The sequence below is a fragment of the Chryseobacterium sp. JV558 genome (genome assembly GCF_033712365.1).
GTDB lineage: Bacteria > Bacteroidota > Bacteroidia > Flavobacteriales > Weeksellaceae > Chryseobacterium.
The window spans coordinates 576,714-634,384 of the sequence record NZ_WJHU01000004.1; the positions used below are offsets into that span (position 1 = coordinate 576,714).

General features: G+C 34.9%; 53 protein-coding genes and 2 tRNA genes (1 of these 55 only partly in view). 31 read left to right on the forward strand and 24 right to left on the reverse strand.

Going from position 1 to position 57,671, the window contains the following annotated elements; translation table 11 throughout:
• On the forward strand, window positions 1-60 hold the final stretch of the coding sequence (locus GFU89_RS16990; RefSeq protein WP_318848262.1) for a prephenate dehydrogenase. Its footprint begins 783 nt before the window's first position; 60 of the gene's 843 nt are visible here — the last part of the coding sequence; its start codon lies beyond the left edge, outside the window; the stop codon is at window positions 58-60.
• 114 nt (window positions 61-174) lie between these two features.
• On the opposite strand, the gene GFU89_RS16995 is transcribed toward GFU89_RS16990, so the two are convergent.
• Entirely contained in the window at window positions 175-1,593 is a 1,419-nt protein-coding gene (locus GFU89_RS16995; protein ID WP_318848263.1) for an L-serine ammonia-lyase, read from the reverse strand.
• A 181-nt stretch (window positions 1,594-1,774) separates the two neighbouring features.
• On the opposite strand from GFU89_RS16995, the gene GFU89_RS17000 reads away from it, so the two are divergent.
• Both GFU89_RS17000 and GFU89_RS17005 read left to right on the forward strand, forming a co-directional pair.
• Complete coding sequence (locus GFU89_RS17000) at window positions 1,775-2,353, forward strand: Crp/Fnr family transcriptional regulator (protein ID WP_318848264.1); 579 nt, start codon at window positions 1,775-1,777, stop codon at window positions 2,351-2,353.
• A 60-nt stretch (window positions 2,354-2,413) separates the two neighbouring features.
• Window positions 2,414-3,037: an FMN-dependent NADH-azoreductase gene (locus tag GFU89_RS17005; RefSeq protein ID WP_318848265.1), complete on the forward strand. Its 624-nt coding sequence runs from the start codon at window positions 2,414-2,416 to the stop codon at window positions 3,035-3,037.
• Window positions 3,038-3,121: 84 nt separating this feature from the next.
• On the opposite strand, the gene GFU89_RS17010 is transcribed toward GFU89_RS17005, so the two are convergent.
• The 6 genes from GFU89_RS17010 to GFU89_RS17035 all read right to left on the reverse strand — a co-directional run bounded on the left by GFU89_RS17010 (window position 3,122) and on the right by GFU89_RS17035 (window position 8,484).
• Window positions 3,122-4,465: an ammonium transporter gene (locus tag GFU89_RS17010; RefSeq protein WP_318848266.1), complete on the reverse strand. Its 1,344-nt coding sequence runs from the start codon at window positions 4,463-4,465 to the stop codon at window positions 3,122-3,124.
• A 101-nt stretch (window positions 4,466-4,566) separates the two neighbouring features.
• The gene (locus GFU89_RS17015; RefSeq protein WP_318848267.1) at window positions 4,567-5,214 is read right to left on the reverse strand and encodes an alpha/beta hydrolase; all 648 of its coding nucleotides are present in this window, start codon (window positions 5,212-5,214) and stop codon (window positions 4,567-4,569) included.
• Between the two features lie 125 nt (window positions 5,215-5,339).
• The gene (locus GFU89_RS17020; protein ID WP_047381173.1) at window positions 5,340-5,966 is read right to left on the reverse strand and encodes a YceI family protein; all 627 of its coding nucleotides are present in this window, start codon (window positions 5,964-5,966) and stop codon (window positions 5,340-5,342) included.
• Between the two features lie 78 nt (window positions 5,967-6,044).
• Window positions 6,045-6,611, reverse strand: coding sequence for a YceI family protein (locus GFU89_RS17025; RefSeq protein WP_318848268.1), 567 nt, complete (start codon window positions 6,609-6,611; stop codon window positions 6,045-6,047).
• Window positions 6,612-6,754: 143 nt separating this feature from the next.
• Complete coding sequence (locus GFU89_RS17030; protein WP_318848269.1) at window positions 6,755-7,804, reverse strand: glucokinase; 1,050 nt, start codon at window positions 7,802-7,804, stop codon at window positions 6,755-6,757.
• 116 nt (window positions 7,805-7,920) lie between these two features.
• Window positions 7,921-8,484, reverse strand: a complete 564-nt coding sequence (locus GFU89_RS17035) for a hypothetical protein (protein WP_318848270.1) — start codon at window positions 8,482-8,484, stop codon at window positions 7,921-7,923.
• A 333-nt stretch (window positions 8,485-8,817) separates the two neighbouring features.
• On the opposite strand from GFU89_RS17035, the gene GFU89_RS17040 reads away from it, so the two are divergent.
• Entirely contained in the window at window positions 8,818-10,200 is a 1,383-nt protein-coding gene (locus GFU89_RS17040; RefSeq protein ID WP_318848271.1) for a DUF1800 domain-containing protein, read from the forward strand.
• Window positions 10,201-10,403: 203 nt separating this feature from the next.
• Window positions 10,404-11,588: a DUF1501 domain-containing protein gene (locus GFU89_RS17045; protein WP_318848272.1), complete on the forward strand. Its 1,185-nt coding sequence runs from the start codon at window positions 10,404-10,406 to the stop codon at window positions 11,586-11,588.
• Between the two features lie 338 nt (window positions 11,589-11,926).
• Here GFU89_RS17045 and GFU89_RS17050 read toward each other — a convergent pair whose 3' ends face one another.
• The 3 genes from GFU89_RS17050 to GFU89_RS17060 all read right to left on the reverse strand — a co-directional run bounded on the left by GFU89_RS17050 (window position 11,927) and on the right by GFU89_RS17060 (window position 13,555).
• Window positions 11,927-12,064 (reverse strand): hypothetical protein, encoded by a 138-nt coding sequence (locus tag GFU89_RS17050; RefSeq protein WP_318848273.1) that lies wholly within the window; start codon window positions 12,062-12,064, stop codon window positions 11,927-11,929.
• A gap of 63 nt (window positions 12,065-12,127) precedes the next feature.
• Window positions 12,128-13,147 carry a WYL domain-containing protein gene (locus GFU89_RS17055; protein ID WP_318848274.1) on the reverse strand — a complete coding sequence of 340 codons (1,020 nt, stop codon included), beginning with the start codon at window positions 13,145-13,147 and terminating at the stop codon, window positions 12,128-12,130.
• 72 nt (window positions 13,148-13,219) lie between these two features.
• Window positions 13,220-13,555: a HopJ type III effector protein gene (locus tag GFU89_RS17060; RefSeq protein ID WP_318848275.1), complete on the reverse strand. Its 336-nt coding sequence runs from the start codon at window positions 13,553-13,555 to the stop codon at window positions 13,220-13,222.
• 751 nt (window positions 13,556-14,306) lie between these two features.
• Between GFU89_RS17060 and GFU89_RS23355 the strand changes: the two genes are divergently transcribed.
• The 3 genes from GFU89_RS23355 to GFU89_RS17075 all read left to right on the forward strand — a co-directional run bounded on the left by GFU89_RS23355 (window position 14,307) and on the right by GFU89_RS17075 (window position 17,316).
• Window positions 14,307-15,107: an RtcB family protein gene (locus GFU89_RS23355; RefSeq protein WP_413228601.1), complete on the forward strand. Its 801-nt coding sequence runs from the start codon at window positions 14,307-14,309 to the stop codon at window positions 15,105-15,107.
• Between the two features lie 101 nt (window positions 15,108-15,208).
• Window positions 15,209-15,318, forward strand: a tRNA-OTHER gene (locus GFU89_RS17070).
• A 243-nt stretch (window positions 15,319-15,561) separates the two neighbouring features.
• Window positions 15,562-17,316 (forward strand): hypothetical protein, encoded by a 1,755-nt coding sequence (locus GFU89_RS17075; RefSeq protein WP_318848277.1) that lies wholly within the window; start codon window positions 15,562-15,564, stop codon window positions 17,314-17,316.
• Between the two features lie 284 nt (window positions 17,317-17,600).
• Here GFU89_RS17075 and GFU89_RS17080 read toward each other — a convergent pair whose 3' ends face one another.
• On the reverse strand, window positions 17,601-18,155 hold the full coding sequence (locus tag GFU89_RS17080; protein ID WP_318848278.1) for a histidine phosphatase family protein: 555 nt from the start codon (window positions 18,153-18,155) through the stop codon (window positions 17,601-17,603).
• A complete protein-coding gene (locus GFU89_RS17085; protein ID WP_318848279.1) occupies window positions 18,140-18,922 on the reverse strand; it encodes an adenosylcobinamide-GDP ribazoletransferase in 783 nt (260 codons plus the stop codon). Before GFU89_RS17085 ends, GFU89_RS17080 begins: the two co-directional genes overlap by 16 nt.
• Before the next feature lie 164 nt (window positions 18,923-19,086).
• On the opposite strand from GFU89_RS17085, the gene GFU89_RS17090 reads away from it, so the two are divergent.
• A complete protein-coding gene (locus GFU89_RS17090) occupies window positions 19,087-20,094 on the forward strand; it encodes a hypothetical protein (RefSeq protein ID WP_318848280.1) in 1,008 nt (335 codons plus the stop codon).
• 52 nt (window positions 20,095-20,146) lie between these two features.
• Here the strand turns inward: GFU89_RS17090 and cobT are convergent, their stop codons facing one another.
• On the reverse strand, window positions 20,147-21,154 hold the full coding sequence (cobT, locus tag GFU89_RS17095) for a nicotinate-nucleotide--dimethylbenzimidazole phosphoribosyltransferase (protein ID WP_318848281.1): 1,008 nt from the start codon (window positions 21,152-21,154) through the stop codon (window positions 20,147-20,149).
• Window positions 21,155-21,537: 383 nt separating this feature from the next.
• On the opposite strand from cobT, the gene GFU89_RS17100 reads away from it, so the two are divergent.
• The 6 genes from GFU89_RS17100 to GFU89_RS17125 are packed head-to-tail and all read left to right on the forward strand — an operon-like array spanning window position 21,538 to window position 25,505.
• A complete protein-coding gene (locus GFU89_RS17100) occupies window positions 21,538-22,287 on the forward strand; it encodes a nucleotidyltransferase domain-containing protein (protein ID WP_318848282.1) in 750 nt (249 codons plus the stop codon).
• A gap of 11 nt (window positions 22,288-22,298) precedes the next feature.
• Window positions 22,299-22,934 (forward strand): hypothetical protein, encoded by a 636-nt coding sequence (locus GFU89_RS17105; protein ID WP_318848283.1) that lies wholly within the window; start codon window positions 22,299-22,301, stop codon window positions 22,932-22,934.
• Between the two features lie 19 nt (window positions 22,935-22,953).
• Window positions 22,954-23,169 (forward strand): ATP-grasp domain-containing protein, encoded by a 216-nt coding sequence (locus tag GFU89_RS17110; protein WP_318848284.1) that lies wholly within the window; start codon window positions 22,954-22,956, stop codon window positions 23,167-23,169.
• Window positions 23,170-23,173: 4 nt separating this feature from the next.
• Entirely contained in the window at window positions 23,174-23,608 is a 435-nt protein-coding gene (locus GFU89_RS17115) for an AAA family ATPase (protein WP_318848285.1), read from the forward strand.
• On the forward strand, window positions 23,598-24,359 hold the full coding sequence (locus GFU89_RS17120) for a tRNA(His) guanylyltransferase Thg1 family protein (RefSeq protein WP_318848286.1): 762 nt from the start codon (window positions 23,598-23,600) through the stop codon (window positions 24,357-24,359). Before GFU89_RS17115 ends, GFU89_RS17120 begins: the two co-directional genes overlap by 11 nt.
• A gap of 57 nt (window positions 24,360-24,416) precedes the next feature.
• Window positions 24,417-25,505: a DNA polymerase beta superfamily protein gene (locus GFU89_RS17125; protein ID WP_318848287.1), complete on the forward strand. Its 1,089-nt coding sequence runs from the start codon at window positions 24,417-24,419 to the stop codon at window positions 25,503-25,505.
• Between the two features lie 64 nt (window positions 25,506-25,569).
• On the opposite strand, the gene GFU89_RS17130 is transcribed toward GFU89_RS17125, so the two are convergent.
• Window positions 25,570-25,911 (reverse strand): TfoX/Sxy family protein, encoded by a 342-nt coding sequence (locus GFU89_RS17130; RefSeq protein WP_318848288.1) that lies wholly within the window; start codon window positions 25,909-25,911, stop codon window positions 25,570-25,572.
• A gap of 168 nt (window positions 25,912-26,079) precedes the next feature.
• On the opposite strand from GFU89_RS17130, the gene GFU89_RS17135 reads away from it, so the two are divergent.
• The 6 genes from GFU89_RS17135 to GFU89_RS17160 all read left to right on the forward strand — a co-directional run bounded on the left by GFU89_RS17135 (window position 26,080) and on the right by GFU89_RS17160 (window position 34,068).
• Window positions 26,080-26,595 carry a DUF2975 domain-containing protein gene (locus GFU89_RS17135; protein WP_318848289.1) on the forward strand — a complete coding sequence of 172 codons (516 nt, stop codon included), beginning with the start codon at window positions 26,080-26,082 and terminating at the stop codon, window positions 26,593-26,595.
• Window position 26,596: 1 nt separating this feature from the next.
• Entirely contained in the window at window positions 26,597-26,800 is a 204-nt protein-coding gene (locus GFU89_RS17140) for a helix-turn-helix domain-containing protein (RefSeq protein ID WP_002980904.1), read from the forward strand.
• Between the two features lie 183 nt (window positions 26,801-26,983).
• Entirely contained in the window at window positions 26,984-27,856 is an 873-nt protein-coding gene (locus GFU89_RS17145; RefSeq protein WP_318848290.1) for an ABC transporter ATP-binding protein, read from the forward strand.
• Window positions 27,857-27,858: 2 nt separating this feature from the next.
• The gene (locus tag GFU89_RS17150; RefSeq protein ID WP_318848291.1) at window positions 27,859-31,083 is read left to right on the forward strand and encodes a M1 family aminopeptidase; all 3,225 of its coding nucleotides are present in this window, start codon (window positions 27,859-27,861) and stop codon (window positions 31,081-31,083) included.
• Between the two features lie 120 nt (window positions 31,084-31,203).
• On the forward strand, window positions 31,204-31,644 hold the full coding sequence (locus GFU89_RS17155; protein WP_318848292.1) for a MarR family winged helix-turn-helix transcriptional regulator: 441 nt from the start codon (window positions 31,204-31,206) through the stop codon (window positions 31,642-31,644).
• A gap of 6 nt (window positions 31,645-31,650) precedes the next feature.
• Entirely contained in the window at window positions 31,651-34,068 is a 2,418-nt protein-coding gene (locus GFU89_RS17160) for a TonB-dependent receptor domain-containing protein (RefSeq protein WP_318848293.1), read from the forward strand.
• A 334-nt stretch (window positions 34,069-34,402) separates the two neighbouring features.
• Here GFU89_RS17160 and GFU89_RS17165 read toward each other — a convergent pair whose 3' ends face one another.
• Window positions 34,403-36,697 (reverse strand): polyribonucleotide nucleotidyltransferase, encoded by a 2,295-nt coding sequence (locus tag GFU89_RS17165; RefSeq protein ID WP_318848294.1) that lies wholly within the window; start codon window positions 36,695-36,697, stop codon window positions 34,403-34,405.
• A gap of 442 nt (window positions 36,698-37,139) precedes the next feature.
• Here GFU89_RS17165 and GFU89_RS17170 point away from each other — a divergent pair, with 442 nt between their 5' ends.
• Window positions 37,140-38,561 (forward strand): sugar MFS transporter, encoded by a 1,422-nt coding sequence (locus GFU89_RS17170; protein WP_318848295.1) that lies wholly within the window; start codon window positions 37,140-37,142, stop codon window positions 38,559-38,561.
• Window positions 38,562-38,683: 122 nt separating this feature from the next.
• Window positions 38,684-39,043, forward strand: a complete 360-nt coding sequence (locus GFU89_RS17175; protein WP_318848296.1) for a DUF4260 domain-containing protein — start codon at window positions 38,684-38,686, stop codon at window positions 39,041-39,043.
• 371 nt (window positions 39,044-39,414) lie between these two features.
• Here GFU89_RS17175 and rpsO read toward each other — a convergent pair whose 3' ends face one another.
• Window positions 39,415-39,684 (reverse strand): 30S ribosomal protein S15, encoded by a 270-nt coding sequence (gene rpsO / locus GFU89_RS17180; RefSeq protein ID WP_045494446.1) that lies wholly within the window; start codon window positions 39,682-39,684, stop codon window positions 39,415-39,417.
• A gap of 173 nt (window positions 39,685-39,857) precedes the next feature.
• Here rpsO and GFU89_RS17185 point away from each other — a divergent pair, with 173 nt between their 5' ends.
• The 6 genes from GFU89_RS17185 to GFU89_RS17210 all read left to right on the forward strand — a co-directional run bounded on the left by GFU89_RS17185 (window position 39,858) and on the right by GFU89_RS17210 (window position 44,339).
• Complete coding sequence (locus GFU89_RS17185) at window positions 39,858-40,406, forward strand: pyruvate decarboxylase (protein ID WP_318848297.1); 549 nt, start codon at window positions 39,858-39,860, stop codon at window positions 40,404-40,406.
• Between the two features lie 536 nt (window positions 40,407-40,942).
• Entirely contained in the window at window positions 40,943-41,089 is a 147-nt protein-coding gene (locus tag GFU89_RS17190; RefSeq protein WP_172625734.1) for a bacteriocin-like protein, read from the forward strand.
• 147 nt (window positions 41,090-41,236) lie between these two features.
• Window positions 41,237-41,386: a bacteriocin-like protein gene (locus tag GFU89_RS17195; protein WP_309432724.1), complete on the forward strand. Its 150-nt coding sequence runs from the start codon at window positions 41,237-41,239 to the stop codon at window positions 41,384-41,386.
• A gap of 348 nt (window positions 41,387-41,734) precedes the next feature.
• Window positions 41,735-43,057 carry a magnesium transporter gene (gene mgtE / locus GFU89_RS17200; protein ID WP_318848298.1) on the forward strand — a complete coding sequence of 441 codons (1,323 nt, stop codon included), beginning with the start codon at window positions 41,735-41,737 and terminating at the stop codon, window positions 43,055-43,057.
• Window positions 43,058-43,083: 26 nt separating this feature from the next.
• Entirely contained in the window at window positions 43,084-43,824 is a 741-nt protein-coding gene (locus GFU89_RS17205) for a helical backbone metal receptor (protein WP_318848299.1), read from the forward strand.
• Between the two features lie 47 nt (window positions 43,825-43,871).
• Entirely contained in the window at window positions 43,872-44,339 is a 468-nt protein-coding gene (locus GFU89_RS17210; protein ID WP_318848300.1) for a cupin domain-containing protein, read from the forward strand.
• A gap of 117 nt (window positions 44,340-44,456) precedes the next feature.
• Here GFU89_RS17210 and GFU89_RS17215 read toward each other — a convergent pair whose 3' ends face one another.
• Both GFU89_RS17215 and GFU89_RS17220 read right to left on the reverse strand, forming a co-directional pair.
• On the reverse strand, window positions 44,457-44,906 hold the full coding sequence (locus tag GFU89_RS17215; protein ID WP_047423771.1) for a GAF domain-containing protein: 450 nt from the start codon (window positions 44,904-44,906) through the stop codon (window positions 44,457-44,459).
• 13 nt (window positions 44,907-44,919) lie between these two features.
• On the reverse strand, window positions 44,920-46,347 hold the full coding sequence (locus GFU89_RS17220; protein WP_318848301.1) for a TonB-dependent receptor: 1,428 nt from the start codon (window positions 46,345-46,347) through the stop codon (window positions 44,920-44,922).
• Between the two features lie 54 nt (window positions 46,348-46,401).
• Here GFU89_RS17220 and GFU89_RS17225 point away from each other — a divergent pair, with 54 nt between their 5' ends.
• Window positions 46,402-47,169: an MBL fold metallo-hydrolase gene (locus tag GFU89_RS17225; RefSeq protein WP_318848302.1), complete on the forward strand. Its 768-nt coding sequence runs from the start codon at window positions 46,402-46,404 to the stop codon at window positions 47,167-47,169.
• Between the two features lie 93 nt (window positions 47,170-47,262).
• Window positions 47,263-47,342, forward strand: a tRNA-Leu gene (locus GFU89_RS17230).
• A 93-nt stretch (window positions 47,343-47,435) separates the two neighbouring features.
• Here the strand turns inward: GFU89_RS17230 and GFU89_RS17235 are convergent.
• The 6 genes from GFU89_RS17235 to GFU89_RS17260 form a co-directional block, all read right to left on the reverse strand.
• Complete coding sequence (locus GFU89_RS17235; RefSeq protein ID WP_318848303.1) at window positions 47,436-49,061, reverse strand: hypothetical protein; 1,626 nt, start codon at window positions 49,059-49,061, stop codon at window positions 47,436-47,438.
• Window positions 49,062-49,270: 209 nt separating this feature from the next.
• A complete protein-coding gene (locus tag GFU89_RS17240) occupies window positions 49,271-50,113 on the reverse strand; it encodes a hypothetical protein (protein ID WP_318848304.1) in 843 nt (280 codons plus the stop codon).
• Window positions 50,114-50,355: 242 nt separating this feature from the next.
• The gene (locus tag GFU89_RS17245) at window positions 50,356-50,601 is read right to left on the reverse strand and encodes a hypothetical protein (RefSeq protein WP_318848305.1); all 246 of its coding nucleotides are present in this window, start codon (window positions 50,599-50,601) and stop codon (window positions 50,356-50,358) included.
• 81 nt (window positions 50,602-50,682) lie between these two features.
• A complete protein-coding gene (locus GFU89_RS17250; RefSeq protein ID WP_318848306.1) occupies window positions 50,683-51,258 on the reverse strand; it encodes a hypothetical protein in 576 nt (191 codons plus the stop codon).
• Window positions 51,259-51,638: 380 nt separating this feature from the next.
• Window positions 51,639-56,504 (reverse strand): NACHT domain-containing protein, encoded by a 4,866-nt coding sequence (locus GFU89_RS17255; RefSeq protein WP_318848307.1) that lies wholly within the window; start codon window positions 56,502-56,504, stop codon window positions 51,639-51,641.
• A gap of 405 nt (window positions 56,505-56,909) precedes the next feature.
• A complete protein-coding gene (locus GFU89_RS17260; RefSeq protein ID WP_318848308.1) occupies window positions 56,910-57,596 on the reverse strand; it encodes a GNAT family N-acetyltransferase in 687 nt (228 codons plus the stop codon).
• Window positions 57,597-57,671 lie beyond the last annotated feature (75 nt).

Here is a 57,671-nt window from a genome sequence, read left to right on the forward strand (position 1 = left end):
TACGAATACCTTGAAGAACTGATTACCAATGCTAACAGAATCAGAGGAATTTTAAGGTAAAATTCCTCTATACCATACTAAAGGCCGAACGGTTTTTACTTTTATTTTATTAAGAAACCCTTAGACATTACTGACTAAGGGTTTTATGTTTTTAAATATGATGTACAATTTCTATTAACATTCCGGAACGTTGACTGCAATCGCCAATCCGCCTTCAGAAGTTTCTTTAAAACGGTCACTCATCGATTGAGCTGTTTCCCACATCGTCTGAATCACCTCATCTAATGTTACTTTTGCCTTAGTAGGATCACTTTCCAATGCAATATTGGCTGCTGTAATGGCTTTCATCGCCCCCATTGTATTTCTTTCAATACATGGAATCTGTACCAGTCCTTTGATTGGGTCACAGGTTAACCCAAGATGATGCTCCATTGCAATTTCTGCCGCCATTAATACCTGTCCGACACTTCCGCCCAGGATTTCTGTAAGTCCGGCTGCTGCCATTGCAGAAGATACTCCGATTTCTGCCTGACATCCTCCCATCGCTGCAGAAATAGTCGCATTCTTTTTGAATAATGTTCCAATTTCTCCTGCTACAAGCAAAAATCTTACAATATCATCTTCACTGATAAATGGTGTAAATGCCTGAGAATACATCAATACTGCCGGAATTACCCCACTCGCTCCATTGGTAGGTGCTGTAATAATTCTTCCGAAACTAGCATTCTCTTCATTCACCGCCAGCGCAAAACAGGCAATCCATTTGTTGATATTTGTAAAGTTCTCTTCGGCATCAACAACCTGTTGGAACCATTCGTCTTTATTTTTATAAATTTTGTCTCCTAATAGTTTTCTGTTGATTCCAGCGGCTCTTCGGGAAACATTCAGTCCGCCCGGAAGAATCCCTTCCTTATTCACTCCTTTGTAAATACATTCTTTAATCTGCCGCCAGATGTAAAGCGCTTCCTCTCTCGTTTCTTCCTGAGTTCTCCAACTCTCTTCATTCATGAAGATTAAATCTGAAATCTTATCAAATCCTAGCTTCTCACAATACTTTGCAATATCCGAAGCTTTATGACATGGGTACAAAGTACGTACACACTGCTTTTGAATAGAGTTTTTTTCCTGGCTGGCAATAAAACCACCTCCTACAGAGTAAAAATCCTGTACAAGCTCGGTTCCGTCTTCGAAAACAGCTCTGAAGATCATTCCGTTCGGATGAAAATCAAGGCTCTTTTTCATATTTAAAATCAGGTGATGTCCGTAAACAAATGGAATGATTTTCTCCCCACCAAGATTAATGGTTTGAGTACTTTTGATATAATCTATTTTCTCATCAATCTTAGAAGTATTGATCGTCTTAAAATCTTCCCCATTTAACCCAAGCATTCCTGCAATATCAGTTCCGTGCCCAATTCCCGTTTTTGCGAGTGAGCCAAAGAATTCAAGAAAAACCTCTTTAACTTCTTCTATTGATCTTTCTCTTTTTATAATCCTGATAAATGCAGCTGCTGCATTCCAAGGTCCCATCGTGTGTGAACTGGACGGGCCTATTCCTACTTTAATAATCTCAAAAACCGATATTGATTCCATAAATGATTCGTCATTTTCCTCTAAAACAAAGATACATGATAAATCCTAATATATGCATAGCAAAATCTTAGATTTATCTGGTTTTTACAGCCCATAAAATAAGTACTTTTGTAAATGAACTGATAGTAACAATGTCAGTCAGATCTATCATTATATTGTTCTTTTTAATTATTTTTTTTAAATGGAAACATTAATTAAGAGTATTCTGCAGCATGTCCCGCTAACTCCGGAAGAAATAGCCTTATGCAAAAGTTTCTGGACAGAAAAAACATTGGAAAAAGGAGATTTCTTGTTGCGAAACGGGGAAATCTGCCGCCATGACAGTTACATCATTTCAGGAGTTTTAAAAGCTTTCTGCATCAATGAAGAAAACGGAAATGAAGAAATCCTTTTTTTAGCCATTGATCATTGGTGGGCAACAGATATTGCCAGTTTTTCAAAACAAAAGCCCTCCATTTATAATATACAGGCCGTAGAAAAAACAGAACTCTTACAGATCAGCCATCAGTCTTTTCAAAAAATGCTGAAGGAAATTCCATCCTTGGAAAAATATTTCAGAATTATTCTCGAAGGTTATCTTGGAACCCTTGAAAAAAGAGTTGTGTTCAATCACATGCTGAAAGCAGAACAAAAGTATTATGACTTTCTGGAAACTTATCCCGATATTTCCTCCAAAGTCCCGCAGTATCTGATTGCTTCCTATTTGGGAATCTCCGCAGAATTTATCAGCAGAATCAGGAAAAAAAATAAATCCTCTTGAACTAGATCAATTTTTCAGGAATAAATAATCAGGAATTTTGCTGTTATAAATTCTTAGCAAATGAAAATATTGATTATTAATGCCAGTGTAAGAAATGAGAGGTCTTACAGCAGAAAACTGACACAGCTTTTCGCTGAAAACTGGAAAACCAGATATCCTCTTGATACTTTCACCTACAGGGAAGCAGGAACTGACACTATTCCCCATATTGATGAATCCTGGATCGCGGGAGCATTCAAAAAACCGGCAGACAAAACTGAAGAAAACCAAAAACCTTTACAGCTCAGTGACGAATTGGTTAAAGAACTCAGGGAACATGATGTATATGTGATTGGAACTCCTATGTATAACTGGTCTATTCCATCCGGATTAAAAGCTTATGTTGATCAGGTGATGCGGATTAATGAAACCTGGAAATTCAGATCAGGAATACCGGATGGTGATTATGTAGGTCTCCTTGAAAATAAAAAACTCTTTATTCTGTCAACCCGGGGTGATACCGGATATGGTGAAAATGAAAAGAACGGACACGTCAATTTTCAAACGACCTACCTGAAACATATTTTCGGGATCATGGGCGTAAATGATGTCATCATTCATTCCTTAGATAATGAAGAATTTGGCGGTGAAGTCTTTGAAAATTCTAAAAATAAAATCTTTGAAACGATTCATTCAATTCAATAAATCATTTTGATTTTACTATATCACTCAGGAGACTTTTCTCAAAAGTCAAATAATTGGATTTTTGAGAAAAGTCTCCTGTTTTTGTTAGCTGAAACTTTCCTCATGCTGAGAAAGATCAAGCCCTTTATTTTCAGAATCTTCAGAAACCCTCAATGTAATTATAGAATCTGTAAGTTTATATAAAATTAATGAACCAAAAAAAGTAAAAGCAGAAACTAAAATCAATGCAGCCATGTGATGAAGGAAAACCTCAATTCCTCCATGAAGCAGACTGGCTTTTTCACCGTGGGCAAAAATAGCGGTAAGAATCATGCCCATAATCCCTCCTACTCCATGGCAGGCAAAAACATCCAGCGTATCATCTATTTTCTTTAAACCTTTCCAGTTGACCATCGCATTGGAAACAATCGCTGTAATAAATCCTATAAAAAGACTTTCCTGAATGCTCACAAAACCACATCCGGGAGTAATTGCCACCAGCCCCACTACAGCGCCAATACAAGCTCCCAAAGCGGAAACACTTCTCCCATTGATTCTGTCAAAAAATATCCATGTCATCATCGCTGAAGCAGAAGCTATAGTAGTTGTTCCAAAAGCTGTAGCTGCAGAAGCGGAAGCACTTAATGCTGAACCTGCATTGAAGCCAAACCATCCAAACCACAACATTCCCGTTCCCAGAAGTACATACGGAATATTGGAAGGCTCATGATGCGGGTTCTTTCTGTTCCCTACCACCAAAGCTCCGGCAAGTGCTGCAAAACCTGCACTCATATGTACAACTGTTCCGCCTGCAAAGTCTTTTACCCCAAAATATTTATTCAAAAGACCATCAGGATGCCACACCATATGACAAAGAGGGGTATAAATAAAGAGACTGAAAAGAACGATGAATAATAAATAAGATATAAAACGAACCCTTTCTGCAAACGATCCGGTAATAATCGCAGGGGTAATAACCGCAAATTTCATTTGAAATAAAGCAAAAAGGATAAAAGGAATAGTGGGCGCCATCATTTTATGAGGCAGATTGCCTACTCCGCTAAAAAAGGGATAACTGAGCGGGTTTCCAATGATTCCATAATGTTTTCCGGCAATGGTAATCCCTAAAGATTCACCGAAAGACAAAGAGAAACCTATGACTACCCAGACCATAGAGATAACTCCTAAGGCGATAAAACTCTGTAACATGGTAGAAATCACATTCTTCCTGCCAACCATCCCTCCATAAAAGAAAGATAGTCCGGGTGTCATCAACAGAACGAGTCCTGCCGCAGCCAGAATCCAGGCTACATCTGCGCCTACAATTTTATCTTCACTTAAAAATTCTCCGGTATCAGGAATATCCGCAGCCGGATTCCAGAATAAACCACCCACTGCAACGAGTGTGATCACTGAGAATGAAACGATCCATTTTAATCCTATTTTCATAAAATTCATATTTAACCCTATCAAATTTAAATATAAATTCTATAAAAATCATATTTTTAAAACAAACACCCCTTAAAAAAACTATTTAAGCAATAATATTTTTATTTTTCACAAAATACTTCATTCAATATTTTTGAAACTTCTTTAGATTTTGTAGCGGGAAAAAGATGCGTTCCTCCTTTTATTACATAATCCGGCTTGGAATAACGAATTGGAAAAACAATGTCTTTATCACCCAGAATCTGAATCACATTGGGATTTTCTTCAAACTTCCATTCAGAAACTTTTTCTACAGACCATTTCAGGTAATAAGGATCTCTTACTTTAAAATATTGCAGAATTTTTGGGTTTTTAGGATCAAATAGCTTTCGAATAACAGAGTACACATTAGCGGCTTTATCATTAAACAAGCCTACAGGCAGTATTCTTGGAATTTTGGTCACCTCACCTGTTCTGATAAATTTTGACTTTTCTTTATCAGATTTTATACTTCCAAGGATGACTACTTTCTCCGCAGGTTTCAATAAATTGATCTCCTGTACAATAATTCCTCCGAAAGAATATCCCAACAGGCAGAACGGCTCAGAATCATCTACTTTATCAGCCATTCTTTTAACATAAGCATCAAAAGGCTCATTTTTTTCAGGGATGAGCCAATCTATAAAAATCAATTCATAGTGTTTGGGAAACTCTATTCTTTCAAGGACCTTAAAGTCTGCTCCCAGACCGCTGACGATATAAATTTTCATACTACGAATTTATAAAAAATACAGGGAACAGAGAATGGTTGTTACAAATCTTTGAAGCAGAAGAGGCATAAAAAATGAGCAGCTCTGATGAACTGCTCATTTTGTATATTGATTGTATATTAATCTTATTTTTTCTTCTTTGGAGCTCTATTCTCGTTATCCAGCATTTCTGTAGTAACTTTGAATTGGATATCCATTTCGTTCTTAATGAAATAATCTTTCAATGAAGACTGATAGAATACTTTAAAATCTCTTCTGTTCAGAGAGAACTTTGCAGACTCAATAGATGTTGTAAACTGAGTAACGTATACATTCGCAGGGAAAGAAATTGTTTTTCTCACTCCTTTAAGGGTAAGGTCACCGTATACTGTAGAATTGTATTCACTGTTTGCTAAAGGAATAATTTTAGTCAAATGGAATTTTGCAATAGGGAATTTTTTTACTTCAAAGAAGTTTGTGCTTTTCAGATCATTGGTAAGTTTGATTTGATCTTCATCAGAAACATCTCCAGCCATCATACTCCTCATATCTATTACAAATTCTCCATCTACCAGAACCGTGTGGTCAAAGTTGAATTTTCCGCTTTTTAGCTTTACCGTTCCTGAGTGGGAAGAAGCTTCGGTTTTCACCACTTTATACCCCCACCATCTGATCTCTGATGAAGTCACTTTTGCAACCTTATCAAATTTCTTTTGGGCAGAAACAAATGATATACTTGCGCACACCATAGCAAACAATAGTAATCTTTTCATTCTTTTTTATTTACAATTCAACAAAAATAAAAAAAAGTGTAGAACTTCTACACTTTTAATAATCTTTTTTTGATTAATTTATTGAGCAGTTACTTTTACAAGCATTTCAATATCATCTTTCACAAAAACATCCTGCATTGTAGACTTGTACGCTACATCAAATTTCTGTCTGTCAAAAGAGAATTTGTTAGACACTAAGCTTACTACTCCTTTGCTGTAAGAAATCTTAGCAGGGAAAGTAACTGGGCTTGTTTTTCCTTTTACAGTAAGGTTTCCTGTTACAAGAGAACTGTACACTTTATCGTTGTTTTTCTTTACTCCTGTAATTTTGAAACTTGCTGTAGGGAATTTTTCAACTTCAAAGAAGTCACCATTCTTAAGGTGTCCGTTTAATTTTTGTTGATATTCACCTGTAAGGTCAGTAGAACTGATCGAAGTCATATCCAAAACGAAGCTTCCGCCTACCAACTGGTTTCCTTTCATCACCATATCTCCAGACTTCACTTTCACTGTACCGTCGTGAGAGCTTGCTTCAGATTTTGCTACTTTGTATCCCCACCAGTGTACATCAGACGCTACTACTTTTTTTGACTGTCCGAAAGCTAAACCACCAGCTAAAACTGCTAATAAAAATATTTTTTTCATTGAATAGAGTTGTTTACTTATTTAACGAGACAAAGGTAGGTATCTTATCCAATAGATTTCATTGATGTACATCAATAAAAATTATTATTTTCATGAATAATATCATCCCATAAAAAAACTCCGAATTTCTTCGGAGCTGTATTTTATACTTGATAGTAAGCTGTATAAAGCGCTATACCATTTAATGCGGTGTGATTTTGCTTGACCAGATAGATCGGAATATTTTTAAGCATTCCTTCCATTTTATCACTGATCTTGAATTTTTCATAGAATTTTGCCTTATCGATATATTCTCTTACCATCTGAGGAATATCTCCTGCAATCAGTAATCCTCCGGTAGCTTTTACTTTTAATGTCAGGTTATTGGCTTCTCTTGCCAGAAACTCAAGGAAAGTGTCTAAAGCAATTCTGCAGATCAATACATTCTCTTCGATTGCCGCTTTGTAAAGTTCTTCCACAAAATTCCCTTGTGCAAGACGCTCGCTCAACCATTCCGGTTCAGGATGTCTCTTCACATCTCTTAAGAATCTATAGATATTGAACAATCCTGACTTGGAAAGTACATTTTCCCAGCTTACAATACCATAGATATTATTTAGGAACTGGTAAAATTCAACTTCTACATTGGTTCTTGGTGAAAATTCTGAGTGCCCTCCTTCTGTTGCGAAAGGTCTCAGGTATTTTCCGTCAAAGAAGTATCCAGCTTCACCTAATCCGTTTCCGGGAGCAAGAACTGCTACATTTCCTTTTTCAAGGTGTCCGCTTGTATAAATAGCTTCAAGATCGTTATCTTCAAGAAGAGCCATTCCATAGGCAGAAGCTTCAAGGTCATTCAGCATGTCTACTTTTTCAAATCCGAAATCGCGGGCATATTCTTCAACATCTAAATTCCATCCCAATCTCGCCGGGCTGCTTTTTCCGTCAAGTACAGGACCTGGCACTGCCATTCCCAGACGTTTTATATTCTGCAGCTGATTATCCTGAATAAACTTCTTTAAAATATCTGAAAAGGAAGCATATTCTTTGGTTGCAAATTTATTTTGTAATTTTATCTCAAGACCTCCGTTCCCGGAAACAAAATAGCCTAAGATCGTTACATCTTCACGAAGACTTGCTCCGATGATAGAAACATTATCATTATTACTGTTTTCTACTCCTGGTAAATAAAGTGGAAATTTTGGATTCAGAATCATAACCTCAAATTTTACCAAATATAATAATTGTTTTTGTAAATCCTGCACAGAACAAAAAAACCTTTCCACTTTCGTGAAAAGGTTTTGGTTAATAATTGTTTATATATTAAATCTAACTACTTTCCTAATGGAATATTGTAACCGAATCCTACACCGATATTCCCCACATTATAGTCCTGACCGGCTAAATCTCCTTTTGTACCTACAAAAACCTTTTGGTATTGTACGAAGAAGTTCCAGTCTCTGTTGTGGTAACCGATCTCCGGTTTGATGTAGAACCCTCCGTTTGCTCTCTCAACATTGGTGTTGGAAGCCACTGTTTTGTCCCCTACCAGGAAACCATATCCTAAGTCTGTTCCGAAATAGAACCCGGTTTGTTTCGGATAAATTCTGATTAAAGCAGCTACAGGAACTACTCCTACATCATTGTTTTTATATCCGTTGTTCTCTTTTCCAAAGTAGTGAGTATATCCTGTTGCGATACCTAATCCAAATCCTGGTGTAATCAGGTTTTGATAAGCTACATCCACTCCTACTGCAGCAGAAAGATTATCTGAGGGAACTGCTAAACCAACATTTGCACCTACTTTGATCATATTATTCATCTGAGAACTTTGGGCGCTTGCTATACCTGCTGTTAAAATACCAGCCAGTACTATTGCTTGTTTAAACATTTTCATAACTCTAATTTTTAAATTTTACTAAACAAGAGGATGTAAAAATCATGCCAAGCAAGGGTTTTTCTTTGATTTTAACATCATTAAAAACCATAAAACAATGAATATCAATACATTATTTTTAACAAAATTTAAATATTTGTTTAACAAAAATTATCAAAAAATTGATCTTGAAAAGTGAATTAAGGAAAAATTAAGATTGAAATTAAAAGTAAGTAAACCATTAATTTATTCATACTAATTGTAACCTCCTTGATCATCATAATATTAACAATCCTTAATCCGTTATTATTTTTAACCTTTTTCTTTAAAGTATATCAAAAAAATAAATTCCTCATGACAGCTGATTCATTATTAAAAAATAAGCATCTGCTTTGGCGGGCAGGTTTCGGTGTTGGCATTCATCAAATTGATGATCTGAAGAACAAAAGCATTACAACATTAATGGCTGAATTATTGAAAGAGGACAGCTTTAGTGAGATCACTTATGATACACCTGATCATGATTCAGCAGCAGATTACATGAACAGTACCGCTCCCGCGGAAAAGAAAAAAGAAATGCAGCGGCTCAACAGGGAACAAAACAATGAACTGAATCTCAATTTTCTGAATACCATCGTAAACAGCAAGGAACAGATGAGGGAAAAGATGGCATTTTTCTGGCATGGACATTTCGCCTCACGTGTAGTCAATCCCAAGTTTAACAAACAGCTTTTAAATACCATCCGAAAGAACGCATTGGGAAATTTCAAAGATCTGCTTTTTGAAGTGAGCCAGTCGCCAGCCATGCTCAATTTCCTGAATAATCAACAGAATAAAAAGGATCATCCTAATGAGAATTTCGCCCGCGAGGTCATGGAACTGTTTACCATGGGAAGAGGCAATTATACTGAAAAAGATGTAAGAGAAGGCGCCAGAGCCTTTACAGGATGGAGCTATGACAAGGAAGGAAATTTTAAAGAAAGAAAAAATCTGCATGATGAAGGTTCCAAGACTTTTCTAGGGAAAACAGGTAACTTCGATGGAAGTGACGTGCTCAATATTATTCTGGAGCAGAAGGCAACCGCTCAGTTTATTACAACGAAGATCTATAAATTCTTCGTTAATGAAAAAGTAGATCAGGATAGAGTCAGCAAGCTGAGCATCAATTTCTACAATTCCGGATATGACATCAAAAAACTGATGACTGAAATATTTTCAAGCGCCTGGTTTTATGATCAGAAGAATATCGGCAACAGGATAAAATCTCCTATAGAATTGATGGCAGGCATGATGCGGATACTTCCTATGCATATTCAGAATCCTGAAAACCTCATCGTTTATCAGAAATTATTGGGACAGATGCTGCTTTATCCACCCAATGTTGCAGGATGGCCTAATGGAAAATCATGGATAGACAGTTCTACTCTGATGCTGAGGCTCCAAGTACCACAGATCTGGTCAGGACTCCGTCCTTTGGAATACAGTCCCCGACAGGATGATGATATTGATATGGGAATGAAATCCCGCGAAACAGCTTTAAACAAAAGCTTTAAAAACCCGAACATTACGATCGACTGGGAGCGTATTGAAAAGCTCTTCGCCCATAAAAACTGTGAAGACTATTTTCTTCAGAATACCCAAAGTCTTGATATGAACTCTGTAAAGAATTTTTCTGACAAGAGTATAAAAATGAATGTCATCAACCTGATGTCTACCCCGGAATACCAGCTGAGCTAGGTAGGACGTTTTAGGTTGCAGGTTGCAGGTAGCAGATAATATCGGCCACAGTATAGCTTAGCACCATTTATTATTTGCTGCTGTAAAATTTTTATAAAAACAAAACAGTAGTAAAAATATAGACAAGTTCTGCAACCTGCAACCTATTATCTATTATCTATTATCTATTACCAATCAACCACCTTTACCCTAAAAACAAAATTATGCTAATCAAAAGAAGAGAATTCCTCAAAATAAGTTCACTGGCTACAGCTTCTATGCTGATGCCGAATTTCTTAAAAGCGATGACGCTTGATGAAGCTCTGAATCCCAATCAGAATATATTGGTAGTTCTTCAGTTTACAGGGGGAAATGACGGTTTAAATACTATTATTCCTGCTAAAAATGATATTTATTTCAGGGAAAGGAAGACACTGGCCATTCAGGATTCAATACCATTGACTGATGAAGCGGGGATCAATCCGTCTCTTTCCTATTTTAAGGAGCTTTTTGATAATGGAGAACTTTCTGTGATGAATAATGTAGGGTATCCCAATCCCGACAAATCTCATTTCCGAAGCATGGATATCTGGCAGTCAGCAAGCAGAAGTGACCAGTTTCTGGAAACAGGCTGGCTGGGACGTTTTCTGGATGAAGAATGCTACCGCTGCGACCATCCTACCCAGGCACTGGAAGTGGACGATATGTTAAGTCTTGCCTTAAAAGGAGAAAACAATAAAGCTTTTGCCTTTAAAGATCCTAAAAGGCTCTATCAAACCAGTCAGGAAAAATATTTTAAATCTCTCTATGACCATCATCACGATGATGAAACCGTGTCTTATCTTTATCAGACTCTAGGTTCTACGATTAATAATGCAGATTATATCTTTGAAAAAAGTAAAGCCAAAAAGACGGAACAGGTTTATCCTAATTCTCAGTTGGGAAAAGACTTTAAGACCGTAGCCTCTTTAATAAAATCTGATATCAATACACAGGTTTATTATCTTTCGATCGGAAGTTTTGATACCCATGTCAATCAGAATGACAGACAGAAGAAGTTATTCAATGATATCAATGAAGCTGTACAATCATTTGTTGCCGATATGAAAAGCAACGGACTCTTCAATAATATCCTGCTGATGACCTTCTCAGAATTCGGACGTCGTGTGGCACAGAATGCCAGTAACGGAACGGATCACGGAACTGCCAACCAGATGTTTTTTATCAGTGGAAACCTTAAAAAGAAAGGAATATTGAACACTCTTCCTGATTTACAAAATCTGAATGATGGTGACCTGATCTATAAAGAAGATTTCAGAAAAGTATATGCTACGATCCTGAAAAACTGGCTTAAAGCGGACTCTTCTAAGGTATTGGGATGGAAAGATGGGATTTATGATTTTGTGTAGAGAAACCCGTAAAAGTCACGAAAGTTTTTTGAATACTGTTTAGATTCCTACAGAATGACACAATTGGAATGATAAACTTACCCGTACAGTTTGTCATTCCGTAGAAATCCAGCCAATATCAACTGTCAAAAAACGGCACTGAAGAAACGTACCCATAACAAATCTTTGAGTTGAAGGTACAAGAATTCCCCTCCTCTGGAGGGGGGCAAAAATTCAAAGTATTTTTGACGGGGTGGTTTTCAGTGTTTACCAAAAATACCCATTAATAACAAAAAAGAGACTGTACATACTTATGACAGTCTCTTTTCAATAATTATAAATTTTAACTACTCTTACGTTTAAGCCGTAATCTGCTTTGTCTTTTTTTCTTTCTGATCTTCTTTTTTATCAAGTTTCTCAGATATTTTTTTTACAACATATTCTATCGCTATGGGTGCTATAATTGCAATTAATGCTTTAAATATTCTTGATTTCATAAACTTATTTTTGTGTGCTTAAATAATGCAATTTCCAAGCCAAGATAAAAAAGAGCAGGAAGTTTAATTCTCCTCAGGAATCACCAGATTCTGATAGTTTTTACTTCCTTCATTGAATTTCTCTTCCATTTTCACCCTTAATTTTTTAGGCTTATGAACAATCAGAGAGTTTCCGAATCCCAGCAATAGCCTTTCCAGCTCAAAATTGATCTGAACACAAATTTTAAAAAGTGTCCCTTCATGATCTTCCTTAATAATCTCCTGGCTTTTATGCAGCGGCTTGGTCTTCACATAGGGAGCATTTCCAGAATCTACCCAGAAAACTACATTTCTAGGTTCCATTGTTTCTGCAACGGTAACTCCTACAATATCTTTGAAATATTCATCTCCATCCAGATCCTTATCAATATACGGAAGACTTTCATCTGTTTCAATACTTTCCATTCTGTCCAATGCCAGATTGTACATTTTCTGTTTGTAGAGGCAGATCAGAAACCAGCGGTTGTTGAATTCCTTCAATAACTGTGGATGTACTGTAAATATATTGGATTCTCTTGCTGTAAAGCTTTTGTAAAGAATCTTCAGTACTTTTTTATTCGCGATACTTTCATACAGGATGTCAATATGCTCCAATCCTTTCAGCTGTTCATTTTTATCCAGATGAATAATGGATTTCTGATTGGTTGCCTGAATAGAGTCTTCCAGTTTCTGAATGACACCGTTCATCTCTTTGAACATAGAAAAGTCCTTGAACTGTTTTAAAATCTGGACTGCATTGTTCATGGCCTTCAGATCACTTTCATTCACAGAGATATTATGAATACTATACTCAGGATCATTGTAGCGGTAATATTTTCTTTCGTATACTTCAATAGGAGCTTCATACCCGAATTTTTCACTCCGCATATTCTGAAGATCGAGCTGAACCGTCCGTTTACTTACATAAGATTCTTTTCCTTCAAATTCAAATAATGCTTCTGAACATTCGTCAATGAGATCTTCCAGTGTATATTTCCTGTATTTGTTTTTAAGACATTTATCTAATGTTTTATACCGAATCAGGGCGTTTTTATTGGATGACATACCTTAGTGTTTAATGATGGTGTTTTTCAATAAGCAATTCACTTATACTGTTTCTTGCTCTTTTCTAAAAAGCTATTTTTCCTTTAAGGCATTTTCGTCAAAAGTAACTCCCTCCCAACCAAACTTCATAAAGTTTCGGATATTCTGATGATCATTTCCCTCAGGGTTTTTCAATACATCTTCCCTGTAGAATTCCCCAAAAAGCCAAAGTGTTTCTTCTTTGGTCAGATCCTGAATGCTTGCAAAACTGAAAACTTTACACGAACCATTGTTCTGTCCTGACTGATTTGTTGTATCCCCATTTTGAAAAGCTGTAGGAGTAAATTCATAATGATCATCAATGTACGCGATAACATCACCAAACTGGATCGTTTCCGGGAAATGTTTTAATTGTTCTAATAGTACCATAGCTGCAGATTTTAATTTTGTTTTATAGTGTTCAGGTTCATGTGCCAATGTATAAATCAGCTTTTTGCCCCTTTTTATAACTTTTTTGTAAAAATAATTAAAATTTCTTTACCTACGCAAAACTATTGCGTAATAACGCAATTACTTTGCATCATCAAAATGAAACAAAATGGAATTTAATGGAAATCATTTAATCGAATTAGGATATAGACCAGCAAAATGGTTTAAAGATGCCATTAGCTATATCAACGAGAATAACCTGGATGAACATCAGATCACAGAATATCTGGTACAGTTCAAACAGCCGGATATTATTCCGCTTCATGAAACAGCTAAAGATTTTATGATCAACATACGTGCTGAAAATGAAAGTGAAAATGATAATGTGGAAAAAGTAATCAGAACCATGAAAGTACTGATGAAAACCCCTACACTAATTGGTGGAGCTATAATGCCTGATGCCTGCCCTACGGGTCCTGAAGGTCAGATTCCGGTAGGAGGTGTGGTAATTGCCAAGAATGCTATTCACCCGGGATTCCATAGTGCTGATATCTGTTGTTCTGTAATGCTGACGGATTTTGGAAAAACCAATCCGAAAGATGTTCTGGATGCCGCACATTCTGTAACACACTTCGGATATGGAGGAAGGCCAAGAGGTGAACAGATGCCGATGTCCCAGGAACTGATGGATGCTTTCAGAGAAAATGAATTCTTAAATGATGAAAAACTGATCAGCATTGCCCGTTCTCATATGGGAACTCAGGGAGACGGAAACCACTTCCTATTCGTAGGAATTTCCAAAAATACAGGAAATACGATGATGGTAACACATCACGGATCCAGAGCTCCGGGAGCAGCCTTATATGATAAAGGAATGAAAACGGCTAACCGTTTCAGACAGGAAATCTCTCCTGAAACATTGAGAGAGAACGCCTGGATTCCTTATGATACTGAAGAAGGTAAATCTTATTGGGAAGCGCTTCAGCTGATCAGACAATGGACAAAAGAAAACCATACTTCCCTTCATGATGCCGTTTTGAATAAGCTGGCAATGGAGAAAGAAAACAGATATTGGAACGAACATAACTTCGTTTTCAAAGATGGAGATCTGTTTTATCATGCAAAAGGAGCGACTCCGCTGGATGATAAATTCATGCCTGATATCACGGGACCTAGATTGATTCCGTTGAATATGGCAGAACCAGTACTGATTGTTCAGGGAAAAACGAATGAAAGAAACTTAGGCTTTGCACCTCATGGAGCCGGAAGAAACTTCAGCAGAAGCCAGCATAAAAGATCATTGGCTCATAAAACAACTGAGGAAATCTTCAACGAAGAAACAGAAGGATTAGATATCCGTTTCTACTCCAATGAAGTGGATATTTCTGAACTTCCCAGCGCTTATAAAAGTGCTAAGAACGTAAGAGCACAGATTGAAGAATATGGACTTTGCGAAGTACTGGATGAAGTGATGCCTTACGGATGTATTATGGCCGGAGACGTGCAGAAAAATGCACCATGGAAGAAAAAGAAGAAATTCAGAAAAGCATAATTTTTTAAACTAATATAACCCTTACAGGTTTTCAAAAAACTAATAACCAGCCTTGCAGGTATAAAAGCCTGTAAGGTTTATGAAAACTTTTCATAACGGCAGGGGCAGTAGCTCAGATGGTAGAGCAACAAATTACTTTTCGCTGCAGGCAACTAAAGTTCCTATAAATCGCCAAGATTGTGGGTCACAGGTTCGAGTCCTGTCTGCTCCTCAACACAATGAAAATGCTTATATTAACCTATTCATTTTCATTAGTTAAAAAAAATTAAGGCAAAGAAAGTTCCTATATTTCCAGATTTACTTTCCGCCTTTTTACAAATTATAAGGCAAAGGGAGTTCCTATATTTTTTTGGATAAATTACTCCCCGCTTTTTATAAACTATAGGTAAAAGGAGTTCCTATACCCTTCACTTTTAATGAATCTACTCCTCACTTATTTTTTAAAATTAAAACAATGAAAACACTACAATTATTCAATGCTGTATTGGCCAAAGAATCGAATGCAGAGCCATTTATTTCTAATGATGGTTTTGTTATTGAACCTCATGCAGTTTGGGCAAAAAATGAAATTATTTCTTATTATGCCAAAGAAAAACTGAATGGGAATGATTTGAATAAAACTTTCCATAAATCCTGGGAGAAAATAAAGAATACTTCCAGAATTGAATTGTTTTTTGAACAGATTAAACATTATATTTCAACCTATGGAAGTAATTTTCAGAGTGAAATTTACATCCCTAAAGAAATATTGAATGTTCCTGATACAAAGTTGATTTTTAAAGTAATCAAAGCTTATACAGTAGAAGAAATGCAGGAAAAATGCCTTTCTCTTCTGAAGTCCGGTATTGCTTTAAAAGAAGAAACCATTGATGATTTGTTGTATATTCTGCATACGGAATTAGACTATGATTTCACAGGAAAAGAAAATATCAGAAATAAAGAAGCCATTATAAAAATAGCCGATCTATACGATATTTATCCTGAAAATCCTGTTGAGTTTTTCCGCTATGTCATTTATAAAACAACCAATACAACGCTTTTAATCAAAAATGATGAATTGATTGATTTAATTAAGCAAAGTAATTTTAACCCAACCTATCTGTTTGAAAGCTTTGGTATGGAAAAACTGGCAGAAATTTTTAACAGATTCAAGCCTTTATTCCTAGCTTATAAAAACAAAGCTCCGAAAGCGGTTAATAAAATTTCGAAGCTTTCTAAAGTAAACCATAAGCCATTGGTCCCAAATCCACTGAATGATGCTACAAATACATTGCTGGAAAACAGCGATTGGCATTGGCTGGAAAATGCGACACCATTTGCATTGTTCAAAGCATTGTCAGCGTGTTACTCAAGAATGTATGGTCAGGATACTTTTGTCTATAGAGTCCGAAACGGAAAATCATGGGTCAAAAAAGGTAAGGAAACTTACGTGAATCAATTTAACTATGATTTTATTTTAGATTTTCTGAAACTGAAATATGAAAACCTTTCCGGAAAGAAATTCTATTTCCCGGAGAATGTAGAATTTGCTTTACCAACTTCTGAAAAGATGTTTGTGGGAAATATTCCTACCGGAACCCGTTTTTATGGTGAAAGACTGGCAGTGGGTATCTATTGGGAAGATCAATGGGGAGCTCATGATCTTGACCTTTCAGGATTGAATATCGCCGGAAAAATAGGTTGGAATGCTGCTTATAACCTTGGTGACGGACAATTGATGTACTCCGGAGATATGACATCTGCTCCTAACGGTGCCGTTGAATACCTTTACGCCAATAAAGGACATTGTGCGCCAACACTTGTTATGAATAACGTTTTCAGTGGAGATGCCAATTGTGGATATAAAATCGTGATCGGAAAAGGAGATAACATTTCTTACGATTATATGATGAATCCGAACAACCTATTTGCTGAAGCGAGATGTAATTCTGTTCAGAAGCAAATGATTCTGGGAATGCTGGTAACAAAAAATGAAAAGCAATGCTTCGTGCTATTGAATTTCGGAGCCGGACATTCTCATGTTTCTGGAAATAGTCAGATTTCTATGATGGCAACAAGTGCATTGTATCAGCAATGGTATGACGCTATGCCCTTCAATGAGCTTGTAAAAGAGCTTGGAGCAGAGATTACGACAGAAAAGTCCGAGGCTGATTTTGATTTTTCACTGGAAAGCCTGGAACAAGATAGTTTTATCAGGATTTTTAAATAAACTCCTTACGTCATCTGATAGTATCAGGTGGCGTTTTTTATGAAATTTGGGGAGGGAACGCTGAGAACCACCCCGTCAAAAAATCTTTGAACTTTCGCCACTCCTCTGGAGGAGGGGAATGTTGCATCTTCAGTTGAAACATTACTCAGAATTGTAATTTCATGATAAAGCGGAGTGGATTCCTGCGGAATGACAAACTACATGGGTAAGACTATCATTACAATTGTGTCATTCCGTAGGAATCTAAATATCATATTCTAATTAATAAAGAACTTTTACAGTGACTATACATTCATCTTTTTAACAGAAAAGATTCCTTCATTGATATTAATGATGACTTTTTTTCCATAATCAATCTGAATATTGAACATATTTTCAAGCGGAAACTGAAGTACAGCCTGAAGGATCAGACGAATGACTCCAGCATGCGTAATGATGAGAACCTTATTGACATTGTTTTTCTGAATGAGTTCATTCCAAAAGTTGAGAACACGGGTCTGCATCTCAAGGAGATTTTCACCTCCTGAAGTTTTTACATTGATAAAATCTTTGTACCAGGGATTGATTTCTTCTTCCGGAATATCAGTCCATTTTTTCAGTTCCCAATTCCCGAAATTCATTTCGCGAAGTCTTTCATCTGTTTGATAATCCAATTTAAAATAATCAGCCAGAAGACGGCATCGCTGGGAAGGACTTGAGACAACTATATCATAATCATCATCTATGTCCAATGTTTTAAAATCTTCAGGATAATCTTTCCTTAAAGGTATTTCAGCAAAACCATAACACAGGTTTTCCGGATTTTCTACAGCAGTATGGCGAATTAAATGAATTTCCATGCGATCATTGTTCCTAAGTAAAATAACACTTCACAAACCTGCTGTACGGATCCCAAACAGTCACCTGTATAACCGCCAATATGCTTTTTAAAATACCAGCCCATATATATCTTGCCTAAATACGCCAGTGCAAAAGCGAAAATCAACCGCCAGTCCAGAATGAAGGCAAAAGCTATTAAAACACTGATAAATCCTACGAGTAAAGCCATTCCATCCAATGGTTTATTGGCTAAAGGTTTCGATTTGCTGACATCAATGTCGGTAACATATCGATGGGTATAAATCATTGTTCCTGAAATAAACCGGCTTGCTGTATGCGCTAAAATAATGATGCCAAGAACTCTAACTGGCGCTATCATTCCCAAAGCCTGGATGCCATAGAATTTCAACGCAAACAATAGAATAATTCCAATGGTTCCATAGGCTCCTACCCGGCTGTCTTTCATAATAGTCAGGATCTTTTCCTTTCCATATCCACCTCCGAAACTGTCGCACATATCTGTAAAACCATCTTCATGAAACGCTCCGGTCAGCAAAACACTGGAGATAATCATTAAAACAATCCCAATTTCCAGATTAAAAAGTATCGTGGAAAGATACAAAACCACTGCATTAATGAGCCCAATCACTAATCCAACCCAGGCAAAATACTTTTGGGATTTATTCATAATCTCACTGGAATATGGAATAGTAAACGGAATCGGAATTCTTGTGAAAAACATCAGTGCTGTTGCAAAGTAGATCAGCTCATTCTTAAGGACTTTCATTGTTTTTTAGATATAAAAACCAGGATTAATCAATTTCAGTAAAAGTAGGAAAGCTTTCAGATATGATCAAAAGATAAATGGGAAAAATGAAAAACATGAATGTTATCACCTTACAATTTTTCCTTTAAATACAGTGTTTTTCTACTTTTGCATCATTAATAACCATGAAAAAAAAACAAATGAAAAAAGCGTATTTCGTTGGATTATGTCTTATATCCATAGTAAGTTGCTCAGCTCCCGGTGATGAACTGGTAAATGTAAATGAATCACAAGCCTTGAATCTATCTGACAAAAACATGTTAGGAAAAGGAGGCTTCAGAGACAATCTGGACACACCCACTCCTCCACCTGCGGGAATCTGGTCCAAATCTTTTTCCTTAACAAATCCTATTTATGGTTTCTACAGTGATCTTACCAAAAAACATCTGTACAATACCTCTCCTTTACCATCTGAACTTCCTAAATCTTATCCCGGATTAAGCTATTATTTTCAGGAAAGATTATTAGGTTCTGCAGATGGACCTGGTCCGGTCATTACAAGATGGTTTCACACGGGAACTAATGATCTGGTATTAACCACCAATCCTAATGAGCTTGCAGGGCAAAGTTACTGGGAGAAAAGAGATTTAGGAACCAGTTATAATGGTGATGAACCAGGAAGTTTTCCTATTTACAGGTATTCCAATTCTGATAAAAAGACTCACTTCTACACAAGGGATAAAAATGAACTGGGAGACGGAAAAGATGGATTTGTTTACGAAGGAATTTCTTTCTACTTAAAAGATTCTGAGCCTAAAGCGTACCGAGTTCGCGACGGACAGTTTTTCCAGGATAATGCAACGGGAGCTTTGTACATCGTATTTGAAAGTACCCTGAGACGTATTGAATCCTTTGCTGTAATTAATAATCTGTTTGCTGTACAAGGTAAAGCCTATTTGGTTTTTAAAGTAAATATCGAAGACTACACCGGAGAAAGAGGGGCTGACATCACTTCAGGAACCCAACTGGTACGAAACACCAATACTGGAAAACTATATTTGGTAGATGATGGTTTATACAGATATATTCCTACCATGCAGATATTTAATTCATATAAATTGAATGAAGATGCAATTCAAAATAAACCTGTAAGAATGATGTTTACAGGTAAAGATGTTGCACATACTTATTAATTCAAATTAAGCATAAAAGGGGCATTATTGCCCCTTTATTATCTTATAAAGCTTAAGATGATTTATTAGAAATGTTAGCCCCTTCAAAGCTCGACATTTCATTCAGGAAATTAACCGCACTTTGAATAATAGGATATGCTAATGCACAGCCTGTTCCTTCCCCAAGACGCAGATTGAGATTTAAAATAGCTTTCTCTCTCATCAGTCCCAGCAGCTGAGGGTGGGCATTTTCATTGCTTACATGGCAGAAGATACAGTTGTTCAGAATTTCAGGGTTCTTTTTCCATACCGTGGCTACCGCTACCGTTGCAATAAACCCATCTACCATGATCAGCATATTATGATGATACGCTTCTTCAATGGCACCAATCATTTGTACGATTTCTAATCCTCCGAAGGTCTGAGCAATTTCATCTTCAGTCATTTCAGACGGATATTTCTCTATGGCTTCTTTTAAGATATTGATCTTATTGTCTAGCTGGTGGTCATTCAAGCCCGTTCCGCGCCCGATGCAATTGGTAATAGGAATATCAAAGAGCTTACTCATCATCAGAGAAGAAGCCGATGTATTCCCGATTCCCATTTCACCAAAACCAATGATATTACAGCCTTTCCCTGCAATCTCAGACACCACAGACTTCCCATTATCAAGTGCCTGTTGATATTCTTCAGGAGTCATGGCGGGTTCTTCCAGAATATTGCGGCTGGATTTTCGGACCTTCTTATTCACCAGATTTAAGCCCTCCGGAAAATCAAAATTCACTCCCGCATCTACAATTTTAATCTTAATTCCATTCTGTCTGCAAAAAACATTGATGGCCGCGCCTCCACCCAGAAAATTCATGACCATTTGATAGGTTACTTCTTGTGGATAGGCACTTACACCTGCTGTAGCAATTCCATGGTCAGCCGCAAAAACTACCATATGAGGATTCAATAACTGTGGTGAAGTGGTTTTCTGAACCATTCCGATTTTGTGAGCAATGTGTTCCAGATGCCCTAATGCGCCTAAAGGTTTTGTTTTAAAATCAATTTTATGCTGTAATTCTGATGATAACATGGATGTTGATAGTTATGTTAAATGGAAAAATGCAATATTAGTGAATTTCAATAGTATTTTCTTTTGTCCTGACACAAAAGAAACAAAAAGTCAAGACCTGGAAAATTGAGCTAAAAATAAAATGTGTTCTCTAAAAATTCTAAACTCGTGCGAATTCATTATTGCTTTTTTATATCAATATTTTTGTCGCACTCACACAGAAGAATTTTCTTAACGTTCACAAAATTTATTTTTTTAACGCACAATTTTCAAAGGTCAAAATAAAATTTTAGTCGACAATATTCATTTATCTACTCATTCTTTTAAAAATTTCTGTAACTCAAAACAACTACGCAAGTACATTGCGCACTATCCTTTTTACTTTGTAACATAAATAAAAAACAATGACACCAAAAATACTAGAAAAAATAAAAGAAGTTGAAGCAACAAGGGGTATAAAAGTCCTTCTTGCAGTAGAATCAGGGAGCAGAGCCTGGGGTTTTGCCTCTCCTGACAGTGATTATGATATACGTTTTATATACCGTCATGAAAAAGACTGGTATCTTTCTCCCTGGGATAAGGATGAAACGATAGAATTCATTACTGAAGATGATCTGGACGGTTCCGGCTGGGACTTGAGAAAGACTTTTCATCTCTTGTTAAAGTCGAATGCGGCCTTGCTGAGCTGGTTCTATTCTCCAATAATATATAAAGCGGATGAAAAATTTGTGGAGCTGTTCAGGCCTTTGGCAGATACCTGTTTTTCTCCGGTCGCAGTTTCCTATCATTATTTGAGCATGAGCAAGAAATATCTGGAAGCCTGCAGAAGCGATGAAGTAAAATTAAAAAGTTATTTTTATTGTCTAAGAACTACACTGACTGGAAAATGGATCATAGAAAAAGGAACGGTTCCTCCTGTACTGTTCAGTGATCTGCTTGTTTTAACAGATGGTGCAACCAGACGAAAAATAGAAGATCTTATCGCCTTAAAAGCAACCAAAGGAGAATCTTACTACCATCCGAACGATTGGGAACTTTTTAATTTTCTGGAGAAAACAATCGCTGAGAATGAGGAAAAATCTAAAAGTTTATCAGCAGGAAAGGCGAATAAAGGTGAGATGGAGAGGGTTTTTAGGGAGATATTAAAACTTTAAAGAAAGATAACATGAAAATATTTAACTTCTTCAAAAAGAAGTATATTCAACCCCTTCAAAATGAGATTGAAAAATTGATTCCCAAACAGGAAGAAAAAAAACATGAATTTATTGAAAGATGTCAATTTTTAAAGGAAGAAATGGGAATTAGAGTCCCTCTGTCAGTGATCGAAACTTTCAAAAGGTATGATCTTCCTAAACACAATTATTTTTATAGTATTTTTTGGAATGTGGATGATGATAGTTTTATCATTTTTTATACGGAAGCTTTTATTGAATTAGTTGTTACCCGATACAAAGAAATTCACGGAAAGGATGCAGATTTGGTTACATTGTTACAGCAGCTTGATGATGCAGTTTATGAATTCCGCATAAAAGAAGATTGTTTTGACAGAACTAATCCTTCTTTTGACTTTATCAACAAATGTTATGAAGAGTTCAAAAAGTCTGGAGAAGAACTGACTATCACCATGGACCTGGGAAATTATGACAATCTCGTTCTCAATAATGAAGAAAAAGGCAATGTAGGGTATAATTTATCATCTTATAAAACAACTGCAGGAATAAAATATAAATTTCTTACACAATTCAGACCTTTACCGGAAATCATCAAAGAGACTTTAGACAGTCAGCAAAACCATTATTAATCTTATTAAATGAAATCATATGAGAAATATAATTGTGCTCTCCCCCATATATACGGAAGACAGCAACAATCTCAAAAAAGCATCGCTGCCCCCTGCCATTGTGCTGGATTTCGGTATTATAAAAGGAAAAGGCTGGGCTTTGATTGAAGCTAATCCCGCATGGTGTTCCGGCTTATATGCTTGTGATGCAGAGAAAGCTTTGGAAGTAATTGTGAAGAGTTGTATCAAAAATTAGTATTATGGAAATGATTATTTTCATCGGAATTCCTGCAAGTGGAAAAAGTTCTTTTTACAAGGAGCTTTTTTTCAATTCGCATATCAGAATCAGCATGGATTTACTAAATACCCGAAACAAAGAAGGAAAGTTGCTCCAGTATTGTTTCGAAACACAATCAAAGATGGTCATCGATAATACGAATGTAACTCAAGAAAGCCGAAAAAAATATATTGAATTTGCTCAACAAAATAAATATGAAGTTATTGGGTATTATTTCGACAGCAATGTTCAGGATTGTATAGAACGAAATAAAAACAGAAAAGACTCCATTAACGAAATTGGAATAAAGGCAAAATATAAAGAATTGGAAAAACCTTTATTTGAAGAAGGTTTTTCCAGAATATTCAGTGTGAAAATTGTGGATCAAAAATTTGAAATCAACGATTATGAAATTTGAAGAAGTTGAAGCTTTAATGCGAAGAAATGAAAGTCTTTTGGAACAGTACATTCTGCCAGAAAATTTTATTGTTGTAAGATTAGATGGAAGAGGATTTACAAAACTCACCAAAGAAAAACTGTCCCTTGAAAAACCATTTGATAAAAAGTTTAGTGAAGTGATGATTGATGCTACGAAACATCTTTTTAATATTGGATTTAAGGTCATCTACGGTTATACTCAAAGTGATGAAATTTCTCTGTTGATTCATAAAGATGATAATACTTTCAGCAGAAAAATAAGAAAAATCAATTCTGTACTAGCAGGGGAAGCAAGTGCCTTTTTCAGTCTGCAGTTTCAGGAAATCTGTGTTTTTGACTGCCGAACAATTGCTATTCCTAACCGGGAAATGCTTCTGGATTATTTTTGCTGGAGACAGGAAGATTCTCACAGAAACTCACTTTCTGCTTATTGTTACTGGACATTAAGAAAAAATGGTTTTAATGTCAAACAAACCACTGAAACCATTGAAAAAATGTCACAATCTGATAAAAACGAATTGCTTTTTCAGTACGGAATCAATTATAACAATCTTCCGCCATGGCAAAAACGAGGCGTCGGAATTTTTAATAAAGAAATGAACAAACAAGGATATAATCCTGTCACCAAAGAAGCGGTAAATTGTCTGAGAAACGAATTATTTGTTGAAAAAGAATTGACAATTCGTGAGGAATATAGAATGTTTTTAAAAGAAATTTTTGATACATTTTAATTCTTTGAAACTTAATTCACAGACAACAATTATCTCAAGAAGCCATATAGAAAATTTATGACCATCCAAGACCTAAAAAACAAAAACCTCCTCCTCTTCGAAGCCATTTCCGGAAGCCGCGCTTTTGGGCTGGCAACGGAGAATTCTGATACGGACATCCGTGGAGTATATTATCTGCCGAAGGAAGATTTCTTTGGTCTGAATTACATTCCACAGATTTCCAATGAAACGAATGATATTACGTATTATGAAATCGGGAGGTTTGTAGAACTGCTGCAGAAAAACAATCCTAATATTCTGGAAATTCTGGCAAGTCCGGAGGATTGTATTCAGTATAAACATCCGTTGATGGATCTGCTGAAAACTAAAGATTTTCTGTCAAAACTCTGTAAAGATACTTTTGCAGGCTATGCTATATCACAGATTAAAAAGGCAAAAGGTCTTAACAAAAAGATTTTAAATCCTATTGATAAAGAAAGAAAATCTATTCTGGATTTCTGTTTTATCCTTGATGGACAAGGTTCTGTACCGTTGAAAAAATGGCTGCACGAATTTCCTTCTACTGGCGGGGGAAATGGTCTTTTACAGGAAAAATTCGGATTGGTGGGTATTGATCATACCAAGGGAATATATGCTTTATTTTATGATGAATCGGAAACATTGGGATATAAGGGTATTATTCAAAATGAAGAGGCCAATCAGGTTTCTGTATCATCCATTCCTAAAGATGAAAAGCCGGTCGCTTATCTGTTCTGCAATCTGGATGCATACTCTGTTTACTGCAAAGATTACAGGGAATACTGGAAATGGGTAGCTGAGCGTAATGAAGACCGTTACAATGTCAATCAGACTCACGGGCAAAATTATGACAGTAAGAATATGATGCATACCATCAGGCTCCTGCAGTCTTGTGAGCATATTTTTAAAACCAGTTCACTGACGATCCGCGTAGAAAACCGGGATGAACTGTTAGATATCAAAGCAGGAAACCAGTCTTATGAAAGTGTTATGGAAAAAGCAGAAAACCTGATACAATCTATAGAAGATCATTATGCTAAGTCAAATCTTCCTGACTCTCCGGATGTAGAAAAAACAACAAAAATCTTAATTCAGATCAGAGAAAAACTGTATTATGATGATAAATGATGAGTGATGAATGTGGGATTGTGAACTCCATCACTCCCACTCTCTTACTCTCAAACCCAACAACTCACTTCTTCGAAGCTTTCGCCATCGGATTATAATCCAGACAGATCTTGATCCAGTATTCAAAATCATCTGCTTTTTGGAAACCAATGGATTCTACATAGCAATATCCATTTAACTGCTTCCCTTTCATAATCATCGGCAGAAAACCTTTTTTTTCCGAAACCTCATCTTCCATTTCGGGATCATAACGGCACATCAGGTTGTCGTGACTGATATTGATGCACATCTTTCCGTTCACCAGAAAAGCCAGTCCACTGAACATTTTCTTCTCTTCAACCTCAATATTTTCTATGATTGAAAGCCGTTCACGTACCCGGTCGGCAAGCTCAGTACTGTAAGCCATGATTTCTATTTTTTTATTATTTAAAATTAATTAAAAACAGTGATTATCACACTATTCCCAGCACTTTATTCTCTGTCTTACAATAACACAAAATAAAATTTTATTTAAATTAATTATTGTTTTACGATAATTAATTATACATTTGCAATATCAATTAAAGTTCGAACCATGAACCAGACCAAAATTATTTCAAAGATTTTATTCTATATCTGCTCTGTATTGTCAGCCGGATATTTACTCACTTTTGTATATTCCTTATTCTGCCTGATAAGCGGGTTTGCGGTTGTACCTTATAAAGAAGGAAAGTTCCTTCACATCAATTATCCGTTTACAGAACAACCATTTCTAAATATCGAAAACAATTACTCCTATATGATTTTTTCATTTCTGTCTGTACTCATCACTTATGGAATCTTTTTCTGGTTATCTGCCAGGGTTTTCAAAGTATTTTTCCAGCAGAAACTGTTTACTCAGGAAAACATCATTCAGCTTAAGAGATTTTACCTGTACAATATTTTTATCCCGCTTCCACTGGTGATTATCGCGAGTTTCTTTGTGGAAGTAGAAAGTATGATATGGGGACTGGTGTTTATTCACTTTATGCTTGGAATTTTCTGTCTGTTTCTTGCGAATATCTTTAAGCAAGGACTACATTTGCAAAACGAACAAGACCTATTTATTTAAAATGCCAATTATAGTCAACTTAGATGTGATGCTTGCCAAACGAAAAATGCAGAGTAAAGAATTGGCAGAAAAACTGGGTATCACACCCGTCAACCTCTCTATCCTTAAAACCGGAAAAGCCAAAGGGGTCCGCTTCGATACCCTTGAAGCCATCTGTAAAATCCTGGAATGCCAGCCGGGAGATATTCTTGAATTTAAAGAGTAAATGAGTTGCGGGATGCGAGTTTCGTGTTGGAGAGTTTGAGAGTAAGCGAATTTGAGGGTGGTGTGTAAAAATTCAGCTTCTAAATTCTCTAATTTCTAACTTCCAGCTGCTAACCTCCAAACCCTAAACTTTAAACTAGCTGCCGAAAGGCTGCCTGTCCTTCTATTCCCCAAACACAACGTTATGAACACATTATCAATCAACAACCTTAGTATCACCTACAAGAATGGTTTTCAAGCCATTAAAAACATTTCATTGGAAATTAAAAACGGAATGTTCGGGCTGCTTGGTCCCAACGGAGCCGGAAAATCATCTCTGATGAAAACCATCGTAGGACTTCAGAAACCAACATCGGGAACACTGCTTTTCAATGAAGTGGATATTATTAAAAACCCTGATTATATCAAACAAAATTTGGGATTTCTTCCTCAGGATTTCGGAGTGTATCCAAAGGTATCTGCCTATGATCTGTTGGAACATATCGCTGTATTGAAAGGTATTACCGATAAAAACCAACGTAAAAATCAAATTCTGGGTCTGCTTGAAAAGGTCAACCTTTCTGATTTTGCTAAAAAAGAAGTACACACCTTCTCTGGAGGGATGAAACAGCGTTTCGGCGTAGCTCAGGCATTATTGGGAGATCCAAAAATTATCATTGTTGATGAGCCTACCGCAGGATTGGATCCTGAAGAACGCAACCGTTTCAATACATTGCTCAATGATATCAGCCAGGAGGTGATCGTTATTCTGTCCACTCATCTGGTTGAAGATGTCCGAAACCTCTGCTCAGAAATGGCGGTGATGAACCACGGACAGATTCTCAGAAAAGGAAATCCCGCAACACTGATTGCAGAACTGGAAAACAAAATCTGGTCAAAACCGATTGACAAAACCGAACTGGAAACCTATGGTTCCAGCTATGAGATCATCAGCAGACAGCTTCTCGAAAGAGAGCTTCACATTACTGTATTTTCTGAAGAATCTCCCAAAGATTTCAGTTCCGTAACTCCTTTATTGGAACACGTTTATTTCCATACTCTCACTCAAAAACCTTAATCATGAACACGATATTTTTATTCGAAGCCGGACGCACTACCAAGCACTGGCTCACCTATCTTGTGGCCTTACTTCTGGTAGCTCTCGGTATTTTTTGCGGAAATCAATTCAATCTTTCAGTAGGAGAAGGAATTTATTTAAACTCACCTTATACCATCGGTTTTATGACCGGAATGCTGAGTCTTGTGGTTATTTTTTTCGCCACCGTGTATGCCTTACAATTACTGTTTAAAGATCAGGATTCAAAATTTGATCATATTCTGTTTTCATTTCCGTTTTCAAAGTCCACTTATCTAAAAGGAAAATTCACCGTTTATTTTCTTCAGACTTTTGTAAGCTTTTCATTTTTGATGACAGGATTTCTCATAGGACAAATCATGCGTACCGGAAGTGAAATGCAGGAAGGATTTACAATCATCCATTACATTTATCCACTTTTGATCTTTGGTCTTATCAACAGTTTATTTGTCTGCAGTTTTCTGTTTCTCATTTCATTTATTGTCAGGAAAAAACTGTTGGTTGTAGTGGGCGGACTGCTTCTGTATGTGCTTTATATGATTATTTTACTGTTTTCCAACTCTCCTTTTATGGCGGGAAGCTTACCTCAGTCTCTGGAAACACAGCAGTTTTCAGCTTTGATTGATCCTTTTGGACTGTCTGCTTATTTTATGCAGGCCCGTGATCTTAGTTCGCATCAGAAAAATATCCAGATGATACCTTTTACGGGATACCTTTTGTTCAACAGGCTCTTGTTTATCTTTATATCCGTTGGATTTCTTCTTCTTTCACTCAGATTATTCTCATTCTCCAGTTTATCCGGAAAGAAAGTAAAAACATCGGGAATTATTCAGCCATTATCGGAAACGAACAGATCAGCATATTCAACTGCTTCAGCTAATTTTGGAGGACTGGCTTCTTTTCGGGCTGTATTTTCTTTTGTAAAAACCGATCTTACCTATCTGTTCAAAAGTATTGCTGTTCCTGCAGTTTCTATCCTTCTATTATTTTGTGTCGGTATGGAAATGTATGCCGAGATTGAAAAAGGAATTCGTCTTCCGCAGAAATATGCAGGTTCGGGACTTATGGCAACAACTATTTCAGAGAATTTTCATCTGCTTGGCCTCCTTATTTCAGCCTATTTTCTGAACGATATCTTCTGGAGAAGCCGATCTTCCGGATTTTTCATGATTGAAAACAGTACTTATTTTTCAAAAAACAGATTAACGGGACATTTTATCTCCATCAGTCTTCTATTGTTTTTCTTTACTGGAATTTTAATTGTTCAGGGAATTGTTTTCCAGGCCGCTTATCAGTACCTTCATATCGACTGGAAGGCGTATCTGGGTGTTTTCCTTTTCAATACTTTTCCTCTGATGCTGTTTTCCGGATTGATCCTTTTGATTAATGACAGAATCCCTAATAAATTCATTGCACTCGGGGTTTCTATTCTCACAGTTTTTATACTGTCCGGTCCGGTTTCCGGGAAAATCATCTCCTACCCTCTTTTCAGAATATTTTCTGATTTTAAAGGTACTTACAGTGATTTCAGCGGTTATGGAATCTATGAAAAAGCTTTTGCACAAAGACTTCTGTTCGGAGCGGGCATTATCAGTATTTTATGGACGATTAATCGTTTAATAAGGAGTAAAAAAATATCTGTTATTTCTTCCATTTTAAGTATTTTTCTGCTGGTTTCAGGAATCTTTTCCGGAATACTTTTTATGAAAGGATATATTCCTAACAATGAAGACCAGGATATCTTAAGCTCGGTAGAATATGAAAAAAACTTCCGGAAATATGAAAATCTTCCACAGCCAGATATTACTGATGTTACCACAGAAATCAAGCTTTATCCTTCAGAAAACACCTATCAGATCGTAGGAAAATACACCCTTATCAATCAAACCGATCAGCCCATCAATAAAATTCTCATCAATTTTAATGAGGATTTAAAACTTGAATCTGCTGTATTGACATCTGGTTCTGAAACAATGAAAATTAATAAAAATACTACAGAAGTCTTATTAAAACACAGTATGCAGCCGGGGGAAACAGCTTCCCTGAATTTCAACCTGTCTTACCAATGGTTTGCCGTCAATGGTCATCAGTCTTTTAATGCGATAATTGAAGATGGTTCTTTTATGAGAATCAGCAGATATTATCCAACAATAGGCTATCAAAAGGATTATGAAATCCAGGATGAAAAGCAGCGCAGTCAGTTCAAATTAGGAAAACTTACGGAACTGAAGAAACCGGAAGCTCCTGAAGTGGTAAAAAAGGATTTTATTAATCTCCATATGACTGTTTCTACTGAAGGGAATCAAACAGCCATAGGCACAGGAGATCTGGCAAAGAAATGGTCAAAATCCGGGCGTCATTTTTTTGAGTATAAAGCAGATCAGATTCCTTTCCGGTTTGCTGTTTCTTCAGCTAACTATGAAATAAAAAGTGAGCATTATAAAGGAATTACCATCAATATCTTTTATCATCAAAAACATGTTGAAAATGTAGATCATCTTCTGGAAAACGCAAAGCTTACTTTGGATTACTGCCAGCAGAATTTCGGGAAATATCCTTTTAAAACCATCAATTTTGCAGAGATTTCTTCTTTTACCCGAGGTTTTGCTGCAACAGCCTATCCTTCTGCTGTCTTTATGCCGGAAGATATGGTTTTTCACGCCAATATTCAGGCGGATAAGAAACAGGATGTCATCAATGAACTTGCAGGACATGAGCTTTCACATCTCTGGTGGGGAAACAGCCAGATCAATCCTGACGACAGAGAAGGGTCTGTAATGCTTACCGAAACACTGGCAATGTATACCGAAATGATGCTTTACAAGAAAATGCACGGCAGAGAAAAAATGATGGAAAGAATCAAAGTACATCAACAGATCTATGACAATGAAAAAGGATTATCTGAAAATGTTCCCATCTATAAAGCTACAGGAGACGTTCCCCATATTTCTTATTCCAAAGGCGCTGCAGCCATGGTAGAATTGAGTAATTTAATTGGCGAAGAGAGCGTAAACACAGCTTTAAAAAGCTTTCTGAACCACAATCAATATCCCAAGAAACCTACTTCACTAGATCTGATTAATGAGTTTTATAAGGTGACACCAGATGTCTCAGCCAGAAAACAAATCGACAGATTATTCAAAACCACAGAAAATATAACTTTTACTTCAGGATCAAAAAGCGTCTCTACAAAGACAAAACAGAAATAATTTACAGATCGTTTTTAATTTTTTTTGAAAATATTTTTCAGGAATTGTAACAAAATAAAAAGGGATTCTACCAATTAGTTGATATATCAATGATTGATAAGTCATTTTAAATTCTGAAATATGGAAAAGTTAAATTCAATAATATTCTACAATATAGACAAAGCAATCAGAGCCTACAGAAATTATGCTCAGCGGCAGCTGAAAGCGCATGGTTATACGATCACGATCGATCAGTGGCTTATCATCAAAGCGATTCTGGAAAACCCGGGAATTACCCAGAATGAGATTGGTGATCTTGTTTTCAAAGACAATGCTTCTGTCACCAGGATTATTGATTTAATGGTAAAATCCGAATACATCACAAGACATGTTCATCCTGAAGACCGCCGAAAAACCAATCTGGGAGTAACAGATTCCGGAGTAAAAGTGATCAGAGAGGTTCAGGATATCGTAGAAAAGAACCGTAAAACAGCTTTGAAGGGGATCAAAAATGAGGAACTGGAAGTCATGTATTCAGCTTTACTGAAAATTTCAGAAAACTGTCTTAACCCTAAAAAGTAAAACGCTATGACCAGAATACTCTCATTTATTTTTATCTGCATACTGATCTCGTTCAGCAGCAGATATTCTGCCCAGCAGGCTTCACAGAGTTTATCTTTATCCGGAAATATACAATCCGGAAAAGCCGAGCAGATGGAGATCAATCTCTTTAATGCCGATCATCAGTTAATCAAAACAGAAATTGCTGATGGTAACGGTAAGTTTAATTTTAATGATTTAAAACAAGGAACTTATCAGGTAAAGATCAATAAAAACGGTACTGAAGTTTATCATTCAGAAAATATTTCTTTGGCTGAAAATACAACGCTCCCTTCCATAGATCTGAACGTAAAATCTATTGAAGGTGTAACGATCACCAAAACCAAACCCCTTATTGAAAGACAAGACGGAAAGATGATCATGAATGTTGAAAACAGCATTGCCAGCACCGGAAATTCGGCTTTTGAAGTATTGGAAAAAGCGCCGGGAGTGAGTATTGACAACAATGATAATATCAGCCTCCGCGGAAAAGGAAACCTTCTGATTCAGATTGATGGCAAAAATACACCAATGACCGGAAGCGACCTTGCCAATTACCTTAAGGGAATTCCATCCTCTACCATTGAAAAGATAGAATTCATTACCAACCCTTCTTCCAAATATGATGCGGCGGGATCTGCAATCATTAATATCAAGCTTAAAAAGGAACAGAGAAAAGGAACCAACGGAAGTGTTTCCACCTCTTTAGGAACGGGTAAATATGTGAAGAATAATAACAGTTTCAGCATTAACCACCGAAATAAGAAAATCAATATTTTTGGAAATTACAGTTTTGCTTACAGGGAAGCTTACAACGGTCTGGTACTGGACAGAAATTTCTATGAAGCCAACAATTTTAAAAAAGCATATGTTCAGGATAATTATCTGAGGTTCAGATTCAACAGCCATGTTGCCAAAGCAGGAATGGATTATTATCTGAATGATAAAAATGTGCTTGGCTTTTCTGTAGGACTGGTTTCAAACAAATTTAATATCAACGGCGATAATTCTAATGTGACACTGGGCAGCAACCATCTTCCGGAAAGCTCATTCACCACCGTCAACAGATCGAATGACCGCTGGACCAATCTTTCATTCAACATTAATCATAAATACACAATTGATTCTTTAGGCTCTGAAATCTCTACTGATTTCGATTATATTAATTATGCAAATTCTTCGCTGCAAAGTTTTGATACCCAAACGCATGATATAGCCAGCAACACAGATAATCTGGATATCATAAAAGGTGATATGGACGGAAAACTGAATATCTATTCCTTAAAATCTGATCTTACCAAGAATTTTAAACAGGAATGGAAGCTGGAAACAGGAATTAAAACCAGCTTTGTAAAAACTGATAACGATCTGAAGTTTTTCAATGCAAGTTCCGGTGTTCCGATTCCTGATCTTTCCAAAACCAATCATTTTATTTACGAAGAAAATATTAATGCAGTGTATGGAAATGTCTCTAAAAAATGGGAGAAATTCAAAGCAACTGCGGGATTAAGAATGGAAAACACCAATGTAAAAGGAACCCAGCTTACCACCAATCAAATTAACAAAAGGAATTACACCCAATTGTTTCCAAGTGCCGTTTTTTCTTATGATCTGACAGATAAAAGCAACCTTGAAGTTAATTTCAGCAGAAGGATCACAAGGCCTAGCTACAACCAGCTGAATCCTTTTAAATTCTATCTTGATCCTACGACTCTGAAAGCCGGAAATCCTGATCTGAATGCACAGACCACAATGAATTATGAACTGACCTACAGCCTGAGCAACAAATATTTTGCAACAGTAAGCTACAGCAAAACATCTAACAATATCACAGACATCCTTAAACCTGTAGTGGAAAACGGACAGATAGTCACTGTACAAACGATTGAAAATTTAAATTCGGTATCTTATTTAGGATTATATCTTATTGCTCCTGTAAAGGTGACCAAATGGTGGGATATGAACAACAGTGCTAATTTCTACTACGGATCATACACCGGAAATGTTTCAGGAACACAGATTAATAACAAAGGAAATTTTACTTTTAATATCAACAGCATCAATTCATTCAAACTGGGAAATGGCTTCACGGCTGAACTCACCGCAAATTATAAGGCAAGAGAAGTATATGCTTATCTGGATGTGAGTCCTAACTGGTATCTGAATATCGGAGCTCAAAAGAAATTCAAAAACAACAGTACTCTGAAACTGGCCTTCACCGATATGTTTTTTACCAGCAATATAAAAGGACAAACCGTTTATAATGATTATCTAGAAAATTTTGCTGTAAAAAGAGATACCCGTGTAGTGACACTTTCTTATACCTACAATTTCGGATCTTCTAAAAACGGACAGCCCAGAAAAACGGGTGGTGCTGAGGATCTGAAACAGAGAATCGGAAGTTAATTGTAAGAAGTTGGAAACGTAAAGACGCTAAGGAAAAAAATATTGAATTTAAGTCGTAAGGATTTTATCTCCTATAAAATTGAATATCGCACAACTATAGATTTATTCTAATATCTCGCTGATTTTGCAGGGGAAACAGATGCAAAAAATAAAACAATATACTTGCTGAAAACCTTTGATTTTCTTGGTCATTGTGAGCCGAAGGTGGAGCAATCTTTAAATTTTACTTTAAATTTCCAAAAGTGAGAGTGCTTGAATACTCTGCATTCCACAATGATATAAAAGCAAAAATCCCTCAAATTGAGGGATTTTTTATATCTAAGAATGAATCTTATTAAGCTTCGTTAGAAGGAGTTTCATTTTCCACTTGGTTTTCTCCTTGTGGTTTTTCTCCTTCAGGTCTTCTCTGCCCTTCTGGTCTTCTTTGACCTTCTGGTCTTCCTTGTCCTTCCGGTCTTCTTTGACCTTCTGGTCTTCCTTGTCCTTCTGGTCTACTTTGTCCTTCAGGTCTTGCAGGTCTTGGTAAAAGTACTTTACGGGAAAGTTTCATTTTCTTACGGTCATCATAACCCATGAACTTCACCTCTACTTCATCACCTTCTGCATAAGGAACTTTGTCTAGACGAGCCCATTCAATTTCAGAAATGTGAAGAAGACCTTCTGTACCTTTAGCAATGGCTACAAATGCACCAAAGTCCATTACCTTCACTACTTTACCATTGTAAACTTCACCTACAACCGGTACGAAAGTAATTTCGTTAATTCTTGCAACAGCAGCATTGATTTTCTCTCTGTCTGTTCCTGCAATTTCGATACGTCCGATCTCACCTACTTCTTCAATAGCAATAACGGTATCTGTATCTTTCTGCATCTGCTGAATGATTTTTCCACCAGGCCCGATTACAGCACCAATGAAGTCTTTAGAGATCTCCATTACTACCATTTTAGGAGCGTGAGGCTTCACGTCTGCTCTTGGCTCAGAAATTGTTTCAGTGATTTTATTTAAGATGTGTAATCTTCCGTCTCTAGCCTGCATCAAAGCTTTTTCCATGATATCCATAGAAAGTCCCTGGATTTTGATATCCATCTGGCAAGCTGTGATACCGTCTGCAGTACCTGTTACTTTGAAGTCCATATCTCCAAGGTGATCTTCATCTCCTAAGATATCAGAAAGTACAGTGAATTTACCAGATTTTGTATCCGTGATCAATCCCATTGCAATACCGGAAACAGGTTTTGTAATTTTCACCCCTGCATCCATCAATGCCAATGTTCCTGCACAAACTGTTGCCATTGAAGACGAACCGTTTGATTCAAGGATATCAGAAACAATTCTGATTGTATATGGATTTTCTTCAGGGATTACAGCCTGCAATGCTCTCTGAGCAAGGTTACCGTGTCCTACTTCTCTTCTTGAAGTTCCTCTTAGAGGTCTTGCTTCACCTGTAGAGAATGGTGGGAAGTTATAGTGTAGGAAGAATTTTTCGTCGTGCTGAGAAATAACACTGTCTACCATGTTTGCATCTTTCACAGAACCTAAAGTTACCGCTGTTAAAGACTGAGTTTCACCTCTTGTAAACACTGCAGAACCGTGAGCTCCCGGAAGGTAATCAATTTCTGACCAGATTGGACGGATCGTTTGAGGATCACGGCCATCAAGACGGATATTGTCTTCAAGGATCATCTGACGCATAGCTTCTTTCTCTACATCATGATAATATACTTTTACGAAAGGTGTTACTCTTTCCAATTCTTCAGCATCTTCAGCATATTGTGCTAAAAATTCTTCACGAACTGCTTTGAATTTATCTCCTCTCTCCTCTTTACCAGATGGAGTTCTTGCAACTTCATATACTTTATCGTAAGTCTCCTTCCAAACTTTTGCACGAATTTCTTCGTCGTGGTTTTCGTGAGAATATTCTCTCTTAGGGAAAGCTTTTCCTACTTTTTCTGCTAATCTTTCCTGAGCTTCAATTTGCTTTTTGATTTCAGCATGACCGAAGATAATCGCTTCTAACATTTCCTGCTCAGAAATTTCTTTCATTTCTCCTTCTACCATTACGATGGAGTCTTTAGTAGCTCCAACCATGATATCCAATTCAGAACTTTTTAATTCTTCATAGCTAGGATTAACAGAAAGTTTTCCGTCAAATCTTACCACTCTTACCTCAGACATTGGCCCATTGAAAGGGATATCAGTAATAGCAATAGCTGCAGAAGCTGCCAAACCTGCTAAATCATCAGGAATTGTTTTTCCGTCATAAGAAATTAATGAAATCATTACCTGAACTTCAGCATGGAAATCTTCAGGGAAAAGCGGACGTAAAACTCTGTCTACTAAACGCATCGTTAAGATCTCCTGATCAGAAGGTCTTGCTTCTCTACGGAAGAAGTTTCCAGGAATTCTTCCACCTGCGTAGAATTTTTCTCTGTAATCAACTGTTAATGGTAAAAAATCTACACCAGGATTTGCTTCTTTATTGGCTACAACAGTTGCTAAAAGCATTGTTCCACCCATTTTTACTACCACAGATCCATCAGCCTGCTTAGCCAATTTCCCTGTTTCAATAGTGATTTCTCTGCCATCAGCAAGAGTAATCATCTCTGTAAACGCTTGAGGTATACTCATAAATTTGTCTTCTTAATACTCCGTATTGAGTATGAATTAATATTTAAACTCTTTAAATTTCGTGTGCAAAGGTACTATATAATAATGAAATATTAAATTTTTCACTTGCATAAATAGGCTCTCAAAATACAAAAAATTGGCTATCAGTTGATGAAATATTCAAAATTTATAGCTGTAATCTCAACTTATTCATTATTTGTGAAAATAAAAATGTGTTTTTCTAAAAATAATGCATTGAAAAATCCTGTTGTTTTTGTATTATTGTCTCAAAAAATGAAAATAACATTCTGACTTGAAAAGGAGTATACATTTCATTATAAAAACCATTAAAATTATTGCAAACATATAGGTGGATTCCTATATTTGCCTTACTTCACAAAAATGCAATGCTGTAGGCAAAAAAGAGTTAAGGACCTATCCTTATACAGATAAATAAATGTTTATGATTAATAAAGAAGTACAATCGCAAAGCAGGAATTATACGGTTCCGTTGGTTACCATCACCCTGCTATTTTTTATGTGGGGATTCATCACCTGTATGAATGACATCCTGATCCCCTATCTGAAGCAACTTTTCAATCTTACCTTTTTCGAATCCATGCTGGTGCAGTTCTGTTTTTTCGGGGCTTACTTTATCGGATCGCTGATTTATTTTCTGATCTCTATCACCAAGGGAGATCCTATTAATAAGTTAGGATATAAAAAAGGAATCCTGTTCGGGATTTTTCTGGCGGCTTTTGGCTGCGTGTTGTTTTATCCGGCAGCTACGTTCTCGTATTATCCGTTATTTTTAGGAGCTTTATTTATCTTAGGATTAGGCTTTACGGTACTGCAGATTACTGCCAATGCGTATGTTTCATTACTGGGAAGTGAAGAATCTGCTTCCAGCCGACTGAATATGACACAGGCATTCAATGCATTCGGAACAACGATTGCCCCTGTGCTTGGAGGCCACCTTATTTTTGAATTTTTCTCGTCTCCGGATGGATCATTCAGTGCAGTAGCAACGAGAATTCCGTATCTTATTTTCGCGGGTATTCTTTTGTTGGTAGCCTTATTGATTTCCAGAGTTAAACTTCCTTCATTCCAGATGGGTGAAGAGGAAGTGGTAAAAGGCTGGGGAGCGCTTGAATTCAGTCATCTGAAATTCGGCGTATTTGCCATGTTCTGCTATGTAGGCGGAGAAGTAGCAGTGGGGAGTTTCATCATCAGTTTCCTTGAACAGCCTCAGATCATGGGGTTTAATGAAATCATCAGTAAGAATTACCTTTCCATGTATTGGGGTGGAGCTATGATTGGCCGTTTCCTTGGAGCAATCTCTTTAAACCAATCTTTAAGCCAGAGTAAAAAAGCTCTTTATATGCTTGGGGCAGCAGGAGCTGTTTTCCTTGTGATCTTCAGCATTGTGAACCTTACCTTCTCTCAGATCAGCTTTTTCCTTGTGTTTATCGTTCTGAATTTCATTGCATTTTTTGTTGGTAAAGCGGCTCCGGCTAGGACATTATCAATCTTCGCAGCCATCAATGTCGTATTACTGATTTCAGCCATGGTCAATCATGGGGAAATGGCGATGTACAGCATTTTAGGAATCGGAATTTTCAACTCTATCATGTTCTCTAATATTTATACACTGGCAATTTCAGGACTTGGAAAATATACGAGCCAGGGATCATCCTTAGTCGTAATGGCTATTTTAGGAGGTGCTATTGTTCCTATTTTCCAGGGATATCTTGCAGATCAGTTTGGAGTACAGCACTCGTTTATCATACCTGTGTTCTGCTATCTGGTTATTCTGATCTTTGGAGCGTATTGTACCAAATATCTTGGTCATGTAGAAAGCACTGAAGCCAAGTCAGGGCATTAAAATCAATCATATCAAAATGTATAAGCGGAATATCTCAAAGGTATTCCGCTTTCTTTTTTCGATCTTAAAATGTAACTTTTCATTACCAAAAGCAACTTATCTAACAGATTAACACAATTATTATGAAAATACAATTAAAGCTTGAATACGCAGCATTTCTATTGTTGGGAGCCTATGGTTTTGCCCAAACGGGATATTCCTGGTGGTGGTTCGCGGGACTTTTCTTTGCTCCGGACATCTCCATGTTAGGTTATACCGTTAATACTAAGGTGGGAGCTTTCTTTTACAACCTTTTTCATCACTTAGGAATAGCTATTATCGTTTATTTCGCGGGAACAGCCTTATCTCTCCCTTATTTACAAATGATTGGAGCCATCTTATTTTCTCATTCCGCCTTTGACAGAATACTGGGTTATGGGTTGAAGTATCCGGATAGTTTTCAGAATACACATTTGGGGAAGATTGGGAAGAAAGTGGAATAAAATAGCTACTGTAGAGGGCTAACCACCCCGTCAAAAATTCTTTGAATTTTCGCCACCCTTCCGCAGGAGGGAATTACCACTCCTTCAGTTGGAGTGTTTGCCCTATTTTTAATACATTTTCTATGGATGTTTCTAACTGGATTCCTACGGAATGACAAATTGAATGGATAAAAATACATTTGAATTGTGTCATTCCAGAGGAATCTAAATACTCTTTGTTACAATCAAAGACTTTCAAAACTTAAGTGCTCTTGTCAAACATTTAATAGTTTCTAAAAACTTTTGTGCCTTTGTGGTTAAAGATTCCAAGTACTGCAAAACAAAAAAGCAACCTCTTTCGAAGTTGCTTTTATTTTGAAAATCTTTATAGATTATTTTCTTAAACCTAATGCAGCAATAATAGCTCTGTATCTTGCGATATCTTTCTTTTTAAGGTAATCTAATAAACTTTTTCTCTTACCTACCAATTTCACTAGAGATCTCTCTGTGTTGAAATCGTGACGGTTAGCCTTTAGGTGTTGAGATAAGTGGTTGATTCTGAAAGTGAAAAGAGCAATTTGTCCTTCTGCGCTTCCTGTGTCTTGTGCAGATTTTCCATGTTGTGCGAAAATTTCCTGCTTTTTGTCTGTTGTTAAGTACATTCCAATATTGTTTAATGATTATTATGTAACGGGTGCAAAATTACGACTATTTTTTGATTCTGCAAACATTATTGATTTCATAAATCAAATTTGATAGAAAAAAATGTTAAAGATTTCTTAATAAATTGTATGCAATCCAACGAAAAGGCCGTAATTTTGCATTCGAATTACAAATGAAAAAAATTATATTCTTTACAGCAATTGCTACTTTTTTATTCATCGGCATTACTTCGGTAAAAGCTCAGAAAACGGCTGATGACAAAATAAAAAAAGTTCTTTACTTCAATCCCGAGGTAGAGCCCGATGTTGATGAGATAAAAGATCCTACCAACACGGCATTCTTTGATGCTGTTTCCGATAATTTCAGCAGCAGAAGAAATAAAATGCTCCGGGCAGAAGTTCAGCTTCCTTTTGACAGTATAGATAAACAAACTATTGTAGATTACTGCCTCAATAACGATGCAGATTTTGCAATTGTCTCCAAAGTACGGTATTTCAAAGTAGGTTTTGGAAAATATGTTTTCTCCAATCAGGTAGTTGTCAGCATGAAACTTTTTGGTTCCGATGGAAATCTTGTCACGGAAACAGACCATGATACTTACCGAAAAAACATGCGTCTGCTGGGTTCCACCGTAAATTCTGTTAAAATAGGAACCGAAGGAGCTATAAAGGGAATCATTAAAAAACTGAGAAAGCTGAAACCTACCGAAGCAGAGCTTTGAGTTGAAGTTTCAAAGTTTAAGGTTTAAGGTTTAAGGTTAGAATATAAGATAAGACCTTTGATCATCAATGGTCAATTTTGTGTTGCAAGTCAATTGTGAATTTTTATTCCGCTGTTCAATTAGCTATACCAGAAAAATTCATCATTCATCATTCATCATTCATCATTCATCATTCATCATTTATAATTCATAATTTTCACAAAGTATTTTCCTATTAAATAAAGCACTTGTCCACACTTATGGAACAAGCACTTTTACTTTAAATACATTATAAATAATTGATTAACAATTAAATATTTTCACCAAATGAGGATTTATTAAATATTTTTTACTATTTTAGTCTAATATTAAAACCAAAATATCATGAAAAATCTAAAGAAACTCAGCAGAGAAAAAGCAAAACAAGTTAATGGAGGATCCATGGAAAGATGCAGCGAAACCAATCCTTGCAGTGTTGGATGGTGTTGCTTTGGAATCTGTTCACCTTTCATTTGTATCTAATAAAAAATAAACTAACTCACATAAAATCAAATCTCATGAAAAATCTAAAAAAACTCAGCAGACAAGTTCAAAAGGAAATCAAAGGCAGCGGACCTTTCAAAAAATGTACAGAACATTACGAATGTCCGGGTGGATCATGCTGTCATAACATCTGCGTTGTGAATCCATGTCCTCTGGAATAATATATGATCATTACGGACACCTGCAATTGTAGGTGTTTTTTTATTTAAAAACTAAATAAAATATTGATTTACAGTAAAATATTTTCACCAACAAATGAATAATATGAAAATATTTACTATTTTAGTTTAACATTAAATCTAAACTATATGAAAAACCTAAAGAAACTCAGCAGACAGGCTGCCAAAGAAATCAACGGCGGTATCGGCCCCTTCAGATGCAGCATAACAAGACCATGTTCTGTGGGATATTGCTGCAATGGAGAATGTCTTGATCATGACTGTCCGATAGAGCCTTAACCTTAACTATATTTGATCACCATGAAGAATTCAAATCTTAAGAGGCTGAACAGGCTGGAGCAAAAAAATATTAAAGGCAGCGGAATAAAAAAGTGTGGAGACAATTCAGATTGTGGACCATACCAGTGCTGTACAAATGCAGTTTGTACGTACATCCCTACCTCGGAATGTGAACCAATTTAAAGAATATTGGAATTTAAAATTTAATTTTTATACATCCGTTCCGACGGGTGTTTTTTTTTGCTCTTATACTGAAGCACTAAACTTTAATTAATCCTTAATTTTGCCAGTTTATTGCCTAGTCTTAAAAATTTGAATTATTTTTGCATATCCAAAAAATTTCACGTTTTGAATTCTAGAGACGAACTTATCTTCAACCCTGCCGATATTGCCGAAACTCTCAGCGAACTTCCTGCTGATGAGAGGCTGCTCGCGTTCCTGAAGGTTCCGAAAGAGTATAAAGCAGAAGTTTTTTCACATCTTGATCCTGATTTCCAGGAAGATACCATCAGAAGTATCGGAAGCGATGAGGTTTCTGAGATTCTGAATGCAATGACTCCGGATGACAGGACCGCTCTTTTCGAGGATTTCCCGGACGAGCTTATCAAATATTCTATCAATCATCTTAACCCGCAGGAAAGAAGGATTGCTTTAAAGCTGCTTGGCTACAATTCAGACTCTATTGCCCGTCTGATGACTCCTTATTATATCCAGATCCGTAGGGAATGGACGGTAAAAAGATGTCTTCAGCAGATCAAAAAGGTAGGAAAAAGAGTGGAAACTATGAACTATCTCTATGTGGTGGATGAAAGAAACCGTCTGATTGATGATTTAGCTGTGGGAAGTTTACTGTTGGCCGAAGAAGATACTTTAGTGTCTGATCTTATGGACAACCACTTTGTTGCTATCACTACGATGACTTCCAAAGAAGATGCTGTTACTTATTTTGAAAAATATGACCGTTCAGCGCTTCCTATTATTACAGAATCGGGAGTTCTTGTAGGGATTGTAACTATTGATGATATCCTTGACCAGATTGAACAGCAAAACACCGAAGACATTCAGAAATTCGGGGGTCTTGAAGCCTTAGATTTACCTTATACCCAGACTTCTCTCATCGAAATGGTAAAAAAGAGAGGAATGTGGCTGATTATATTATTCTTTTCCGAAATGCTCACCGCATCAGCCATGGGATATTTCGAAGACGAAATCCAGAAAGCAGTGGTGTTGGCACTATTTGTTCCATTAATTATCTCCAGTGGCGGAAACTCAGGCTCACAGGCCGCAACGCTTATTATCAGAGCAATGGCACTTCAGGAAATCGGTTTAAAAGACTGGTGGTATGTCATGAAAAAAGAAATCTTCACCGGGTTATTTTTAGGAGGAATTTTGGGAATTATCGGCTTCTTAAGAATCATGATCTGGCATGAAGCAGGCTTCTTCAGTTATGGCGCCCACTGGGTTTATGTAGGATTAAGTGTAGCCGTTTCTTTAGTTTTGATCGTACTCTGGGGAACTCTTTCAGGGTCAATGGTTCCATTTATCTTAAAGAAATTAAAGCTAGACCCTGCTACTTCATCTGCTCCTTTTGTAGCAACTCTTGTAGACGTTACGGGACTTATCATTTACTTTTCTGTAGCCGGACTTTTCTTAACGGGAAAACTTTTGTAATTTTAGGCATCATCTAACATGCCAATATGAAAATCGTTTCACTTGTACCCTCTATTACTGAGGCATTATTTGACCTTGGGCTCACCGAAAATGAAGTTATCGGGAGGACAAAATTCTGTATTCATCCTCAGGATAAAATAAAAAATGTAGCCGTAATCGGCGGGACCAAAAATATCAATATTGAGAAAATAAAAGCGCTGCAGCCGGATCTTATTCTTGCCAATAAGGAAGAGAATGTAAAAGATCAGGTGGAAGCTTTGATGACTGATTTTAAGGTAACCGTAACCAATGTTGAAACGATTGAAGACAATTATTATCTGCTTAAAAACCTCGGAAAACTTTTCGGAAAGGAAGAGAGAGCCCAGCTTTTCAATCTTAAAATATACGACATCCTGAATCAATCCAAGCTGGAAACTCCCATCAAAGCAGCTTATCTTATCTGGAAGAATCCTTATATGACCATTGGTTCGGATACGTTTATTCATAGAATTTTATCGGAGATTGGCTTTGAGAATATTTTCAAGGATAAAACCCGTTATCCTCAGATTACCACTGAAGATCTTGCGGATGCTGATGTCATCATGCTGTCCTCTGAACCGTTTCCGTTTAGGGAAAAACATATTGAAGAGCTACAGGTTTTTTACCCCAATAAAAAGATTATGGTCGTAGATGGTGAAGCATTTTCCTGGTATGGAACTCATATTGCAAAATGTGAGAATTATTTTAAAGAATTGCTGGCTGAAATCCACCTGATGCAGCAAAGCTGATTTTTTTTTTTTGATTACCAACTTTAAACTCTAAACATTAAACTTACATGTCTGAAACAGTTATATTATCTGAAGGAAAAGAATTTGATCATGTTATTCAGGAAGTTTCAAAATATATCCATCTTTATGTAATGGCATTTGAAAAGAATGAGCGAACCATCACACAAATGGATAAGCGTGAAAATATGTATGGTGGAAACGGAACTGTATATATGCTGCAGATGTTTGATCAGAAGGAATTAGCCCACAATCGTCTGGCTGCCTATATGGTTTTACTGAATAAAGGTGATGAATCCGGATTTCACACGCACAATCAAAGAAATGAGCAAGAACTGTATGTTGTGGTGCATGGAACCGGAGAGTATCGGGAAAGAACCGGAATTGAAGGAGCGATACGAAAGAAAATTCTTCAGAAAGGAGATATTACAGCCATTAATTCCATAGGTTATCATTCTATTGAAAATACAGGAGATGAGCCTTTAATCATGTTTGTCATTACCACTTATAATCCATAAACTATAAACTATAAATAGTAGGGTTGGAAATATCCAACAATACATTTCATTTTAATGTTTATAAAAAAACTCCGACTAAAAAGTCGGAGTCTGTATTCTATTTGTATTGAAATGCTATTATAAAATCTTAGAAACTTCATTACAAAGCCATTCTAACAATTCACGGTCTTCATTGGTGAAAGGATCTACCGTATGGGAATCAATATCGATCTGACCGATGTTTTTTCCGTCTTTAAAGATAGGAACTACAATCTCGGCTTTTGTATCAATGGAGCAGCTTAAATAATTGCTTTCTTCGTTCACATCAGGAACTACAAATGTTTCATTGGAAACAGCAACCTGGCCGCAAATTCCTTTACCGTAAGGAATAATGGTATGATCTGTTGGAGCACCTACATAAGGGCCTAAAATCAACTCCTCCTTATCTCCGTTTTTGAAATAAAAACCTGTCCAGTTGAAGTAAGAAATCTCCTGATCCAACAAGTGGCAAACTTTTTCAAGTTTTTCTTCTGTATTATGTTTTGGACTTTCAAGAATTGAGGAAAGTCTTTTCTTTAATTCTGACATTGTATATATTTTTTTAAGAGAATTGTTTTAGGGAAAGTTCTTCTTTATATCCGAACATTCCACGCTCTTTAATCATTTCTGCTACGCCTTCAGGAACCTGAGTTTCCCAGCCTTTCACACAACATGCTATTTTTCTCAATATTTCTCTTGAGTATATTTCCAAAAACTCCGGATTATAGTTTGTAATATCTACAATACGATTGTTGTGTTTGAAATATTTATAGAGTTCTTTCAGGTTTTCTTCTACTTTCAGGTTTGAAGAATCCAACAATTGGTGGGTTTCAGGATCTTTGTAAGGATACAGATACACTCTCATCCCGTTTCTGAAAAATTTCCCGAATGCTTCAAGGATACCGCCTGACAGATTTTTGTAATATTTCTCGTCGAATACCATCAACATATTATTTACTCCCATTGCTACTCCAATATCTCCACTGGTATAAGATGCGAAATAATCGATTAGTCTGTAATATTCAGAGAAATTGGAAATAATAACGGTATATCCCAGCTTAGCCAGAATATCAACCCTGTCAAGGAAATCTCTTTCGTCAATATCTCCGTCTGCTCTCAGATTGGAAATAGTGATCTCGATAAGAACTTCTGTTTCTTCATGGGTACAGATGGCATCTTTGAAAAACATATCCATCCCATTTTTAAGCATATCAATGTTTACTTTCGTTACCGGTCTGAAACTTCCTCTAACCGCGAAAATATTTTTCTTGTACAATACATCTGCCGGAAGCATATTACTGCCCTGAGAATTGAAAATCACCGCATCGGTCATTCCATTTTTCACCAGCTGAAGAGACATCAGTCTATTATCAACGTAAGCAAAAGCAGGCCCGCTAAAATCGATCATATCAATTTCCAGGTTGTCTTTCGCAACATCGTCGTACAGAGATTCTACTAAAGTTCTTGGGTTGTCAAAATAATTGAAAGCCCCGAAAATAAGATTTACCCCAAGATTCCCTAAGGTCTCCTGCTGAAGGGTAGCATCATTTTCTTTGAATTTTACGTGAATCACGATTTCATTGTAATCTTCATTTTCTTTGGTCTGAAAACGAATTCCTACCCAGCCGTGGCCTTTTACAGTCTTGTCAAAATTAATGGTTGTTACCGTATTGGCGTAAGAAAAGAATTTTCTGTCAGGATTATTATCTCTTGAAATTCTCTCTTCAATCAAAGCTACTTCATAGCGAAGCATTTTGCGAAGCCTGTTCTGGGTAACGTACCTGTTTTTTACTTCCTTTCCGTAGATGGCATCACTAAAATCTTTGTCATAAGCAGACATCGCCTTAGCAATCGTACCGGAAGCTCCCCCTGCTCTAAAAAAGTGGCGAACAGTCTCCTGCCCTGCTCCAATTTCTGCGAAAGTACCATAAATAGTAGGATCTAGATTAATTGTTAATGCTTTTTGTTTAGGAGTTAGTTTCTGATACATTAGGACATGAAATTTTTCGTAAATTTACCAAAATTAAACCAACCTCAAAAGAAAATGAAGTTGAAATTTTTAGGAACCGGTACTTCTCAAGGTGTACCCGTTATAGGCTGTACATGTGAAGTGTGTACTTCTGAAAATCCCAAAGACAAACGTTTACGTTCTTCTGTGATGGTGACTACGGAAGAAAATAAAAAAATACTGATAGACTGCGGTCCGGATTTCAGGCAGCAAATGCTTACCAACCAAGAACATACCGTAGATATTGCGTTGATAACTCATGAACATAATGACCACGTAATCGGGCTTGATGATATGCGGCCATTGATTTTTAAGAGTGGGCATGATGTTCCTCTCTACTGCTATTCAAGAGTTGCTCATGAAATAAAAAACAGATTTCCTTATGCTTTTGCCGATGTAAGATATCCCGGAGCACCTGCTTTTGAACTTCATGAAATTGAAAATAAGCCTTTCCATGTATTGGATACGGAAATCACTCCCGTAGAAGTGATTCACTATAAAATTACGGTCTTCGGATACAAATTTAAAAACCTTGCTTATATTACAGATGCCGGATTTATTTCTGAAACTGAAAAAGAAAAACTGAAGAATCTGGATGTTTTGATATTAAACTGCATCAGAAAATTTGATCCTCATCCTGCCCATTTTATTCTTCCGGATGTTATCAAACTGTTTGAAGAACTAAAACCAAAGAAATTATTTTTAACACATATCAGCCATCATTTAGGACTGCATGACATTGAAGATAAACAGCTTCCGTCCGGAATGCACCTTGCCTACGATGGTTTGGAACTCAACTTTTAAAAATTTTTATTCAAAAAGCTTTTGAACATTGAAAAAAGTTCCTATATTTGCACACCAATTTGAAACAAACATCACGTTTGAAGTAAACATCAAGCCCAGGTGGCGGAATTGGTAGACGCGCTGGTCTCAAACACCAGTTCTTAGGAGTACCGGTTCGATCCCGGTCCTGGGTACAAAAAACCTCTGAAATCATTTGATTTTCAGAGGTTTTTGATTTTTAGGGTGGTCAAAAGGGTGGCTAATTATTTTATTTAATTCAATTTTTTTTAAACAAAAGAATTCAGGATATTTTGAAATCTTGAACTTTTCCCCTCCCTATACCCTTTTTCTTTAGCTTGCCTCATAATATATTTATTAAAAGGACGTAATTTATTTTGTTCAGATTTTTTACATTCCACTATGTAATTGTCAATGAGGATATCTAATTGTAATATTCCATCAGCAAAGTAATCTTCAAGTTTAATTAGAATTTCAAGAGGTACCATTACAAATTCTTTCACAAAACAATCTTCAGGAATAATTCTACTCCGTTTCAATTTTTCAAACCTGTCATTCAGTAAATACCTGAAACCTTCAATGTCAAAGCAAGGATCTTGATAGACAATTATAGGATAAACATTAAATCTATCCGTTATCTCAAATCTATCCAAATTCTGGAAGATTGTAGTTAAGTAATTCTCTATCACATTTAGTAACTGTGTTATACCTTTATCTTTATGTTTTTGATTTTTCCCACTTTTTTCTATTGTCTTAAGTTCAAAGTTTTGAAGAAACTCACGCTGAATTTTCTCTAAATTACCGCAATGTTTAATCTTAGCATTTAGCATAACATCTTTAAATTCAAATAAAAATATGTTTTTTCCTTTTCTGATATAAAAATCAGGTTCTCCATCTCCTATTTTTTTTCTCAACTCATCTCCTGATATAAGTTTTTTATATGTTTTTGAAAAGCAACCTTGCATTATTTCATAAAACAAATATTTTTCTGTAAAACGTTCTCCTACTAATTGCTTAAGTTGAGGATAATTTTTTATTTTATTCATCCCCTTCTCTTTCAACGTAGAAGCAAGATCAAACAAAAAACTCTGAAACATTTTATCAATAAAAAATTTTGAAAAAATAATACTGTATAAATTATTGCCATGATAATAAATTGGCTTACTTCTTAATCCAGTAAAATCAGATGTCCTTTTAAAACTGTTGATATCAATACTCATCGCATTTAAAAGCTTTTTCTGATAGCATCTCACAGGAACGATTTTCATCAAGTTTGTAGCTCCTTCTTCATTAGTAGCATTTCTGAGATAGATGTGCAAAACAAAGTGTAAATAATCCTCCCATTTTTCAATCTGGTTTTCTTTTAGAAATACTTTTAGATATCCTTTGAATTCTACATCTTGCTCACAAAAAACCATAAAGTGATAAAACCTTATAAATTCTACTCTATAATCTTTAGGATAAATTACATCATTAATTTTTAATTGTACTGGCAAATGATGTAAAACTTGAGAGTCCGCATCTTTAATAGACGCCAAATCCTGAGTTGAATAATGAATCCTTTCATCACAACAAATTAAATAAGCAATAAATAAATTTGAAAAATCATCCTTTGACTCAAGTATATCCTCATTATTCTCATTATGGCTTTCTAAAATATACTCAATTAATATCAATAAAGAAGCTTTATCTATAAACACGTAACTCCCTAATTCATTAGTAATATATTGTAAATAATCAGTGATTTCACGTTGTAATTTTGCATTCATTTTAAACAATAATGGAATAAAAAAATCAAGTTCGCTTTGGTTACTTGTCATTAAACCCTTTTTAAATAGCAAATATGAAAGCCATTCAATAGCACTTTTTGATGGAATATTTTTAAGAATATCCATCAGATTATCTTCACCTGCAGGAAATATACATGAATATGTAATCTGCCTTTTCACCACTAAGCACTCCATTTCTTTACTAATTAATAATTTGAAATATTTTCATTTGATTTGTTAATTCTAAAAGAATAGAATGTGTAATAAAGAGTAAACTTAGCAAGTGAATTTTCAGTTTTCCAAAAATTTCGATAATCCAATTTTATACACATTTTTTAATTGGTATTTAATTTTATAATTTTAGACTCTGGTAATCCTAATTTATATTTTTGCCTGATAACTTCAGTAAAAAGATCAATTCTTGTTGATATCCATATATTTTTCTCACTTGACCATTCGGTTAATATTGAGACGAGCTTTTTATCTACTATATCAGTTTCATTAACTAATTGAGTTGGTACAAACCAAACCCCTCCTCCACTGATTCCATATGGATCTGGCCCAGTAATTTTTCTTTTGGTTTGATTATCAATTACCCTTTTTTTTTCATATGTAAGAATCAAATTTTCATATTCCTTACAATTTAAATCTTTATATTTTTTTTCATCAGCAGGTACAGTATTGTATATAAATGGGCTACTTTTTAATTCACCTTTATACTTATTAAATCGATTCTTAGATGCTGGAAATCCAATTGCAGTATAATAAGGAAGATTTTTAATTTCGTGGTTTATTCCCAACTGATTTTGGTTAATAAAGGAATATTGTCTTTTTATATAATCAACACTTTCATCATCTAATTTCAATATTGCGATGTCAATTTTATCATCTTTCCTTTTCTGGTTTTTATCTAAATTATTAAATGTCCATTCCCCACCAAGTTTCACAGTAAGCTTTTCCTCAATTCCTATCACAATTTCATTTTGTAAATCTTCAGACACATGAGCAGCAGTAAATAGAAAATGACAATCATCTATTTTCACTAAAACCCCTGTTGCATGAGGCTCAGGATTGCCATTTATTATTTTTAAATAATGACAAGTACATTTATAAGCATCTTGACTTGCTCTTAATTGAATTTCTTGATGATATTCCATCGTGGTTTTAATTATTGACATATTTTTTTGATAATTAGTTTTAATCTTTAAAATTATCCTTTAAAAATTAAATTTCTTTACGGTAACCCGTATGATTTGATTGCCTTTGAGACTTTTTAATATTAATAATCTATTCCTATAATATAAGCTAATGAAAAGATAACTCATCTAAAAGATTAAAAAATCATAAAAGCCTTATATATCGAATATAATAAGGCTTTTATGAAATATAATATTGATTATAAAGAATTCTAATTTACATATTAGTCATTACTAAAATACAAACCAATTTGTTGTACTCTTAAAATTTGATTTTCAATATGTTCATAAGAACAATTTTTATTTTCTAAATAATCTCTGTGCATATCTAAGAAATCATTAAAACCAACACCTTCCCTGTTAGCAATCTTTATAGCTTCTAAAGCTCTTTTTCGATCGTATTCATGCCCTGCAAAAATAAGATCCACAACACCATATGAAGTTTTAATTAAATTTTGTAGTTCTTCCATAATTATAGATTAAATATATTTTGTCTAAATTAAATTGTGTAGTGTAAGATTTATATTGTATAATATAGAATTTCTTAACGTTTAATAATTGTATCTTTCCAAATAATTTAAGTAGTCATTTATACGACTAATATAAATATTGGTTGAAATATGCTCGTAGTCAGAAACAATACTAAAAGTCACTGTTCTATTTAAAAATTTAATAGCTTCTTTAATATCCTCATTCTCCAATCGAGTAAAAAAATCTTGATAAACATTATATGGAATTTGATATGAATTATTCCCTAGACTATAGAATGAAAACTCTCTTGGTACTATTTCTATAAATTTTTGAATATCTTCTTTAAAGAAATTTAGTAATTCATAAAATAAAATATCACTAAATTCAAAATGAATCTTAAAACCACTTTCTGTTCTTTCAACAAGATACTTATCGGCATAATTTGCTCCGTAAAATTTAAAAAATTCATTTTCTGGATTAATTACATCTGAAACCTTAATTTGTTCATATTCTGTGAGTATCTCTTGAACAGAATCTAAATCTTCAGTAGAATAAAGTTCATAAAAATGATCATAATCTTTATGTCTAAATGATCTACTTTGTTCGTTGAGTTTTCTATACAGTCTTATCTTTTGACGTGCCTCTTCTAAGTTCATGTTTAAATATTTTTGGTTATTGTTTTTTAAAGATAAAAAAATCAAATTAAAATTCATTAATTACATTTTTTCCAAGTATATTAAATTTAAATCTATGTTCAATTAAAATAAGTATGCATGAGAAATCAATTTTCATAATTTATTCATCTTCTCTAGAATATTCATTCAAAAATCTATCGGAAAAATCCTATGTATCATTTTCGTTTGTTTTTTTAAACATCACTTAGAGGATAAAAAGTATTTCTATAACTTCCAAACATTATAATAAGTATTAAATTTTTCACCACGGTCACTTCATCAATTTTATTATTCATTTTCTATTCAAAATTAAATCTAAATTTGATTGAATATAAATTTAAAATCAATACAACCTTTTAACTTTAATAGTAATAATCATGTAAAACATCTTTCAATCGAACGGTTTTATTTGACACTATATCGTAACCAAAATCATTTTTAAAGTCAGTTATTTTATTTTTCCAAGAAGACACCTCATTATCTACCATATTGACCTGTGCCAGTAAATTATAATAAGATATTTTTTCACTTACAGAATTACTTGATAACAAAAGTTCTTTTATAGCTAAGCTAAAGTTCTTATCTCTTTTAAGCCTCTCAATCATTGGTATAAAAAAGTATCTATGATAAATTTTGGCCTCACTAGTATTCCCAAAAATCCTTTTTAGAAATTCTTTCAAAGTATCTATATCTCGAAATAAAAACTTGAGATTAAAATCTACATAATCATCAACGTAATATTGATTTTGAATTATCTCGTTAAACATATCTCTAAGAATGGGTTCATCCGGCCAACCACTACACAAAGCTATAATTTTGCCAGAACTACCATTTAGTTTTACATCCTTTATCTCTTCATAAACTTGATTGTCATTTTTAAAATTAGTCCCTAACAGTCTACCAGCAAGAATCTCATTATGTCTTTCCTTATTATTAATAAAGCGTAATAAAATACTCTTTAGAATAGGACTTTTAGGAGATGTTCTATTTAGAAAACTAATTATCGAATTGTTTTTGATTGTTTGAGAGTTGTTCGATATGAATTCCATTAAATAACTATAAGTTGGTGAGGACTTTGAAGAATATTTCGCAAAAAAACCCCAGATATCCTCTATATCTTTGTTATATTTTAAATCCCCAACGATTGAACCAAAATCCTTACCGCTATAAGAAATTAGATAATCAAAATTATCAAGTATGGATTTTATCATTATTCCACTTGAAGATTCCTGGTAAGTATATTCGCTAAAGATATCAAGTAATTTTGATTTATATTTACCTTTACCTTCAACATCTTCAATTAATGAATACTCATCTAACTTTTTCGTGATTAAAAAACCTGTAAAAGCAATTCTCCTCTTAACTTCATGATCTATTCCTCTGGCAAAAACTAATGGCTTACTTAGGTTTATTATTTTATTGGTATTAGTTTCCTTAATATGGTTAAATAAACAAATTGCCATATCTGCCATTACTTCTTCTTCGGCTTCTGTTTCAAAATTACTTAAGGCTGTTTCAATATTATTAGGAAATATTGATAAATCAGAAAATGCTTCAATAATCGACAATTTAAACTCCTTTGCTAAAGGAATAGATTTTTTTAGCATTTTATCTTCTGATTTTATTAATGTTGGAAAATAATGAACCGCTAAAACATAAAGAGTGTTATCATTTTCTATATGTTCTAAGAAATACTTCTGAACAATTTCGCTTGAATGAAAATTCTTTACAATTATATCAATTGCAGTGTAATATTGTCCCCAAAATTCTTTAGGAAAAGTTTCAAGTTGATCAATAAGTCTCTTCAAAATATTTGATTCAAAATATTCTTTATCAATTTCAATTAATGCTGATATAGACCTTTCTCTAAAGGTTATTTTTTTATCAAATAGAATTCCTTCTAATATTTTTATTGCTTCTTCTTTTTCATTTCTATCAAATACTCTAGAGATAAAATGTGCAGAGGCAGATGTCTTTTTTGTTTCAACCGTTCTAAAATACTCTTTTAGCTTTTCTTTAACTTGTTTATCATCTTTCCAACCATCTAAAAGTGCCATTACACTCCAATGAGAAGTATAGGAATTTTGCAAATCCTCAAAAAGAGAATTTTTAACTTTTTCCGAATGAACAAAAATACTTGCAAATGCAGTCTCGGGACCAATATGACTAAATTCTTTTAAATATTCACTTAACCAATTCTCAACAACTGGAACTAATTCTTCAATATCTTTAAAATAGTAAACCAAATGTTTAAACATTTCATGTCTGTCGGAAATAAAAGGAAATTTTTCTTTAAATTCAGATTTAATTATATTGATTACGTCTTGCTCTTTGTTAAAACAATGAAAAAGGACTTTCCAAACAATTCCTCTATCAAATACTTTTTCTTGGTCATTATGATAATGTTCTTTTTCTAACGATTTGATTAGTATTTCTTTCAAAAAGTTGTCCGTATTAAATCCATCAATTAATAAATCAACAGCTTCATCTTTTAATTGATAAGGAATCTGATTTATAGTTTTTATTATCAATTTTAAATCATCCTGAGTATGTTTCTTTGCGAAAATTTTATACTTAAATAAATAAAATTGAACAACAGAATCATCAACTTCAATAGAATTTATTAAGTTCTCTCTTTCTACTTCTGATATGTCATTTGTGATAATACTATTAATTGCAAAAGCTAAAATTTCTGGATTTGAGCAGTTTGAAATAATACCTTTTATAAGCTTAAAAACATCTCTATTTTTAATATGTTTATTAAAAGCATAGGAGGCATCATGTCTTTGCTCTATTGTTCCATTAATAAAAGCTTTTTTTAAAAATTCTATTTGTAGTTTATTTAAATTGGGAGTATATCGTAATGCATTAACACGATAATCTCTGTACTTGTATTGATTCGGAAAAAACTGTATCAGGAAAGCCTGGATTTTTTCTTTTAATCTCCCATTTTGTAAAGCATTAAGGATTTGCTTAAGCAATGCTTCTTTATATGTCAGGTCTGTTTCATACTCAAAATCTCTTATAATAGAATCAAATGCTTCATTCATAATGTCACTTGGTGTGTTGTCTAGATTAATAGCAACTTCATATGAAATAAGTGAAAGATAATTTTTTTGAAATTTTTCACAAGTAGCTTCTTTTAAAGCATAAAAATGTTTAGTAAACTTTTTAATCTGTTTTAATGGTATTAATCCAAAAAAACTAATAATTACCTGATGAAAAGTGGGATTAGCAGAATGAGCTTTTATAAATTCACTAGCTAAATCTTCATCAGATTCATACAATTGTTGTGCAGCCAAAAATTCTTGAAATTGTTTATGTCCAAAAGCGATTTCTTCATTTGATTTTTCAATGATAATTCCAAAGTTATTTGCTCCGACTTCTATTAATTTTTGGCTATGGACTTTTGCTTTTGCTTTATCATATTCAGCATAAGTAATAAGATATTGTTCAACTACTTTTTGTGCTTCGCTTTTTAAAATTACACCATCATTACTCTCTTTCTGAATATTGATTGCTAATTCACAAAAAATATCTTTAAAATCAACATCAATTATTTCCTCTTGAACTATTCCCGCATCTGTGCCCCGCTTTACAGGATGTTTTTTTATTAAGTATTGGGTTATTTCCTTAAGTGCTTCCAATTTGTTCTTAGGCAGAACCGAATCTTGCATTTTTTGTATAATTAAAATACTCAATAGCAAAGGTATTTCTGCTAATTTTTTTAAATCGCCTGACTGTCGCAATTCTTTTATAAAATTATCCGTTAGTGTTTTTGAATAATCTTTGTCTCTATTTGTATCTTGTAAGGAAGTCCATTTACTATACCAATTTTGAACAAAACTTCTTTGTTGAGAAATAGAAAAACCTGCAAGATTTAAAACGTATAGGTTCGTGAAAAAGTCTTTTAGTATCTTAAATCCGTATGGTCGACTCGAATAAAGAACTTTACAATCATAAAGTTCTCTTAATGCTTCAACACGTGTTATTGCTTGTTGTGCAGAAGAAATACTGCTCCATTCGTCAATCCCATCAATTATCAAAAATAGTCGTTCGTCATCTATTGCATCTTTTACTACATCAAACAAATAATTTTTGCCAAAACTATTAAACCAAAGATTAAGGATTTCTGAGATGCTTAATGAGTCATTTTGACTAAGGTGTTTTGTTATGAAGGCAAAAGGTAGCCACACAGGTAATGTTTTACCATATTTTTGCGAAATATTTTCTAACTGAGGATCTGAACTTAAAATATCTAATGTAATATATCTAAGCAAAGTACTTTTGCCAGCTCCGGGGTCACCAATAATTATATTTTTATTATTGTTTACTAATGCATCATCTACTTTTATTCGGATATCAATACTGCTTTCTTCGACGTCGTTATGATTATTTAAATTTTTGCGTTTAAATTCATTTTCAGATTGTCCATAATAATCATAAAAATACTGATCATAATTTACGTTTGATATTGAGTCATCTTTAGTAGGTTTAAAACCTTCCTCTTTTACACTTGAGAGAATATCTGGAATAATAAATCTATCCTGTAAAGTGTATGGACTATTTAATTCTTTAATTGGAATTCCAGGATCTTGAATGTTAAAAATTGTTGAATAAAATTCATATAATTCTTTCCTAAATTTTACGACTTGTTGAGCATCGATTTTTTTTGATTTCGAAAGCTGTTGTAAGGCAAGCTCTCCATTAAATTTTTTAACCCATTCCAGACCAAAAAAATCAAATACGATTTGAGGTTGATCTTTAAGAAGCCGTGAAAGTTGAATTTTATCCCATTTCACCAAAGTAATATTTTCATTTTCAAGCTCTGTTTTAAGTTCTTCAAATCTGTCTTGTATTTGGGTTTTATTCCACTCACAAGATGTACATAAATACAATTTATCGCTTTTGCTGTAAAAGTCTTTACCTTTAAAGTAATCAATAGCCTTGTTTATATCATCTAAATCGAATTTTTGATATCTTTTGCATTGATAAGAGTAGTATTTTCCATTTGATTGTCTTGCATAAATATCTATTCCTTGTTGCGCTTGCCCCTTTATACCATATATCTCACAATCGTTTACAGAAAACTCTGTTTGTATTATAGCTAAGCATAGCTTTTCAAAGTCCTCCCATGCTAATTTTTCTAAAGGAAGTTCTTGAATTTTTGAATCAATGGGAAGGTCAGCTATGGAGTTAACTGGTGTATAGAGGTAACTTAAATTCATCTCTTTTTAATTCGTGTAATATTTTCTAGTTATTTATTTTTATTTGCCATTTTCTTTTATTCTTAATTTATGAATTGTCAAGAATTCTGGCATATCAGTAAAATGTTTTCAAGAGCTTCAATTGCAAATTAAAATTTTAATCTTTGGTTGAATCCTGGCACACCCTATTTTCATATTGTTACATTATACTCATAGTATGTAAATTTATGAAACTTTGATTAATGACATAGATTTTGGGAAAACAAAAAATAAGGTGATTGATTTAGATAACTTGTCAAATCTCAAAAAAGCTACAGTTATATTGAGATTATCAATAATCATATTCAAAAATATTAAACCCATATTATAAAAAAAGTAACCTCAGATCGAATCTGAGGTTGCCCTTTTTGTATAAAATTTATTTTATTAACCTACTTTTTTTCCAGTCTCCTCCAATAACAGCCTTATATTTCCTCTTATTATCTTATCATCATTAAATAACTTACAATCAAAACCAAATGATTCATAGAATGGAATCAGCCAATCAAAATTATCAGCATCAACGCTCGATAAGTCTCCTGTTATACATTTGATACCTTTTTTCCTTGCTTCCGCAATGACAAAGTTCATTAATACTCTACCGTATCCTCTATTTTCCGAATCATTCCTTGTTAGAAAATCAACAATCTTAATTTCATTCCCATAGTCTCTAAAGTGCATTACAGAATCCCAAAATTTATCATCTCCATTTTCACCTGACAAGTAAATACTATCAAAAAGATTCTTTTGAGAATAGGTCATAAAGACTATTTCACCATGCTTAGTTAAAGTTGCCTCTGTCGTAGAGTTTTCATTTCTTTCAAGAATATATTTCATCCGTTCTAATCTTTTAGATAACAGTTTATTTTCTTCTATCAAGATTTCATTATTTTTATACAATTCGCTCCTCTTATTCTGGGAAATTTCCAAAAATTTTTGTTTTGATTCAAATTCACTTTTAAGAATCATACGAGCTATTGCCTTAATTCCAATAATTATTAATACGATAATTACTTTCATTAATATAAAAGGAGATAGCAAAACAAATTTTAATCCTTCAATAGTACTTTTCATATTTTATTATTTTTAAAATAAATATAATAATTTTGTATTAAATTCCTGTATTCTATTTACTTTTTAAACGCTTAT

Bases quoted from the DNA above. Each gene is read 5' to 3' on its own strand.
- GFU89_RS16995 (WP_318848263.1), bottom strand. From the start codon at position 1,593: ATGGAATCAATATCGGTTTTTGAGATTATTAAAGTAGGAATAGGCCCG.
- GFU89_RS17000 (WP_318848264.1), top strand. From the start codon at position 1,775: ATGGAAACATTAATTAAGAGTATTCTGCAGCATGTCCCGCTAACTCCG.
- GFU89_RS17005 (WP_318848265.1), top strand. From the start codon at position 2,414: ATGAAAATATTGATTATTAATGCCAGTGTAAGAAATGAGAGGTCTTAC.
- GFU89_RS17010 (WP_318848266.1), bottom strand. From the start codon at position 4,465: ATGAAAATAGGATTAAAATGGATCGTTTCATTCTCAGTGATCACACTC.
- GFU89_RS17015 (WP_318848267.1), bottom strand. From the start codon at position 5,214: ATGAAAATTTATATCGTCAGCGGTCTGGGAGCAGACTTTAAGGTCCTT.
- GFU89_RS17020 (WP_047381173.1), bottom strand. From the start codon at position 5,966: ATGAAAAGATTACTATTGTTTGCTATGGTGTGCGCAAGTATATCATTT.
- GFU89_RS17025 (WP_318848268.1), bottom strand. From the start codon at position 6,611: ATGAAAAAAATATTTTTATTAGCAGTTTTAGCTGGTGGTTTAGCTTTC.
- GFU89_RS17030 (WP_318848269.1), bottom strand. From the start codon at position 7,804: ATGATTCTGAATCCAAAATTTCCACTTTATTTACCAGGAGTAGAAAAC.
- GFU89_RS17035 (WP_318848270.1), bottom strand. From the start codon at position 8,484: ATGAAAATGTTTAAACAAGCAATAGTACTGGCTGGTATTTTAACAGCA.
- GFU89_RS17040 (WP_318848271.1), top strand. From the start codon at position 8,818: ATGACAGCTGATTCATTATTAAAAAATAAGCATCTGCTTTGGCGGGCA.
- GFU89_RS17045 (WP_318848272.1), top strand. From the start codon at position 10,404: ATGCTAATCAAAAGAAGAGAATTCCTCAAAATAAGTTCACTGGCTACA.
- GFU89_RS17050 (WP_318848273.1), bottom strand. From the start codon at position 12,064: ATGAAATCAAGAATATTTAAAGCATTAATTGCAATTATAGCACCCATA.
- GFU89_RS17055 (WP_318848274.1), bottom strand. From the start codon at position 13,147: ATGTCATCCAATAAAAACGCCCTGATTCGGTATAAAACATTAGATAAA.
- GFU89_RS17060 (WP_318848275.1), bottom strand. From the start codon at position 13,555: ATGGTACTATTAGAACAATTAAAACATTTCCCGGAAACGATCCAGTTT.
- GFU89_RS23355 (WP_413228601.1), top strand. From the start codon at position 14,307: ATGGGAACTCAGGGAGACGGAAACCACTTCCTATTCGTAGGAATTTCC.
- GFU89_RS17075 (WP_318848277.1), top strand. From the start codon at position 15,562: ATGAAAACACTACAATTATTCAATGCTGTATTGGCCAAAGAATCGAAT.
- GFU89_RS17080 (WP_318848278.1), bottom strand. From the start codon at position 18,155: ATGGAAATTCATTTAATTCGCCATACTGCTGTAGAAAATCCGGAAAAC.
- GFU89_RS17085 (WP_318848279.1), bottom strand. From the start codon at position 18,922: ATGAAAGTCCTTAAGAATGAGCTGATCTACTTTGCAACAGCACTGATG.
- GFU89_RS17090 (WP_318848280.1), top strand. From the start codon at position 19,087: ATGAAAAAAAAACAAATGAAAAAAGCGTATTTCGTTGGATTATGTCTT.
- cobT (WP_318848281.1), bottom strand. From the start codon at position 21,154: ATGTTATCATCAGAATTACAGCATAAAATTGATTTTAAAACAAAACCT.
- GFU89_RS17100 (WP_318848282.1), top strand. From the start codon at position 21,538: ATGACACCAAAAATACTAGAAAAAATAAAAGAAGTTGAAGCAACAAGG.
- GFU89_RS17105 (WP_318848283.1), top strand. From the start codon at position 22,299: ATGAAAATATTTAACTTCTTCAAAAAGAAGTATATTCAACCCCTTCAA.
- GFU89_RS17110 (WP_318848284.1), top strand. From the start codon at position 22,954: ATGAGAAATATAATTGTGCTCTCCCCCATATATACGGAAGACAGCAAC.
- GFU89_RS17115 (WP_318848285.1), top strand. From the start codon at position 23,174: ATGGAAATGATTATTTTCATCGGAATTCCTGCAAGTGGAAAAAGTTCT.
- GFU89_RS17120 (WP_318848286.1), top strand. From the start codon at position 23,598: ATGAAATTTGAAGAAGTTGAAGCTTTAATGCGAAGAAATGAAAGTCTT.
- GFU89_RS17125 (WP_318848287.1), top strand. From the start codon at position 24,417: ATGACCATCCAAGACCTAAAAAACAAAAACCTCCTCCTCTTCGAAGCC.
- GFU89_RS17130 (WP_318848288.1), bottom strand. From the start codon at position 25,911: ATGGCTTACAGTACTGAGCTTGCCGACCGGGTACGTGAACGGCTTTCA.
- GFU89_RS17135 (WP_318848289.1), top strand. From the start codon at position 26,080: ATGAACCAGACCAAAATTATTTCAAAGATTTTATTCTATATCTGCTCT.
- GFU89_RS17140 (WP_002980904.1), top strand. From the start codon at position 26,597: ATGCCAATTATAGTCAACTTAGATGTGATGCTTGCCAAACGAAAAATG.
- GFU89_RS17145 (WP_318848290.1), top strand. From the start codon at position 26,984: ATGAACACATTATCAATCAACAACCTTAGTATCACCTACAAGAATGGT.
- GFU89_RS17150 (WP_318848291.1), top strand. From the start codon at position 27,859: ATGAACACGATATTTTTATTCGAAGCCGGACGCACTACCAAGCACTGG.
- GFU89_RS17155 (WP_318848292.1), top strand. From the start codon at position 31,204: ATGGAAAAGTTAAATTCAATAATATTCTACAATATAGACAAAGCAATC.
- GFU89_RS17160 (WP_318848293.1), top strand. From the start codon at position 31,651: ATGACCAGAATACTCTCATTTATTTTTATCTGCATACTGATCTCGTTC.
- GFU89_RS17165 (WP_318848294.1), bottom strand. From the start codon at position 36,697: ATGAGTATACCTCAAGCGTTTACAGAGATGATTACTCTTGCTGATGGC.
- GFU89_RS17170 (WP_318848295.1), top strand. From the start codon at position 37,140: ATGATTAATAAAGAAGTACAATCGCAAAGCAGGAATTATACGGTTCCG.
- GFU89_RS17175 (WP_318848296.1), top strand. From the start codon at position 38,684: ATGAAAATACAATTAAAGCTTGAATACGCAGCATTTCTATTGTTGGGA.
- rpsO (WP_045494446.1), bottom strand. From the start codon at position 39,684: ATGTACTTAACAACAGACAAAAAGCAGGAAATTTTCGCACAACATGGA.
- GFU89_RS17185 (WP_318848297.1), top strand. From the start codon at position 39,858: ATGAAAAAAATTATATTCTTTACAGCAATTGCTACTTTTTTATTCATC.
- GFU89_RS17190 (WP_172625734.1), top strand. From the start codon at position 40,943: ATGAAAAATCTAAAAAAACTCAGCAGACAAGTTCAAAAGGAAATCAAA.
- GFU89_RS17195 (WP_309432724.1), top strand. From the start codon at position 41,237: ATGAAAAACCTAAAGAAACTCAGCAGACAGGCTGCCAAAGAAATCAAC.
- GFU89_RS17205 (WP_318848299.1), top strand. From the start codon at position 43,084: ATGAAAATCGTTTCACTTGTACCCTCTATTACTGAGGCATTATTTGAC.
- GFU89_RS17210 (WP_318848300.1), top strand. From the start codon at position 43,872: ATGTCTGAAACAGTTATATTATCTGAAGGAAAAGAATTTGATCATGTT.
- GFU89_RS17215 (WP_047423771.1), bottom strand. From the start codon at position 44,906: ATGTCAGAATTAAAGAAAAGACTTTCCTCAATTCTTGAAAGTCCAAAA.
- GFU89_RS17220 (WP_318848301.1), bottom strand. From the start codon at position 46,347: ATGTATCAGAAACTAACTCCTAAACAAAAAGCATTAACAATTAATCTA.
- GFU89_RS17225 (WP_318848302.1), top strand. From the start codon at position 46,402: ATGAAGTTGAAATTTTTAGGAACCGGTACTTCTCAAGGTGTACCCGTT.
- GFU89_RS17235 (WP_318848303.1), bottom strand. From the start codon at position 49,061: ATGGATATTCTTAAAAATATTCCATCAAAAAGTGCTATTGAATGGCTT.
- GFU89_RS17240 (WP_318848304.1), bottom strand. From the start codon at position 50,113: ATGTCAATAATTAAAACCACGATGGAATATCATCAAGAAATTCAATTA.
- GFU89_RS17245 (WP_318848305.1), bottom strand. From the start codon at position 50,601: ATGGAAGAACTACAAAATTTAATTAAAACTTCATATGGTGTTGTGGAT.
- GFU89_RS17250 (WP_318848306.1), bottom strand. From the start codon at position 51,258: ATGAACTTAGAAGAGGCACGTCAAAAGATAAGACTGTATAGAAAACTC.
- GFU89_RS17255 (WP_318848307.1), bottom strand. From the start codon at position 56,504: ATGAATTTAAGTTACCTCTATACACCAGTTAACTCCATAGCTGACCTT.
- GFU89_RS17260 (WP_318848308.1), bottom strand. From the start codon at position 57,596: ATGAAAAGTACTATTGAAGGATTAAAATTTGTTTTGCTATCTCCTTTT.